51 protein-coding genes (2 of these 51 cut by a window edge) are annotated in these 57,671 nt (G+C 57.8%); 11 read left to right on the forward strand and 40 right to left on the reverse strand.

Going from position 1 to position 57,671, the window contains the following annotated elements; all coding sequences use genetic code 11:
- From ACOTXI_RS15255 to ACOTXI_RS15310, 12 genes are all read right to left on the reverse strand, one after another.
- On the reverse strand, positions 1–362 hold the 5' portion of the coding sequence (locus tag ACOTXI_RS15255) for a YfgM family protein (RefSeq protein ID WP_008502136.1). Its footprint begins 259 nt before the window's first position; only the first 362 of its 621 coding nucleotides appear in the window; its start codon is at positions 360–362; the stop codon falls past the left edge of the window.
- Positions 363–375: 13 nt separating this feature from the next.
- Positions 376–1,650 (reverse strand): histidine--tRNA ligase, encoded by a 1,275-nt coding sequence (gene hisS, locus ACOTXI_RS15260; protein WP_032622984.1) that lies wholly within the window; start codon positions 1,648–1,650, stop codon positions 376–378.
- An 80-nt stretch (positions 1,651–1,730) separates the two neighbouring features.
- Positions 1,731–2,849, reverse strand: a complete 1,119-nt coding sequence (gene ispG, locus ACOTXI_RS15265; RefSeq protein WP_008502138.1) for a flavodoxin-dependent (E)-4-hydroxy-3-methylbut-2-enyl-diphosphate synthase — start codon at positions 2,847–2,849, stop codon at positions 1,731–1,733.
- A gap of 26 nt (positions 2,850–2,875) precedes the next feature.
- Complete coding sequence (gene rodZ / locus ACOTXI_RS15270) at positions 2,876–3,892, reverse strand: cytoskeleton protein RodZ (protein WP_058653464.1); 1,017 nt, start codon at positions 3,890–3,892, stop codon at positions 2,876–2,878.
- A gap of 292 nt (positions 3,893–4,184) precedes the next feature.
- On the reverse strand, positions 4,185–5,351 hold the full coding sequence (locus tag ACOTXI_RS15275) for a bifunctional tRNA (adenosine(37)-C2)-methyltransferase TrmG/ribosomal RNA large subunit methyltransferase RlmN (protein WP_008502140.1): 1,167 nt from the start codon (positions 5,349–5,351) through the stop codon (positions 4,185–4,187).
- A gap of 169 nt (positions 5,352–5,520) precedes the next feature.
- Positions 5,521–5,952, reverse strand: a complete 432-nt coding sequence (gene ndk, locus ACOTXI_RS15280) for a nucleoside-diphosphate kinase (protein ID WP_003860625.1) — start codon at positions 5,950–5,952, stop codon at positions 5,521–5,523.
- A gap of 121 nt (positions 5,953–6,073) precedes the next feature.
- Positions 6,074–6,949 carry a 4Fe-4S binding protein gene (locus ACOTXI_RS15285; RefSeq protein ID WP_103786813.1) on the reverse strand — a complete coding sequence of 292 codons (876 nt, stop codon included), beginning with the start codon at positions 6,947–6,949 and terminating at the stop codon, positions 6,074–6,076.
- Positions 6,949–7,737, reverse strand: coding sequence for a dimethyl sulfoxide reductase anchor subunit family protein (locus ACOTXI_RS15290; RefSeq protein WP_008502142.1), 789 nt, complete (start codon positions 7,735–7,737; stop codon positions 6,949–6,951). Before ACOTXI_RS15290 ends, ACOTXI_RS15285 begins: the two co-directional genes overlap by 1 nt.
- Positions 7,730–8,359 (reverse strand): DMSO/selenate family reductase complex B subunit, encoded by a 630-nt coding sequence (locus tag ACOTXI_RS15295; protein WP_008502143.1) that lies wholly within the window; start codon positions 8,357–8,359, stop codon positions 7,730–7,732. The genes ACOTXI_RS15290 and ACOTXI_RS15295 overlap by 8 nt, the downstream gene beginning before the upstream one ends.
- Positions 8,356–10,734, reverse strand: a complete 2,379-nt coding sequence (locus ACOTXI_RS15300) for a DMSO/selenate family reductase complex A subunit (RefSeq protein ID WP_058653460.1) — start codon at positions 10,732–10,734, stop codon at positions 8,356–8,358. The genes ACOTXI_RS15295 and ACOTXI_RS15300 overlap by 4 nt, the downstream gene beginning before the upstream one ends.
- 86 nt (positions 10,735–10,820) lie before the next feature.
- Positions 10,821–13,148 carry a peptidoglycan glycosyltransferase PbpC gene (pbpC, locus tag ACOTXI_RS15305; RefSeq protein WP_421633946.1) on the reverse strand — a complete coding sequence of 776 codons (2,328 nt, stop codon included), beginning with the start codon at positions 13,146–13,148 and terminating at the stop codon, positions 10,821–10,823.
- Between the two features lies 1 nt (position 13,149).
- Entirely contained in the window at positions 13,150–18,102 is a 4,953-nt protein-coding gene (locus tag ACOTXI_RS15310) for an alpha-2-macroglobulin family protein (RefSeq protein ID WP_058653456.1), read from the reverse strand.
- 286 nt (positions 18,103–18,388) lie between these two features.
- Here ACOTXI_RS15310 and ACOTXI_RS15315 point away from each other — a divergent pair, with 286 nt between their 5' ends.
- The 4 genes from ACOTXI_RS15315 to ACOTXI_RS15330 all read left to right on the forward strand — a co-directional run bounded on the left by ACOTXI_RS15315 (position 18,389) and on the right by ACOTXI_RS15330 (position 23,019).
- Positions 18,389–19,933 carry a PTS transporter subunit EIIC gene (locus ACOTXI_RS15315; protein WP_008502147.1) on the forward strand — a complete coding sequence of 515 codons (1,545 nt, stop codon included), beginning with the start codon at positions 18,389–18,391 and terminating at the stop codon, positions 19,931–19,933.
- Positions 19,934–19,945: 12 nt separating this feature from the next.
- Positions 19,946–21,313, forward strand: a complete 1,368-nt coding sequence (locus ACOTXI_RS15320) for a 6-phospho-alpha-glucosidase (protein ID WP_008502148.1) — start codon at positions 19,946–19,948, stop codon at positions 21,311–21,313.
- A gap of 90 nt (positions 21,314–21,403) precedes the next feature.
- Positions 21,404–22,249 carry a 3-mercaptopyruvate sulfurtransferase gene (gene sseA / locus ACOTXI_RS15325; RefSeq protein WP_023294317.1) on the forward strand — a complete coding sequence of 282 codons (846 nt, stop codon included), beginning with the start codon at positions 21,404–21,406 and terminating at the stop codon, positions 22,247–22,249.
- A complete protein-coding gene (locus tag ACOTXI_RS15330; protein ID WP_008502150.1) occupies positions 22,249–23,019 on the forward strand; it encodes a MurR/RpiR family transcriptional regulator in 771 nt (256 codons plus the stop codon). Before sseA ends, ACOTXI_RS15330 begins: the two co-directional genes overlap by 1 nt.
- 17 nt (positions 23,020–23,036) lie before the next feature.
- Here ACOTXI_RS15330 and sseB read toward each other — a convergent pair whose 3' ends face one another.
- The 11 genes from sseB to trmJ all read right to left on the reverse strand — a co-directional run bounded on the left by sseB (position 23,037) and on the right by trmJ (position 31,787).
- Positions 23,037–23,813 carry an enhanced serine sensitivity protein SseB gene (gene sseB / locus ACOTXI_RS15335; protein WP_008502151.1) on the reverse strand — a complete coding sequence of 259 codons (777 nt, stop codon included), beginning with the start codon at positions 23,811–23,813 and terminating at the stop codon, positions 23,037–23,039.
- A gap of 96 nt (positions 23,814–23,909) precedes the next feature.
- Complete coding sequence (gene pepB, locus ACOTXI_RS15340; protein WP_008502152.1) at positions 23,910–25,196, reverse strand: aminopeptidase PepB; 1,287 nt, start codon at positions 25,194–25,196, stop codon at positions 23,910–23,912.
- 60 nt (positions 25,197–25,256) lie between these two features.
- Positions 25,257–25,457: a Fe-S cluster assembly protein IscX gene (gene iscX, locus ACOTXI_RS15345; RefSeq protein WP_003860650.1), complete on the reverse strand. Its 201-nt coding sequence runs from the start codon at positions 25,455–25,457 to the stop codon at positions 25,257–25,259.
- Between the two features lies 1 nt (position 25,458).
- The gene (gene fdx / locus ACOTXI_RS15350; protein ID WP_003860652.1) at positions 25,459–25,794 is read right to left on the reverse strand and encodes an ISC system 2Fe-2S type ferredoxin; all 336 of its coding nucleotides are present in this window, start codon (positions 25,792–25,794) and stop codon (positions 25,459–25,461) included.
- Position 25,795: 1 nt separating this feature from the next.
- Positions 25,796–27,646, reverse strand: coding sequence for a Fe-S protein assembly chaperone HscA (gene hscA, locus ACOTXI_RS15355; protein WP_008502154.1), 1,851 nt, complete (start codon positions 27,644–27,646; stop codon positions 25,796–25,798).
- A 14-nt stretch (positions 27,647–27,660) separates the two neighbouring features.
- Positions 27,661–28,176, reverse strand: a complete 516-nt coding sequence (hscB, locus tag ACOTXI_RS15360; protein WP_008502155.1) for a co-chaperone HscB — start codon at positions 28,174–28,176, stop codon at positions 27,661–27,663.
- 80 nt (positions 28,177–28,256) lie between these two features.
- Entirely contained in the window at positions 28,257–28,580 is a 324-nt protein-coding gene (gene iscA / locus ACOTXI_RS15365) for an iron-sulfur cluster assembly protein IscA (RefSeq protein ID WP_008502156.1), read from the reverse strand.
- Between the two features lie 13 nt (positions 28,581–28,593).
- The gene (gene iscU, locus ACOTXI_RS15370) at positions 28,594–28,980 is read right to left on the reverse strand and encodes a Fe-S cluster assembly scaffold IscU (RefSeq protein WP_003860661.1); all 387 of its coding nucleotides are present in this window, start codon (positions 28,978–28,980) and stop codon (positions 28,594–28,596) included.
- A gap of 24 nt (positions 28,981–29,004) precedes the next feature.
- Positions 29,005–30,219 (reverse strand): cysteine desulfurase, encoded by a 1,215-nt coding sequence (gene iscS / locus ACOTXI_RS15375; RefSeq protein ID WP_008502157.1) that lies wholly within the window; start codon positions 30,217–30,219, stop codon positions 29,005–29,007.
- A gap of 119 nt (positions 30,220–30,338) precedes the next feature.
- Positions 30,339–30,830, reverse strand: coding sequence for a Fe-S cluster assembly transcriptional regulator IscR (iscR, locus tag ACOTXI_RS15380; RefSeq protein WP_008502158.1), 492 nt, complete (start codon positions 30,828–30,830; stop codon positions 30,339–30,341).
- Between the two features lie 231 nt (positions 30,831–31,061).
- The gene (gene trmJ / locus ACOTXI_RS15385; RefSeq protein WP_008502159.1) at positions 31,062–31,787 is read right to left on the reverse strand and encodes a tRNA (cytosine(32)/uridine(32)-2'-O)-methyltransferase TrmJ; all 726 of its coding nucleotides are present in this window, start codon (positions 31,785–31,787) and stop codon (positions 31,062–31,064) included.
- 131 nt (positions 31,788–31,918) lie between these two features.
- On the opposite strand from trmJ, the gene suhB reads away from it, so the two are divergent.
- Complete coding sequence (gene suhB, locus ACOTXI_RS15390) at positions 31,919–32,722, forward strand: inositol-1-monophosphatase (RefSeq protein ID WP_003860668.1); 804 nt, start codon at positions 31,919–31,921, stop codon at positions 32,720–32,722.
- A 59-nt stretch (positions 32,723–32,781) separates the two neighbouring features.
- Here suhB and ACOTXI_RS15395 read toward each other — a convergent pair whose 3' ends face one another.
- Both ACOTXI_RS15395 and ACOTXI_RS15400 read right to left on the reverse strand, forming a co-directional pair.
- On the reverse strand, positions 32,782–33,762 hold the full coding sequence (locus ACOTXI_RS15395; RefSeq protein WP_058653455.1) for a nickel/cobalt transporter: 981 nt from the start codon (positions 33,760–33,762) through the stop codon (positions 32,782–32,784).
- The gene (locus ACOTXI_RS15400) at positions 33,753–34,391 is read right to left on the reverse strand and encodes a DUF1007 family protein (protein ID WP_023294322.1); all 639 of its coding nucleotides are present in this window, start codon (positions 34,389–34,391) and stop codon (positions 33,753–33,755) included. Before ACOTXI_RS15400 ends, ACOTXI_RS15395 begins: the two co-directional genes overlap by 10 nt.
- Positions 34,392–34,516: 125 nt before the next feature.
- On the opposite strand from ACOTXI_RS15400, the gene csiE reads away from it, so the two are divergent.
- A complete protein-coding gene (gene csiE, locus ACOTXI_RS15405; protein ID WP_008502162.1) occupies positions 34,517–35,794 on the forward strand; it encodes a stationary phase inducible protein CsiE in 1,278 nt (425 codons plus the stop codon).
- Here the strand turns inward: csiE and ACOTXI_RS15410 are convergent.
- On the reverse strand, positions 35,789–36,934 hold the full coding sequence (locus ACOTXI_RS15410) for a 3-phenylpropionate MFS transporter (protein ID WP_058653452.1): 1,146 nt from the start codon (positions 36,932–36,934) through the stop codon (positions 35,789–35,791). The genes csiE and ACOTXI_RS15410 overlap by 6 nt on opposite strands.
- Positions 36,935–37,107: 173 nt before the next feature.
- Between ACOTXI_RS15410 and ACOTXI_RS15415 the strand changes: the two genes are divergently transcribed.
- Positions 37,108–37,530, forward strand: a complete 423-nt coding sequence (locus tag ACOTXI_RS15415) for a DoxX family protein (protein WP_008502164.1) — start codon at positions 37,108–37,110, stop codon at positions 37,528–37,530.
- A 54-nt stretch (positions 37,531–37,584) separates the two neighbouring features.
- On the opposite strand, the gene glyA is transcribed toward ACOTXI_RS15415, so the two are convergent.
- Positions 37,585–38,838, reverse strand: coding sequence for a serine hydroxymethyltransferase (glyA, locus tag ACOTXI_RS15420; protein ID WP_008502165.1), 1,254 nt, complete (start codon positions 38,836–38,838; stop codon positions 37,585–37,587).
- Positions 38,839–39,142: 304 nt separating this feature from the next.
- Between glyA and hmpA the strand changes: the two genes are divergently transcribed.
- Positions 39,143–40,333, forward strand: a complete 1,191-nt coding sequence (gene hmpA, locus ACOTXI_RS15425) for an NO-inducible flavohemoprotein (protein ID WP_058653451.1) — start codon at positions 39,143–39,145, stop codon at positions 40,331–40,333.
- A gap of 80 nt (positions 40,334–40,413) precedes the next feature.
- On the opposite strand, the gene glnB is transcribed toward hmpA, so the two are convergent.
- From glnB to purL, 5 genes are all read right to left on the reverse strand, one after another.
- Complete coding sequence (gene glnB, locus ACOTXI_RS15430) at positions 40,414–40,752, reverse strand: nitrogen regulatory protein P-II (RefSeq protein WP_003860685.1); 339 nt, start codon at positions 40,750–40,752, stop codon at positions 40,414–40,416.
- Between the two features lie 80 nt (positions 40,753–40,832).
- On the reverse strand, positions 40,833–42,170 hold the full coding sequence (gene glrR / locus ACOTXI_RS15435; RefSeq protein WP_058653449.1) for a two-component system response regulator GlrR: 1,338 nt from the start codon (positions 42,168–42,170) through the stop codon (positions 40,833–40,835).
- Positions 42,157–42,894, reverse strand: a complete 738-nt coding sequence (qseG, locus tag ACOTXI_RS15440) for a two-component system QseEF-associated lipoprotein QseG (protein ID WP_031275117.1) — start codon at positions 42,892–42,894, stop codon at positions 42,157–42,159. Before qseG ends, glrR begins: the two co-directional genes overlap by 14 nt.
- 1 nt (position 42,895) lies before the next feature.
- On the reverse strand, positions 42,896–44,323 hold the full coding sequence (gene qseE / locus ACOTXI_RS15445) for a two component system sensor histidine kinase QseE/GlrK (RefSeq protein ID WP_058653447.1): 1,428 nt from the start codon (positions 44,321–44,323) through the stop codon (positions 42,896–42,898).
- A gap of 534 nt (positions 44,324–44,857) precedes the next feature.
- The gene (purL, locus tag ACOTXI_RS15450; RefSeq protein WP_058653445.1) at positions 44,858–48,745 is read right to left on the reverse strand and encodes a phosphoribosylformylglycinamidine synthase; all 3,888 of its coding nucleotides are present in this window, start codon (positions 48,743–48,745) and stop codon (positions 44,858–44,860) included.
- A gap of 267 nt (positions 48,746–49,012) precedes the next feature.
- Between purL and mltF the strand changes: the two genes are divergently transcribed.
- Positions 49,013–50,563 carry a membrane-bound lytic murein transglycosylase MltF gene (gene mltF / locus ACOTXI_RS15455; RefSeq protein WP_021241875.1) on the forward strand — a complete coding sequence of 517 codons (1,551 nt, stop codon included), beginning with the start codon at positions 49,013–49,015 and terminating at the stop codon, positions 50,561–50,563.
- Here the strand turns inward: mltF and tadA are convergent.
- From tadA to murQ, 4 genes are read right to left on the reverse strand one after another with little or no spacing between them, the layout of a single operon-like run.
- Positions 50,451–50,990 (reverse strand): tRNA adenosine(34) deaminase TadA, encoded by a 540-nt coding sequence (tadA, locus tag ACOTXI_RS15460; protein ID WP_008502172.1) that lies wholly within the window; start codon positions 50,988–50,990, stop codon positions 50,451–50,453. The genes mltF and tadA overlap by 113 nt on opposite strands.
- Before the next feature lie 24 nt (positions 50,991–51,014).
- On the reverse strand, positions 51,015–51,650 hold the full coding sequence (gene yfhb, locus ACOTXI_RS15465; protein WP_032653055.1) for a phosphatidylglycerophosphatase C: 636 nt from the start codon (positions 51,648–51,650) through the stop codon (positions 51,015–51,017).
- A gap of 3 nt (positions 51,651–51,653) precedes the next feature.
- The gene (locus ACOTXI_RS15470) at positions 51,654–53,015 is read right to left on the reverse strand and encodes a PTS transporter subunit EIIC (RefSeq protein WP_058653443.1); all 1,362 of its coding nucleotides are present in this window, start codon (positions 53,013–53,015) and stop codon (positions 51,654–51,656) included.
- 11 nt (positions 53,016–53,026) lie between these two features.
- The gene (gene murQ, locus ACOTXI_RS15475; RefSeq protein ID WP_021241879.1) at positions 53,027–53,920 is read right to left on the reverse strand and encodes an N-acetylmuramic acid 6-phosphate etherase; all 894 of its coding nucleotides are present in this window, start codon (positions 53,918–53,920) and stop codon (positions 53,027–53,029) included.
- 117 nt (positions 53,921–54,037) lie between these two features.
- On the opposite strand from murQ, the gene ACOTXI_RS15480 reads away from it, so the two are divergent.
- Both ACOTXI_RS15480 and ACOTXI_RS15485 read left to right on the forward strand, forming a co-directional pair.
- Complete coding sequence (locus ACOTXI_RS15480) at positions 54,038–54,886, forward strand: MurR/RpiR family transcriptional regulator (RefSeq protein ID WP_023294330.1); 849 nt, start codon at positions 54,038–54,040, stop codon at positions 54,884–54,886.
- A 46-nt stretch (positions 54,887–54,932) separates the two neighbouring features.
- Positions 54,933–55,193 (forward strand): YfhL family 4Fe-4S dicluster ferredoxin, encoded by a 261-nt coding sequence (locus tag ACOTXI_RS15485; protein ID WP_008502177.1) that lies wholly within the window; start codon positions 54,933–54,935, stop codon positions 55,191–55,193.
- Here the strand turns inward: ACOTXI_RS15485 and acpS are convergent.
- The 4 genes in view from acpS to era are tightly spaced (at most 33 nt apart) and all read right to left on the reverse strand, a layout consistent with a single transcriptional unit that may run on beyond the window.
- Entirely contained in the window at positions 55,190–55,570 is a 381-nt protein-coding gene (acpS, locus tag ACOTXI_RS15490; protein ID WP_008502178.1) for a holo-ACP synthase, read from the reverse strand. The genes ACOTXI_RS15485 and acpS overlap by 4 nt on opposite strands.
- Entirely contained in the window at positions 55,570–56,301 is a 732-nt protein-coding gene (gene pdxJ, locus ACOTXI_RS15495) for a pyridoxine 5'-phosphate synthase (RefSeq protein ID WP_008502179.1), read from the reverse strand. The genes acpS and pdxJ overlap by 1 nt, the downstream gene beginning before the upstream one ends.
- 33 nt (positions 56,302–56,334) lie before the next feature.
- Positions 56,335–57,042 (reverse strand): DNA repair protein RecO, encoded by a 708-nt coding sequence (gene recO, locus ACOTXI_RS15500; RefSeq protein ID WP_058653441.1) that lies wholly within the window; start codon positions 57,040–57,042, stop codon positions 56,335–56,337.
- 17 nt (positions 57,043–57,059) lie between these two features.
- Positions 57,060–57,671, reverse strand: the 3' portion of a protein-coding gene (gene era / locus ACOTXI_RS15505) for a GTPase Era (RefSeq protein ID WP_008502181.1). The gene runs 294 nt beyond the window's last position; the window shows 612 of its 906 coding nt (coding positions 295–906); the start codon falls outside the window, past its right edge; its stop codon occupies positions 57,060–57,062.

Raw genomic sequence — 57,671 nt, forward strand, 5'->3', positions numbered from 1 at the left:
TCATCACTGGCGGCAGCAAGGCCCTGAGACAGCTGAGCAACGGCTTTATCCAGTTCGTTCTTATCAACGTACTGCTGAGCCACTTCCAGCGCAGCCAGTGCACCGTAGGTGTTTTTGTTGTCAGCCGCAAATTTTTCTGCTGCCGTCAGCGTTTGCGGCTGATCGGCACGAATTGCGCTCACGGTATTTTCATAGGACAGGGACGCGCCGCGCGCGGAATCCGCCTGATGATTGTTCCAGTAACGCCAGCCTACCAGCGCACCGACACCTAAAATAACCCCAACAACCAGCGCTTTGCCGTTTTCAGCAAAGAAGCGTTTAATCGCGTCGACCTGATCGTGTTCGTTCTCGTAAATTTCCACGCAGTCCTTCTCCTTAGCCCAATAGAGTGCGCAAGTGCGCCGCAACGCCGTCCTGCGTTACTGTTGTCTGCTCACCAGAGCGCAGGTCTTTCACCACCACTTCGCCGTTGGCCACTTCGGACTCACCCAGCACCAGTGCGATACTTGCGCCCCACTTATCGGCACGAGCAAACTGTTTTTTGAAGTTGCCGCCGCCATGGTTGGTCATCAGCTTAACGCCCGGCAGCGCATCGCGCACGCGTTCGGCAAGCTGCATTGCCGCAGACTGCGTTTCCGCGCCTGAGGCCACCAGGTATATATCGACAACGGAATCTGCTTTAAATTCCGGATTAACTGCCTGAACCAGCAAAACAAGTCGCTCAAGACCCATCGCGAAGCCAACCGCAGGCGCAGCGCGACCGCCAAGTTGCTCAACCAGACCGTCGTAACGACCGCCCGCGCACACGGTGCCCTGAGAGCCGAGGCTGGTGGTCACCCACTCAAACACGGTACGGTTGTAGTAGTCCAGACCGCGCACCAGGCGCTGGTTTACGGTATAGGCGATACCCGCCGCTTCAAGCAGCTTGCACAGGCCCGCGAAGTGTTCGCGAGATTCTTCATCCAGGTAATCACCCAGCGCAGGCGCATCGTTCAGCAGTGCCTGAACATCGGCGTTTTTAGAATCCAGAACGCGCAACGGGTTGCTGTACATGCGACGTTTGCAGTCTTCGTCCAGTTTCTCTTTATGCTGTTCCAGGAACGCCACCAGCGCATCGCGGTAGTTCGCACGCGCTTCGAGAGAACCGATAGAGTTCAGCTCGAGGGAAACGTGATCGGCGATACCGAGCGCACGCCACCAGCGGGCGGTCAGCATAATCAGTTCAGCGTCGATGTCCGGGCCCTGCAGGCCAAAGACTTCCACACCCAGCTGATTAAACTGGCGATAACGCCCTTTCTGAGGACGTTCGTGGCGGAACATCGGGCCGATATACCACAGACGCTGCTCCTGATTGTACAGAAGACCATGTTCGATGCCGGCGCGTACGCAGCCCGCCGTCCCTTCCGGACGCAGGGTCAGGCTGTCGCCGTTGCGGTCCTCAAAGGTGTACATCTCTTTTTCAACCACGTCGGTCACTTCACCGATCGCGCGTTTGAATAACGGGGTCTGCTCTACAATCGGCAAACGAATTTCGCTGTAACCGTAGCTGCCGAGCACCTGCTTCAGCGTGCCTTCAATGCGCTGCCAGATGGCGGTTTCGCCAGGCAGATAATCGTTCATGCCGCGGATGGCTTGAATGTTTTTTGCCACGTTTATTCTCTTTCTATATACAAAAAAAACCCAAAGAATGGGTTCAATCATACATGGGAAGCTCACGGCTTCCCATCACGTTATTTTTCAACCTGCTGAACGTTGATACGCTGTGTCTCGTCCATCATGGCGGCTTTGGCGCGGATGCGGGCTTCAAGCTGGTCGATCATGTCGCTATTATCCAGACGATCTTTTCGAACGCCATCTTCATAGAGACCACTTTTCTTGTTACCGCCGGTCACGCCCAGGGTTGACACCAGGGCTTCACCCGGACCGTTCACCACGCAGCCGATGATGGAGACGTCCATCGGGGTGATAATGTCTTCCAGACGTTGCTCCAGGGCATTCACCGTACCGATCACATCGAACTCCTGACGTGAACAGGTTGGGCAGGCAATGAAGTTGATCCCACGCGCGCGAATACGCAGTGATTTCAGGATATCGAAGCCGACCTTGATCTCTTCGACAGGATCCGCCGCCAGCGAGACGCGCAGGGTGTCACCGATCCCTTCAGAGAGCAGCAGCCCCAGACCGATCGCGGATTTTACCGAGCCGCTACGCAGGCCGCCCGCTTCGGTGATCCCGAGGTGCAGAGGCTGATCGATCTGCTTTGCCAGCAGGCGATAAGATTCAACGGCCAGGAACACGTCGGACGCTTTTACGCTGACTTTGAACTGATCGAAGTTAAGGCGATCGAGATGATCGACGTGACGCATCGCGGATTCGAGCAGCGCCTGCGGCGTAGGCTCACCGTATTTTTCCTGCAGATCTTTTTCCAGGGAACCGGCGTTAACGCCGATACGGATAGGAATATTTTTATCGCGGGCGCAGTCCACGACCATGCGGATACGCTCTTCGTTACCGATGTTGCCCGGGTTAATACGCAGGCAATCGACGCCGTACTCGGCCACTTTCAGTGCGATGCGGTAGTCGAAGTGAATATCAGCCACCAGCGGAACGCTGACCTGCTGTTTGATCAGTTTGAACGCCTCAGCCGCATCCATGGTCGGGACGGAGACGCGAACAATATCCGCGCCGACACGTTCTAATGCTTTGATTTGATTGACCGTCGCTTCCACATCGGTGGTGCGCGTATTGGTCATCGACTGAACGGCGATAGGTGCCCCATCGCCGATTGGCACATTCCCAACGTAAATCCGTTTCGATTTTCTACGTTGAATCGGAGCCTGGTTATGCATGAAAAATCTCCCGCGTTGCCCGTCTGTTACTGTGCTGCTGATTGTTCGGCATTAACGGTAAGACGTGCAACCTGGTTAGTTCTGATAAAGCGGCTCAGGTCGACAGGTTTTCCTTGATACTGGATCTGTACCGCTGCCGGAGCGCCGATTTTAAGTTTATAAGGCGCCTGGCCCGTTAGGTTTAACGTGCCATCTTTGCGCTGCAGGCCGCTGAACAGTTTTTTACCTGTCGCGTCAGTCACTTCCAGCCAGCAGTCGGCGCTGAAGTTCATTACCAGCGCGTTAAGGTCGGCTGCGGGTGTCGCCGTACCCGCCGGGCTGGTTGGCAGAGACGCTGCGGTATTGTCTGCAGGCTGAGCAGCCGCAGGCGCGTTCGCCGCAGTATCAACATTCGCCTGAGAAGGGGCAACCACCGCGTTTTGATCCTGAGCCTGAGGCGCAGCGGTGTTAGCCGTTGCTGCCGGAGCCTGCGCAGCATTGGTCGCTGTCGCATCTGGCGCTGCGGTCTGTGGCTCGCTGGAAGTCGCTGCACCGTCGGTATTCAGCGGCACGCTCTGGGCGTTATCCGTTCCGGCCTGGTTGAGTTCGGCGGAGGATTGATCGGCCATGGTGGTGATCTCTTCCTGCTGCGCCTTGTGGTTTTGCCACCACCACGCACCGGTCAGACCGACCACCACAAACAGCACCAGCCAGGTAAAGCTCATCAGCCAGCCATCACGTTTTTTACGACGTTTCCCCAGGGAGAAGGTCTGCATCGGCGCAACTTTTGCTGCACGGACCGGCGCCTGCTTCTCCATCATTGGCAGTAATTCGTTTTCGGGGATGTGCACCAGTTTTGCGTAAGAGCGGATATAACCGCGCAAGAACGTTGAAGCCAGATCGGCGGGTGCCTTATCTTCTTCAATATCGCGAACCGTGGAAACCTTCAGGCACAAGCGTTCTGCGACGGCTTGCTGGCTGAGTCCGAGTTGTTCACGGGCGTTGCGAAGACGAACGCCAGTGGAGAGTGCTTCATGTTGGTCGTGAGTGGCTTCAGTATTCATTCGCTACAACTACTGGTACGTGAAAAAAAGGGTTCAGGCGCCGGTGAGTCACAATGCCACCCGCACCGCGAAACTTCTGGTCAGTTAACCTTGAACACAGAGTATAAGACTGTCAGCCCGGAGATGACAGTACAGCCCTGCCCGTACGGCTAAACTGTTGTTACGTCGTTACATACTGCCCGAAAGTCGGATGAAACGCACCGTAATTATTGATCAGTCTTCACGAATCTGACTGATTATTCAGTAAGGTTATGTCTCACGGCGCAGATAATGCGCCGTGAGTGCATAATAATCAAACAGCTTTAACCGCGATCGTCTCGCCCTGCATGCGTTTACGCAGGGTACGCTTGGTACGGTCAATAACATCACCAGCCAGCTGTCCACATGCGGCATCAATATCATCACCACGCGTTTTACGCACGATGGTGGTGAAACCATACTCCATCAGCACCTTGGAGAAACGGTCGATACGGCTGTTCGAGCTACGGCCATACGGGGCGCCCGGGAACGGGTTCCACGGGATCAGGTTGATTTTACATGGCGTATCTTTCAGCAGTTCAGCCAGCTGATGCGCATGTTCGGTACCGTCGTTGACGTGGTCCAGCATCACGTACTCGATGGTGACGCGACCCTGGTTGGCGTTGGATTTCTCCAGATAGCGACGTACGGCAGCGAGGAAGGTTTCGATATTGTACTTTTTGTTGATCGGCACAATTTCGTCACGAATTTCATCGTTTGGCGCGTGCAGGGAGATCGCCAGCGCGACGTCAATCATATCGCCGAGCTTGTCCAGCGCAGGCACAACGCCTGAGGTCGACAGCGTGACGCGACGCTTGGACAGACCAAAGCCGAAGTCATCCAGCATGATTTCCATCGCCGGAACGACGTTGGTCAGGTTCAGCAGCGGCTCACCCATCCCCATCATCACCACGTTGGTGATTGGGCGAGTGCCGGTCACTTTTGCCGCGCCGACGATTTTCGCGGCACGCCAGACCTGGCCGATAATTTCTGAAACACGCAGGTTACGGTTAAAGCCTTGCTGCGCGGTTGAGCAGAATTTGCACTCCAGCGCACAGCCAACCTGGGAGGAGACACACAGCGTCGCGCGGTCTTCTTCCGGAATGTAGACGGTTTCAACGCGCTGATCGCCGACCGCAATCGCCCATTTGATGGTGCCATCTGCGGAGCGCTGCTCTTCCACCACTTCCGGGGCGCGGATTTCAGCCACTTCTTTGAGCTTATTGCGCAGGACCTTGTTGATGTCAGTCATGTCATCAAAATTGTCGCTGCAGTAATGGTACATCCACTTCATGACCTGATCGGCACGAAACGGCTTTTCGCCCATCTCTTTGAAGAACTCGCGCATCTGCTGACGGTTCAGATCCAGCAGGTTGATTTTTCCATATTTATTGGGAACCGCAGGAATGGCGACTTCGGAGGTATTCACTAATTCAGACATAATATTTACCGGCCTCGTTGTTACACGTTATGGCCCATGGAGGGTTGAATAGAAACGCCCCGGAAAGCGGTCTGCTCGTCCGGGGCGTTGCATTGTACAAAGTCTGGCGCAGGGATGCCACGTCTGGACGCGGCATTTACGAAAATAATGTGTAAACGAAACCGTTAAATTAACGGGTACGTGGACACACTTCGCCTTCAGCGAAGAAGAATGCGATTTCGCGTGCAGCAGATTCAACAGAGTCAGAACCGTGGGTACCGTTCTCGGTGAAGCTGTCAGCGTAGTCAGCGCGCAGAGTACCTGCCAGCGCGTTGTCCGGGTTGGTTGCGCCCAGCAGGTCGCGGTGACGCTGTACGGCGTTTTCGCCTTCCAGTACGGATACCACGATTGGACCGGAGGTCATGAACTCCACCAGGCCGTCAAAGAATGGGCGACCTTCGTGCTCAGCGTAGAAGCCGCGCGCCTGCTCAACGGTCAGGTGCAGCATTTTGGTACCTACAATTTTGAACCCTGCAGATTCAAAGCGAGCGAAGATGCTGCCAATAACGTTTTTTGCCACCGCGTTTGGTTTGATGATGGAAAAAGTACGTTCAATAGCCATGATAACCTCTGTCAATGTTCTGTTGTTTTGCATACCTGAGTATGGTGTGGCGCGGATTATAAAGAGCTATAGCGCTATTGCCTATGGTTCTGCATAACATTTTTTTAAAATGAGACGAAGATTAGCAACAGTCCGGGTTTCGCATATCGTGTTGATGGTGAAAACAGAGCGGACACTGCTTTTCATCAGGCGTAAATGACCAGAAATGACGGTGGCACGTCAGGCAAACGGCTTCATATGCCAGTATGGCCACGTTTTTCGCCGTTCCTTCTGTTCGCGTCACTTTTATCGCCGCATGCTGGCATACCGCTTCGCAGCCGCCGCAACCGGTACAATATCCGGTTTCGACGATCAGTTCAGCGTTCTCAAACCGAATCGCGTTTTCCGTACAACTCCGCCAGCACGCGCCGCACAATACGCACGTTCCGGCGTCGAGAGCTATCTCTGCCTCACTAACCCCAGAAAACGCTCTGCGCAGTTCACTCTGACCGGGCACGACGCTACAGGTCCGGACATCCTCACGGGGAACGTGCATCAGCGCACGGCGGGCGATATTAACCTCGTTGACGGGTAAAAGTTTAAACGCCCATACCGCTTCACCGCGTCGACGAAGCACAAGATTAAGCCGGGCAATCGCCAGCAGCCAGTCAGGATACTGCTCCACGTCGATACTGATAAAACGAACATGGTGCTGTGCATGCCAGAGCAGCAGTTCATTCACATCCGGCGCACGTTCAGTAAAAGGCCCGACAAGCGTATCGCCACACAAAAAGCGTTTTCGCGGCGTGATGCCGGTGATGGCCTCAGTGGGGCAAACAAACAGGCAGTCACCGCATTCAATACAGCGGTTCTCATCAACCGAGATATCTGCGTCCGTAAAAGAAAAAGCCTGCACGGGACAAACGTCAGCGCAGGCGCAACAGGAAGCATGGCGAAAACGGCGACGGACGCACGCATGCGTCACGTCCATCGCCGGGCCAAACGTTAATCTGCCCATCAGCCAATACTGAAGAAAACGAAGCGCAGCATCAGCTCACCCGCAATCAGCAAGGCGCTGCCCAGCAGCATCGTGCCTCGCGCCGCTTTTAACCCGCCCGCAGCAAAGCACAGCATACCCACGACAGACACACACCAGCTCAGCAGATGCACGGTGCGCAGTTGTTGCAGCATCTGTAACGGCGCATGAGGGAACGTCACCACGGTGTTGTCCATAGCCGAGATGTCGGCCAGCCAGACGGGCTGCATCACCAGACGCACAAGCACCAGCAGCGTGATAATGACCACCGCCGCACGCAGAGTAGCCCGGGAACGCATCCCAACCGCCATGCAGGCTGAACCAATAATGCCCACCGAGCCGATAAACAGCACCAGCGTGTTGATATGCTGCCACGTCACCACGGACGCATGCATGTAGATCTGCGCCATGCAGAACACATCCACCAGCCCGACAAGGCCCGCCGCCGCCAGAAGCAGCTTCCAGCCTGGCTTTTTGGCGAACATCAGCAGCGTCGCGAGACCCAGCGCCGCCAGGTAAAGGCTGGCAAAGATAATCTCACGGCTCAGCCAGGAGCTGGAGACATGGCGCAGCGCGTTGAGAGCATTGAGCGGATAGCCCATGTGCAGCGCCGAGGCGAGCAATCCGAGGCTTGCGAGCACAAACGCCCCGGCAGCAGGCAGAAGCGCGCTACGCTGCGAAGCATGCGCCCCCCCGAACGCCAGCCAGAGCGTCACGCCTACCGAGCCCTGCAGGAACAGTGTAAAAATCAGCAGCGGTAACTCATGCATGGCGTTTGCCCTCTTTCTCTGCACCCTGATGCGCTTTGATCACCAGATTCGGTTTTGTGATGGAAGAATCAGGCAAGCCTTTCACGTCACTGACCACACCATACTTCGCCCGCAGTTCATCAATCGGCCCGAATTTAATCGCTTCGAGTGGACAGGTTGCCACGCAGACGGGCTGCTCCCCCTTCGCCTGGAGATCCACGCAGAAATCGCATTTTGACATTTGCCCGGTCTGCTCGTTGAGCTGTGGCGCGCCGTAAGGGCATGACCACGCACAGTAGCCGCAGCCGACGCACTTATCTGTATCAACGCGCACAATGCCGTCTCCCGGACGCTTGTGCATCGCCGTGGTCGGACAGTTTTTAGTGCAGATGGGGTCTGTACAGTGGTTACAGGAAATAGAGAGCGTGTAGGCAAACACATTGTTGCTGACGCCGCCCTGCCCGGTGGGGATGAAATTCCCGCCGTTGACTTCGTACACGCGACGGAAACGACGTCCGACCTCAAGGTTGTTTTTATCTTTGCATGCCACCTGGCAGGCTTTACACCCTGAGCAGCGTGAAGAGTCGATATAAAAGCCCAGCTGTTTGTCGCTCACCGGCGCGTAGTGTTTAAACTGACTCATGCTTTTGCCACCTCCACCAGCATGGTTTGATGTGAATTACCTTTCGCAAGCGCGGTAATACGAGCCGAACTGAGCACGTTCGCGCAGCCGCCTTTATCAATGCCCTTCTCATCCGGCTGCCACCAGGCACCTGCCTGCATGGCTACCACCCCAGGAATGATGCGCGGCGTAACCTCCGCCGGGATCTCGCAAATGCCGCGTGCGTTATGGATACGCACGGTATCTCCCTGCGCAATGCCGCGCTTCTGCGCGTCCTGAGGGTTAATCCACAGCTTTTGCTGCTGCGCCTCAATCAGCCACGGGTTGGCGTACTGGGTTGAGTTAGCGCGGTTTTTCCCTTTCCAGGTGATCAGCTGCAGCGGGAAGGTTTTTGCCAGTTCGTCTTCCGGCCCTTCGTGGGCAGGCACGTAATGCGACAGCGCCGGAATTTCCTGGTGCTGCATGTCGTATAGACGCTTCGAGAAGATCTCAATTTTCCCGGACGGCGTCGGGAACGGATGATTTTGCGGGTCGCGAATATTGTCTTCAAAGGCGACAAACGGCGCGCTTTTGAAGAGATGCTGACGCGTCTTTTGCAGCGTCGCGAAGTCCGGCAGGTTTTCCTCCGGCATCGACAGCTTTGTCTGCTCCCAGATGTGCTCAATCCACGCCTTTTCGTCACGCCCTTCGCTGAATGCCGGTTCGACACCAAGCTTAGCAGCGACCTCCCGCAGCCAGTCGTAGTCTGAACGGCGCTCAAATTCAGGCTCAATCAGCTTTTCGGACAGGATCAGATAGCTTGCAGTACCCCAGGTTTCGCCGATATTCCAGCGTTCCATAAAGCTGGTTTCCGGCAGGAGAAGATCGGCGTATCGGGCGCTCGGCGTCATAAACAGATCGCTCGCGACGATAAACTGGATTTTCGACTCGTCTTCCAGCACGCGGGTTGCCTGATGAAGATCCGGGTTCTGGTTAGCCAGATAATTGCCCGCCAGCGAGAAGAGGATGCGGATATTGCTGTCCAGCTTTTCGGCATCCTTCAGGCCGACTTCCGCCGTTACCTTAGAGGCATCGTCGGCGGCCTGCACCCAGTTCATCACCGATATTTTGGCTTTCACCGGGTTACCCGGCATCTCCGGGCCTGCGGCAAATTTACGGTTAGCACAGCCGCCGTAGCCTGCCGCCCAGCCGCCTTTCACCCCAACGTTACCCGTCAGCGTGGCCAGTATCGTCGAGCCGCGCGCGGTGCGCTCGCCGCAGTTATGGCGCTGCGGTCCCCAGCCCTGGATCAGCGCGGCGGGCTTCGTCGTGGCATAATCGCGCGCCAGCTGACGAATGGTCTGCTCAGGCACGTGGGTGATTTTCTCTGCCCACTCGGGCGTTTTCGCCACGCCATCTTTTGCGCCGCTCAGATAAGCAATCAGGGATTCATTGGCCGGAACGCCTTCCGGCATAGCGTCTTCATCAAAGCCCAGGGTATAGCGCTGAATAAAGTCGCGATCGTGCAAGTTCTCCGTGACGATCACGTACATCATGGCGTCCATCAGGGCGTTATCGGTTGTTGGCAGCAGCGGGACCCACTGGTCAGCAAGGGAGGACACCGTATCTGAATAGCGCGGATCGACAACGATGAAGCGGGTGCCGTTTTGCTTCATCTTCTGGAAGAAGTAGTTGCTGTGACCAAAAATCGTTTCCGTCGGGTTATGCCCCCAGAGGATGACCAGCTTGGTGTCCAGTAACGTGTCCAGCGAGCTGCCGCTGGCGGCGGTACCGTAGGTATAGGGCGTTGCCGCTGCGGTGTTGCCCATACTGACCGAGTGATAGCTTTCGAGATAGCCGCCGGTTAAGTTGAGGAGACGACGAACCATTTTATCGCCGGAGAACGTTCCTCCCGAAACTGCGGTGCCAACATGCACATAGCGCGAAGCAGCACCGTATTTTTGCGTAATGGTTTTTAATTGATTCGCAATAAGCGTTGTGGCTTCATCCCAGGTAATACGTTCGAATTTTCCTTCGCCACGTTTACCCACGCGTTTCATTGGATATTTAAGCCGATCGGGATGATAAACAAATTTCCGATACGCGCGTCCGCGAACGCAGGCGCGCATCACCGGCATTTGAAGATCCAGTTCATTATCCGGACGCGTAGAGATGCGTGTGACCACGCCGTCGCTGACGTGCGCCCGAATATCGCATTTCCCGCCACAGTCAAAAGTGCTGCAGGTTTGAATGACTTTTTCTTCGGGTTCGTTCACTGCCGCAGGCATTGTCGCCGCCTGCGCTTTTCCGCCTTTTACCACAAACGGCAGAGCGGCAAGCGCGGACCCGGCCTGAATAAAGTGACGCCGGGAGAGAGCGGGATTAAGACTCTCTCTCAGTTTCTTATTTTTTTTCATTGCTCGTTCCTTCAAATAAAAACGCATTCTCGTTTTTTTGCAGAACCGAACATTGATAATTATCAAGCTAACCCTTCTGGATTATTTTAATAAGCCATTTCGAAATTCACCGTCGCTATTTGGCCGGTTTCATCCATTACCATTAATTGATATTCACCCGGCAAATATAATTTCAGTGAATATTTAGATTCATGCCCCTCTAAAGGCTCGCCATTTAAAAACCACCATCGCTGCCCTTCTCCACCGCTGGTTGAGAGAGAAAGCGTTATAGTTGTCTCACCCGGAAGACGCTTGATGACGGCTCCCTCTCTGACCCCTGACAGCATAAGCGGCGCGATATTGCTGTTATCCAGAGGCGGGCAAACTGTTGATACTGCCGGGAGACGCGCCGCTCTTTTTTCCGCAGCGGGCAGCCACGGCTCCAGCGGCAGCGGCCAGACATCTAGGACTTTTTCAGTAGCATCCGGGCAATCTGCGGCCACGCGTTTGCCGGTTTTATCCAGCCAGACCGGGAAACGAATGCCGCGTATGCCCTCCTGTTCAGGGAGAAGCAGCGTGGGCGGCTCACTCCCTTCCAGCAGCCAGGTCGACAGGCGACGTCGACAGTTTTCACTGCCTTCCGGTAGCGACTGGCCGCCCGGCCAGCAGATCACGCCCCGCCCGACGCTCTCCGGACGCGGATCGCGCGGCAGGCGGGCTTCGTCTACCGTTGAACGTGACTGAAGCAGATTATTGACCTGGTTTAACAGCGGAACCGCGCTGGCAAACCCAAACTGTCCCGCCACGGGCGTGCCGTCCGGTCGTCCGGTCCAGATGCCTATCACATAACGGGCATTCAGACCGATGGCCCAGGCATCACGGTACCCGTAGCTGGTGCCGGTTTTCCACGCCAGCGGCGCAATCTGTGGCAGCGCATTGTCCGGCAGCGGCTGCGCTTCATTGGCAAGAATACGGCGAATAATCCACGCCGAGCCTGGCGATAACAGCGGGCGTTCAGTCAGCGGATCGCCCGGCTGTAACCGCAGCCTTCCCGCCTTACCGTGTCGGGCAAAGGCGCTATAGGCCGCAGTGATATCTGCCAGCCGCGCGCCCGCCCCGCCGAGGATCAGAGACAGATTCGGCTGTGCCCCCGCAGGCAGGATCAGCGGCAACCCTGCGTTGCTCAGCATCCCGGCAAATCGTTTTGGTCCGTAGGCTTCCAGCACCTGAACGGCCGGCAGGTTGAGGGAGCGGACCAGCGCTTCACTCATGCTGACCGGTCCATGGAACCCGCTGTCAAAATTCCCGGGACGATAATCACCGGTTTTTCTTGGCACATCCTGAAGCAGCGAGGCGGGATGGATCAGGCCATCATCCAGCGCCATGCCGTAGATAAAGGGTTTTAACACCGATCCCGGCGATCGGATCGCATTGACCATATCCACATGGCTAAAACGCGTGTCATCGTTGATATCCACCGACCCAACCCAACCGCGCACTTTCATATCGGTATGATCGACCACGATCATCGCCAGCGAGCTGCGGGCCGGCAGACGCGATTTCCAGTTCATCGCCAGCTCTTCCAGCTGCCGCTGCAGTCCGGCATCCAGCGTGGTGACAATTTTCGTGTCGCGACTTTTGCCGAGCATCATCCGAGCAAAGAGCGGCGCCAGCTGCGGCATCTGCCGGGGCGCCAGCCATACTGATTCTTCACGGGACTCTTTGACCTGCTTTGCGGACCAGACGCCCTGCGTCGCCATGCGGTCGAGCACTTTATTGCGCGCCGCTTCGGCCCGTTCAGGCCAGCGGTCCGGGCGTAATCGACTCGGCGCCTGCGGCAGCACCGCCAGCAGCGCCGCGTCGGAATAGCTGAGCTGCGACGGCGGCTTGCCCAGATATGTCCAGCTTGCCGCTCCCACGCCCTGCAGCGTACCGCCAAAAGGGGCGCGATTGAGATAGAGCGTCAGGATTTCGCGTTTGGAAAGATGCCACTCCAGCTGCATGGCACGCCAGAGCTGGCGAATTTTGCCGCCAAAGGTGCGCGGATGCGGGTCCAGCAGTCGCGCGACCTGCATGGTGAGCGTGCTTCCGCCAGAGATGACTTTCCCGGAACTGAGATCCTGCCAGGCGGCGCGCAGGACAGAGAGCGGGTTTACGCCGGGGTGATCCCAGAACCAGCGATCTTCGTACTGGATCAGCGCCTCAAGATAACGGGGAGAGACCTCTTCGATCGTCACCGGATAGCGCCAGATCCCGTCGCTATCGGCAAAACGCCAGAGCGGCGTGCCCTTCTCATCCACCACCACCCGGGCAGGGTTAACCTCTTTCAGCGGCAACGGCCACAGGCGATCGGCGACGAAAATCAGCCCCCCTAAAATGAGAAGCGCTCCCGCCAGCCACAGCCAGCGGGAGCGTGTCAGACGTGCCATTCGCATATTACGGAACAACAATCAGCGGGCCGCTGGCCGCACCCGTTGCCCGCCACTGCGGAACGTACATAGACTCCACCATCGGCACCGGCACCTGGTAGGTTCCCGGCGTCACGGCGCGCGCCAGATAAACCAGCGTGACCGGCTGACCTTCATTTACCGGCACGGCCGCCACAAAGCGGTCGTCGCGGAATTCCATATGCTGAATGTCCGCCTGCTGCATCTGGCTGAGCAGGTTCTGCACCTCACTGCCGCTGTCCTGCAGGCTGGCGCTGCTGCTTGCCAGGTTCTGGTTTTCCAGCTCCAGCCCCGCAGGCAGGAGATCTACCACCAGCGCGTCCGGCACGTTCTGGCTGGCTTTAACTTCCAGCCACACCAGCACCAGCTCGCCGCTCTTCAGCGAAGAGAGTGATTTTGTACTGCCGTCGGTTGCCAGGATATGACGTTCGACCTGCAACACGTTCGCGCTCGGCTGAGGAGCATAGTCAGGATAGCCGGTGCTGTCCAAACGTACCCAGAGCGGTGTCGTTCCGGTATTGGTGACCTGCAGCGCGCCAAGCTGGTCGCCGCTCACGTTTTGTACCTGCGCTTTATCGCCACCTGATGCGGAATCTGACAGGGAGGTTTTCGCCTGCCATGCGCCGGACAGAGTTTGCAGCGAACGTCCGGCCAGGAACAGCGCGTTGCTCTCCTGAGTGGACAACCAGCGCTGGCTGAAGGCCTGTTCAGAAAGAGCATTCAGCAGCGTATTTTGCGCATCCGGCAGAAGTTTGTACTCCTCCAGCAGGGAGAGCATCAGCGCGTTATCGCGAAGCTGGCTGCCGTAATCGGCCATCCAGGTTTTGCTGTCGTTGCGCGGCGTTTTGAGCGCCAGATCCAGCGCCTGCTGGCTGCGCGGGGCATCGCCCATCAGCCTGAGCGCCATGCCCAGCTGCATCAGCGGCAGGCCGGACGCCGCCTGAGCGTGACGATCCCAGATTTCACGCAGCGCGCCCAGCGGCGCTTTTTGCTGACGAGCCAGCACCAGCGCGGCATAGGCCTGAACGGCAAATTTACTGGCCTGAGTATCGTCGCTGTAGCGGATGGACATCATGCCCGGGTCCTGCAGATAGCGCAGCAACCGGCTATTGGCGTTATTCACCGCATCGGCAGGCACGCTATAGCCCTGCTCGCCCGCCCGCACCAGGAAGTCGGTCACATAAGCCGTCAGCCAGTACTCTTCCGGACCGTTTTTATCCCACAGCGCGAACCCGCCGTCTTCACGCTGCATCTGCAGCAGACGGGAAATACCGATATCAATGGCGGCACGGCGTTTATCGTCCGTATCACCTTTAATGCCAAGCGCCGTCAGCTGCGCCGCGTTGGTGTAGAGCGACGGGAACAGGCCGCTGGTGGTCTGCTCCAGGCAGCCATACGGATAGGCCTGCAGTTCGCGAATATAGCGCGCCAGGTTGAGCGGTGGTTTGCCGCTCAGCAGCAGTTGTCCCTGCAGGGTGGCAGGAGAGAAACCGTTACTGTGCTGCGCCGGTGCGGTCCAGAATTCGCCAGGGTTGAGCATGGCACCGGTATTCACCGTCTGTGCCGGGAATGCCGGACGCACGCCGATTTTCCAGCTCTTCTGCTGTGGTGCAAAGGTCTCGCCCGGAAGCTGCAGGCCGGTAACCTGTGCTGTTACCTCTCCGTCACCATACCCCTCCAGCGCACGCACCGGAATAAACAGGGTGGTCCGCGCCCCCGGAGGCAGCTGCACCGGCTGCGGCTGTCCACCTTCCAGCGACAGTTTGCCTGTCGCGGTCAGGGCAACGTTCAGCGTTTGCGGCTGGTCGGTCAGGTTGGTGAGATCCAGCGTCAGGCGTGAGGTGTCTCCACTTGCCAGGAAGCGCGGCGTGTTGAGCTCGGTAATAACCGGCGCGGCCACCACAACCTTGCTTTCGCTGCTGCCGAAATCGTCTTCTGTCCAGGCCTGCGCCATCAGACGCAGTTCGCCGTTGAAATCACCAATCGGCAGCGTAATCGTGCCTTCCCCGTTGGCATCCAGCGTAACCGGCTGTGCCTGCTGGGCAATGATGGTGACGTGGTTCACCGGCGGTTTGCCGCCGCGCTTCAGTTCATCCCCATCGCCACCGAAGCGCAGCGCGGCCAGACGGCCCTGCCCTTCAATGACCTGGCCGTATATATCGTAGATATCCGCGCCGTAACGCTTCTGGCCAAAGAAAGCCTGCCACGGATCCGGCGTGACGTAATCGGTAATGTTCAGCACGCCGCTGTCCACCGCCGAGACCAGCACGTTCACCTTCTGCGGCACGGCCCCCTCTTTCACGCTGGCTTTCACCTTCACCGAGAGCGTCTGGTTTGGACGCATTTTCTGCGGGTTATCGAGCGCAATATTCAGGCGGCGATTTTCGTCGCCCATCGGCAGATGCAGCAGGCCTACCGCGCGTTTCGGCGTGGCGGATTTGGATTTATCGCCCGGACGTACCACCAACGTACTCAGGTAGAGGTCGTGACGCTTCCAGGCCTTGTCGACCGGGATGGCGAGATCCAGTCCGTTTGCCGGTACGTCGATCTCTTTCCACCACAGCGGCCCTTCGCTGGATTCGATCATCGCATAGCCCTTGCCTGCGGCCGGCGCGGCGATGTGCAGTTGGATGGTGTCGCCCGGCTGATAGGCTGGCTTATCCAGTTTCAGCGTCACGCGGTCAGGGCGCGCGGCTCCGGTGCCGTCGCTGTTATCCTGCCAGCTGTAGCCTGCCCAGAAGCGCACGCTGCTCACCATATCATCAGGCGCTTTCACCTCCAGACGATAAGAGCCCCACTCTACCGGGAAGGTAACTTTACCCGTTTCATCGGCCTTAAGCGTCAGCTCCTGCTCGCCTTCGACCAGGTCTTTCTGATCGAACTGAGACTGCCAGCCTTCGCTCTCAGACCAGTTCCAGAAGTAGTCACGACGCTCGCGAATCAGTCGTACCTGTAATCCGGAAACGGCCTTTTTGGCTCCGCTGGCATCGGCATACACGATGTCGAAACTGGCGTTGCCGTTCTCATCAACAATCGGCTGGTTGACGGTCGTATCGGTGCGGTAGTCGTAAACGGCTTTACTGGCGAACTGAGGGCGAATACCCGGCAGCTCAGCCGCCGGCCAGATGGACTGCTCAGCACGACGCGTCACCGGACGACCGCCCGACTCCAGCAGGCTGGCCTGCAGGATCAGCTGCAGCGGAGAGTGCACGTCTTTCCACTGGCTTTCGGTAGAAACCTGCCCACGCCCCTGCTCGTCCAGCGTAAGCTGAACTTCATCCAGGCTGCGGCTCAGGTTCTCTTCGGCGATATCACCAAACTGGTAGCCCGGCAGTGCCGGAACCGCGTCACGCAGCGGACGCAGGAATAGCTGGCCCTGCAGAGAGTTACCGTTGGCCGGTGCACCATACAGGTAATAGCCGACCACGTTAAAGTCGACGTTATCCTGCGGTGAAACCGGCGTTTTTTGTCCACTCAGGTTGAGCGCCATGCGCTCTGGCATGAAGTCTTCGACGTGGAAGTCCCACAGGCGCTGCAGGTTATCGCCCGTGTTGGCGCGAATATGCCACATGCCGGTCTGCGCCCCGCTGTCCAGCGGGTAGTTGAATCGGTAGAGACCGTTTTCAGGCTGAACAACGATCGAGCGAGCCACCTGACCGTCAGGGCGCAGCACGTCAAGCTTCACGGGCTGATCGGGAAGCGGCTTACCGTCACTGTCGCGCAGCAGGCCGTTGAGGATCACCGTTTCACCCGGGCGATAGAGATCGCGTGGGCCAAACATGAAGAACTGCTTGCTGTAGCCCGGACTCCCGGCGATATCAAACTCCGCCAGGTCGAGGGCCGGCAGCTTGAGGTCAAGCAGCGTGGTCTGGCCGTCTTTACTGGCCAGAATCAGGGCAGCCTCTTTGTCGGTCTCAAGCTTTGCGTGGCCATCGCCGTCGCTTTTCGCTTCGGCAAGGGTCTGCCCTTTGTCATTCAGCAGGGTGACGGCGACGCCAGACTGCGCCGCACCGTTCTCCAGACTCTGGGTGAAGATGTCCAGGCGGTTATGATAACGGTGAGCGGACAGGCCAATATCGCTTAAGGTAAAGAGCGTTGCGGCGTTGCTGTAGTTATAGTGCCCGGCCTGGTTCATGACCGCGATGTAAACCCCAGACTGCTGGAGCGGTTTAATATCCTTCAGGGGCAACAGCAATTTTTCGCGCGTGTTGCGCGCCGGATTAAGATCGAAGCGACCGGTGTAAACCAGCTCCGCCATCTTTAGCAGGTTGTCGGACTCCCAGTTGGTGAGGGAGTTGCGGTATTCCCACTGGCTGACAAAAGAGGCCAGCGATTCCGGCTTCACGCGGTAGAAATTGACGTCAACATTGTTGACGTTGAGCGCCATCACCGGCAACCCTTCCACCACCTTGCCCGGCAGCAGCGAGCCGCGGCTGGCAAACCCGACGGTAGGCTCGACGTCCCGGGTGGTGAGGGCTTTTTCATAATCAATGCCGAACGTCGCCTTGTTCAGCGCCTGCAGGCCCCGTTCAACGGTGACGACCAGGTTGCGGTTGGGCTCCAGATGACGCAGGCGAAGCTCTTTCAGGTTAGGCGCAAGTTCCCACGCCCCGTCAACTTTGCCGCTTTTTTTGTCCACGACATGCACGGTTTTCGCGAAATCCTGCTCGGGATTCAGCGGAACCGAGAATGTCAGCACCAGCGTGGCGGCACCGTCGAGCTGAACTTCAGAAGCATCAAGCAGAGTGAGCGCTTTGCCCTGACTTTGTGCCGCCAGTTTTGCCAGCTTGTCAGCGTCTGGCTTTTCCGCCGCTTTTGGTGTGGTTGCTGTAGATGCCGCGGGAGCCGCAGCCTGAGGTTTATCGTCGCTGTTATCACAGCCGACAAGCGTAAACGTGGTAAGCAGCGCAAGAGAGAGCGCGGCTAAGCGAAACGGTTTCATCCTTTGTCCCTGGCCCATGGAGCCTGTTGGTCGTCGTCCGGATAAGTATTATCCGCAAGTTTCATTAATTCAAAAAGTCCAATTTTAGAATCTGGAAAACGCCTCGCAGAATGGCATCACGCCGCTACGCCGTGATGGAACCGCGATCACAGCGCATAACGTCACATGTTACCTTTCACGTCATTTGTTTTTAAAACAAGAGGATAGCTGGATAAGCGTCCCTGAAGGCTGCTAGTTTTATGACCATGACGCACCCCGAGTGCGCGGTTCAAAAAGAGAGAAAGCCATGAAACGAGCCGTGAACGCCCTACAAAATTTCGGAAAATCATTGTACGGACCGGTGCTTATCTTACCGATCGTCGGTCTGTTTATCGCCTTTGGTAACGTGCTGGGTAACGGTAATCTCGCCGAGTACCTGCCGTTTCTCGGTCATCCGCTGATTCAGCATCTTGGTCAGTTGATCGCAAAATCTGCCGTGTCGGTGCTGGTTAACCTGGCGCTGGTGTTTGCCGTCGGTATTCCGATTGGCCTGGCAACGCGCGATAAAGGATATGCCGCGCTGATTGGCCTGGTCACCTTTGTCGTGTTCATCAACGCCATGAACGTCACGCTGCAGCTGCAGGGCGCACTGGCGCCAGCGGCGCAGATGAAAGCGGCCGGACAGACGATGGTACTGGGCGTGCAGGTGCTGGAGATGGGGGTCTTTGCCGGGATACTGACCGGAGCGCTTTCCGGCTATCTGTACAACAAATATTCCGGCGTACAGTTTAACGGCGCGATGGCGATTTACTCCGGCCACTGTTTTGTCGCCATCGTCATGCTCCCCGTCTCCATGCTGCTCGGCGTGGTGATGAGTGAGCTTTGGCCCTTTGCCCAGCATGGCATTAGCGCCCTGGCGCTGGCCATCAAAGGCTCCGGGCCGTTTGGCGTGGCCATCTACGGTTTCCTGGAACGCATTCTGGTCCCCACCGGCCTGCACCATCTGGTTTATACGCCGTTCCTCTATACCGAGCTGGGCGGCACGCAGGAGGTATGCGGCGCAACCTATCAGGGCGCGCGCAATATCTACTTTGCCGAGATGGCCTGCCCGGACGTGAAGCAGCTCAGCAGCACCGTGGTGTGGGACGCCCGCGGCATCAGCAAAATGTTTGGCCTGCCTGCCGCGGCGCTGGCGATGTATATGACCGCCAGGCCAGAGCGTAAAGCGGCGGCGAAAGCGATTCTGATCCCGGCGGCACTGACTTCGCTGCTGGTCGGCGTGACCGAGCCTATTGAGTTCTCCTTCCTGTTTGTCGCCCCGCTGCTGTTCGTGGTGCATGCGGTGCTGACCGGCATCGGCATGATGCTGTTCTCGCTGCTGGGCGTTCACGCCATCGGCGCCAACGGGATTATCGACTTCATCCTTTACAACCTGCCGCTCGGCACGGCCAAGTCCAACTGGCCGATGTACATCCTGGTCGGGCTGATCATGTTCTCCCTCTACTTTGTGGTTTTCCGCTTCCTGATCCTGCGCTTCAACATGAAAACGCCGGGCCGCGAAGATGAGGACCAGGAGACGCGCCTCTACAGCAAGCAGGAGTACCAGGCGAAGGGCAATAACGACGGTCTGGGCGAGTCTATCGTTGTGGGGCTGGGCGGTCGGGAAAACATTGAAGTGGTGGACAACTGCTACACCCGCTTGCGCGTCACGGTAAAGGACGTCGCCATCATCGACGAGCCGCGCCTGAAGGCGACTGGCGCGAAAGGGATTATCAAACAAGGTAACAACGTTCAGGTGGTCTACGGGCTGCATGTCAAAAAAATGCGAGAAGCCGTTGAGACGTTTCTCTGAAAGGAGCTAAAGATGTTAACACCCCCATTCATTCTGTCGATTGCCGGCGGCGGCAGCACCTACACGCCGGGCATTGTGAAAAGCCTGATGGTGCGCCTGCAGGATTTCCCGCTGGCCGAAATTCGCCTGTACGATATCGACGAGGCGCGCCAGAACACCATTGCGCCGGTCGTCGAGAAGGTCATTCGCGACCACAGTCAGCGCATCACATTTACCGTCACCAGCGACCCGGAAGTGGCCTTTAGCGGCGCGCATTTTGTCTTCGCCCAGATGCGCGTCGGCCAGTACAAAATGCGTGAACAGGATGAGAAGATCCCGCTGCGTCACGGCGTGGTGGGCCAGGAAACCTGCGGCCCCGGCGGGCTGGCCTACGGCCTGCGCACGATCCTGCCGATGGTGGAGCTTATCGATCTGGTCGATCGCTACGCGCATGAGAAAGCCTGGATCGTGAACTACTCCAACCCGGCGGCGATCGTCGCGGAAGGCGTGCGCCGCCTGCGCCCGAACGCAAGGGTGCTGAACATCTGCGATATGCCGGTTGCCGCGATGCGCAATATGGGCGCCATTCTGGGCGTGGATCGTCATAAACTGGAAGTGGACTACTTCGGCCTGAACCACTTCGGCTGGTTTACCCGCGTGCTGGTGGACGGCGAAGACAAGCTCCCGGCGCTGCGTAAGCATATCGCGAAGTTTGGCCTGCTGACGGAAGATGCGGCTAAAACCGACCCGCAGCACTCGGATCCGTCGTGGGTGAAAACCTGGCGCAATATCAAGCCGATCATGGACAACTTCCCCGAGTATCTGCCGAACCCGTATCTGCAGTATTACCTGATGCCGAACCAGATTGTGGCGCATCAGAACCCGGACTATACCCGCGCCAACGAAGTGATGAACGGGCGCGAGAAAAAGCTGTTCGCCGCCGCCGAAGAATATCAGCGCACCGGAATTTTACCGGATGCCTTCCACGTGGGCGTCCACGGTGAATTTATCGTTGACGTCGCCTGTTCGCTGGCGTTCAACCTGCGAAGCCGCCATCTGGTGATGGTGGAAAACCGCGGGGCGATTACCAACCTGCCGTACGATGCGGTGGTGGAAGTTCCCGCTTATATCACCGCCGAAGGCCCGGAACCGATTCGCGTCGGCCAGGTGCCGCTGTTCCATCAGACCCTTTTGCAACAGCAGCTCGCGTCTGAACAGCTGCTGGTGGAGGCGACTATCGAAGGCAGCTATGAAAAAGCGTTGCAGGCATTTACCCTGAACCGCACCGTGCCGACCATGGAACATGCAAAAGCGATTCTGGATGAGATGATTGAAGCCAACCGCGACTACTGGCCAGCGCTGCAAAAAGCCTGGCAGGACGGCGAACCGGTGAAAAAATAGGGGCTTGCTCGCGAGTTGAACGTGGTTTGCTTGTCGGTGTCAGAAAAAACACCGACAATCCTTTTTTACGGAAAAGAATGGAGGCAACCCATGTCCACCTCATATTTTGTCGCCGCCGACTGGCTGATTGAGCACGGCGACGATCCGGAAGTTCAGATTATCGACGCGCGTATGGCCCCTCCGGGACAAGAGCATCGTGACGTGCCCGGTGAATACCGTGCCGGGCATCTGCCGGGTGCGGTATTTTTTGATATCGAAGCCCTCTCCGATCATACCTCTCCCCTGCCGCACATGCTGCCGCGCCCGGAAGCGTTTTCCGTGGCGATGCGCGAGCTGGGCGTCAGCAAAGACAAACACCTCGTTGTCTATGATGAAGGTAACCTCTTTTCCGCGCCGCGCGCGTGGTGGATGCTGAAAAACTTCGGCGTGGAAAAAGTCTCGATTCTGGCGGGCGGCCTCGCGGGCTGGAAACGTGACGAGCTGCCGCTTCAGCAGGGTGACGTCACGCTGCCGGAAGGCGAATTCGATGCGACCTTTGACGCCCACGTGGTAAAACGCCTGACCGACGTGCTGGTTGTAAGCCACGAAAAAACGGCCCAAATCGTTGATGCCCGCCCTGCGCCACGCTTCAATGCCGAGGCGGATGAACCGCGTCCGGGACTTAGGCGCGGACATATTCCCGGTGCGCTGAACGTGCCGTGGGGCGACCTGGTGTTTGAGGGCGAGCTGAAAACCACCGACGAGCTGCGCGCCATTTTTGAACGTCAGGGCGTGGATTTGCATCGTCCGATTATCGCCAGCTGCGGTTCCGGCGTAACGGCCTGCGTGGTCATTCTGGCGCTCGCCACGCTCGGCGTAAGCGACGTCACGCTCTACGACGGCGCCTGGAGCGAATGGGGCGCGCGTGACGACCTGCCGGTTGAACCCGCGAAATAATGGATAACCGCCTGGCCACGCTGTTAACGCGCGGGGCGTCATTGACCCGCGCGGAGTATCGCGTCCTCGCCCACCTCACGGAGCATCCGCTGCTGGTGGGCAACATCACGGTTCGCGAGCTGGCAAAGGCGACATTCGTTTCTACCGCCACCATCATGCGGCTGTGCCAGAAGCTGGGGTTCAGCGGCTTCAGCGAGTTTATCTGGCACTGCAAGCAGCTGCTCTCCGACACGCCGCATATTGCCGCTCAGGCGCAGTCGCGCCCTGAACTCCCGGTGTTGTTTAACCAGTTTATCGCCAACTATCAGCACACCTTTCAGTGGGTTACCCAGGACAAACGCCAGCAGTTTTCCGACCTGCTGCGCCAGAAAGAGAGCTTCTTTCTCTACGGGGCCGGGTTTTCTTATCTGTTTGCGGAGTACCTGACCAAGAAGCTACAGGTAATGGGCAAAACGGCGTTTATCTCCGGACCGGGCGACAGCCGGAACATTTTTCTCAGCAATGCCGCCCGCTATCAGGTGTTTATTGCCGTCTCGCGCAGTGGCGAAACGGAGCAGGTGCTGGATAAAGCGCGGATAGCCAAAAACGTCGGCATGACGATCGTCGCGTTTACCCGCGCCTCGGCCAACACGCTGGCGGAGATGGCCGACGTGCACTTTGCGCTCTATGACGAAGCGGTGCACTTTGCCGCCGAAGCCGCAGGGGTGACGTCGTTTGAGTCGAATCTGGTGCTGCTGATGGATTTACTGCTGCTGGAAGCAACGGGGTGATATTCACCCCGCTGTCATCAGATGATGCGGTTAGTTTTGAGATCGCGCAGGAAGCCGCCCCAGCGACGCTCATAGAACGGCGTAATGTGCTCGGTAATAAAGTGGCTAATGCCCTTCTCACCGTTTTTCACCTGGCAGATATCAATTGGTTCATCGCCCGGTAGCGTGTCGGTCGCCACGCTTCCCGCTGCCTGAACGATCTCGTCGAAATCGCCATCGGCTTCAATACCGATCAACAGCACCGGCTTTTCGTCCGCGCGCTCTTTAATGGAGCAGAGAAACGCGCGCCTGACGGGCTTGAGCGTTTTGAACAGCGTCGTCAGGGAATCAATCATCTGCGCGGGCGGCTCGGCCACTTCAGAGAGCAGCAGTGTTTCGCCCCCTTCGAGCACTTCCTGCGTGCTGAGCGGGTTGCCCTCTTCGCCAATCAGGTGGCTGATTTCACGTGGCGTAAACTCTTTCCCGGTCGGCAGCTTCGCGTTCAGGAACAGCGTCTGGCCGAGCGTCATTTCAAACAGGGTACGCACCGGCATCACCACGAACGCCTGTTCATCTTCTACCGCTTTCTGCAGCGCTTCCAGCGAGGTGAAGAACGGGATCACCGACGTGCCGTCGTCTTTCTCCCAGTGCAGCAGATCCAGCGCGCTGTCTTCTACGACCTGTTCACCTTCAGCCGCAGTGCCCGGCACCCAGACGGTGGATTCCAGCAGCGTGCGGAAAAAGGCCGGACGGTGGGCGGGCTCGGTCGCCGCCTGCTCCAGCAGGGTTTCTAATTCGTTTTTGGTATCTGACATAGTTTGGCTACTTCACACTTGCCCGGCGGCGCTACGCTTGCACGGGCCTACGGGTTTTGTAGGCCGGGTAAGCGTAGCGCCACCCGGCAAAAAAGATTACTCAGCCGTCAGCAGGTTCGCCACGGTACGCACGCCCAGACCGGTCGCGCCCGCGGACCACTGCTCAACCGCCGCTTTACGGTAGGTTGCAGAGCAGTCAATGTGCAGCCAGCCCTCGTGGTAGTTCTCAACAAAGTGAGACAGGAACCCTGCTGCGGTGCTTGCCCCCGCCGGGTACGCCGCGCTGGCGGTGTTGTTCAGCTCGGCAAAGTTGGACGGCAGCTGGCTACGGTGGAACTCGGCCAGCGGCAGGCGCCAGAACGGTTCGTTTTCCGCCGCGGCGCTCGCCAGCAGGCGTGCGGCCAGCTTGTCGTCAAAGCTGAACAGCGCGTGGTAGTCGTTACCCAGCGCGGTTTTCGCCGCACCGGTCAGAGTCGCCATGTCGATGATCAGCTCAGGCTTCTGGGCAGAGGCGTCGATCAGGCCATCGGCCAGCACCAGACGACCTTCGGCGTCAGTGTTCATCACCTCAACGTTTTTGCCGTTACGGTAGCGAATGATGTCGCCCAGCTTGAAGGCGTTGCCGCTCACCATGTTGTCCGCGCAGCACAGGTACAGCTTCACGCGCTTTTTCAGACCGCGGGTGATGGCAAAGGCCAGCGCGCCGGTGATGGTGGCCGCGCCGCCCATGTCGGACTTCATGGAGTCCATGAACGCGCTCTGCTTCAGGCTGTAGCCGCCGGTGTCGAAGGTGATGCCTTTACCTACCAGGCAGGCAAAGACCGGCGCTTCTTTATCGCCGGTTGGGTTGTAATCCAGCGCCAGCAGCACCGGTGGACGCTCGGAGCCGCGCCCCACGGTGTGGATACCCATGTAGTTCTGCTCGCGCAGGTCTTCTCCCTTGGTGATGCGGTAGGACATCTTGTCGCCCGCCACGCCGCACAGCAGGTCAACGGCGCGCTGCGCCAGCTGCTCAGGGCCTAATTCTTCCGCCGGAGCGTTAATGGTGTCGCGTACCCAGTCGATGATTTTCAGGCGGCTTTCCAGCTCTTTCTGACCGACTTCGTCGAGGTTCGCCCACTCAATTTTGCGGGTGCCTTTCGGCCCTTTATAGCCCGCCCAGAACGCCCAGCTGCGGTCGGTATCCCACCCTTCGCCTTCCAGCGAGACATGCTTAATGCCCAGACCGTCAATTTTACGTGCGGCGCGCTGGATCAGGCCCAAATCATCATTGCCCGTCAGGTGCAGGGTAATACCGTCGTTATTAATGCTGTAGGTGGCTTTCTCGCCCCAGCGCGCGTCGGCAGGCTGATTCGAGAGCGTAATCTTCATCGCTTCGGTCATTTTATTTTTCCTTATTAGCAACTAGCAAACGGGCCGCCTGAAGGCAGCCCGTTTTGTTATTTATTCTGCTTCATCTAACCAGACTAACAGAATCGCCTCCAGAATTTTTTCATTGGATGCGTTTGGATCGTCGTCGAAATCCTCTAAATCGCAGATCCACTGATGCATATCGGTGAATCGTACGGTCTTCGGATCGAGATCCGGGTTCGCGTCGTAGAGCGCTTCGCCGATTTCACGGCTGTCTGTCCACTTCAGTCCCATATTAATGCTCGCGTGCGTGGTTGATGGTGTAGCGTGGGAACTCCACGACCAGATCTTCATCGGTCACCGCAGCCTGGCAGCTTAAGCGGCTGTCCGGCTCCAGACCCCATGCTTTATCCAGCATGTCGTCTTCGTCTTCGGTGCTCTCGGCAAGAGAGTCAAAACCTTCACGCACGATGCAGTGGCAGGTGGTGCAGGCACAGGATTTTTCACAGGCGTGTTCCACTTCGATACCTGCACGCAGGGCTACATCGAGAATGGTTTCGCCGGTCTTCGCTTCCAGAACAGCGCCATCCGGACAGAGGTCCGCATGAGGCAAAATTACAATCTTTGGCATATTAAACCTCGTCCACGGACTGGCCTTTCAGCGCGACGCGGACAGATTTGTCCATGCGGCGAGCAGCAAAGTCCTGGGTTTGTTTATCAACGTTTTTAATGGCTTCTTCTATTGCGTCAGCGTCATTGCCTTCGGCCACGGCGCTTAAGCGCGCGGCAGCGTCGTCAATCACCTGGCGCTCAGCGGCGCTTAACAGCGCGGCGTCGGCAGCGAGCGCGCCGTTCAGGCTCTCCAGCACGCGTGCGGCTTCAACTTTCTGTTCAGCCAGCATACGCGCCTTCACATCCTGCTCGGCGTAGCTCATTGAGTCCTGAATCATGGAGGCGATTTCGCCATCGGTCAGGCCGTAGGACGGCTTAACCTGAATAGACGACTCGACACCGGTCGATTTTTCCATCGCCGTGACGCTCAGCAGACCGTCGGCGTCCACCTGGAAGGTGACGCGAATATGCGCCCCGCCCGCAGGCAGCGCCGGGATTCCGCGCAGCGCAAAGCGCGCCAGAGAACGGCAGTCCTGCACCAGCTCGCGTTCGCCCTGCATCACGTGGATGGACATCGCGGTCTGGCCGTCTTTAAAGGTGGTGAACTCCTGTGCGCGCGCCACCGGAATGGTGGTGTTACGCGGGATCACTTTCTCCACCAGGCCGCCCATGGTTTCTAAGCCCAGCGACAGCGGGATGACGTCCAGCAGCAGCATTTCACTGTCCGGCTTGTTGCCAACCAGAATATCGGCCTGGATCGCGGCGCCCACGGCAACCACTTTGTCCGGGTCGATGGAGGTCAGCGGCGTGCGGCCAAAGAATTCGCCCACGCGCTCGCGCACCAGCGGCACGCGGGTCGAACCGCCCACCATGACCACTTCCAGCACTTCGTTGGCCTCAACGCCGGCATCTTTCAATGCGCGACGGCAGGCCAGTAAGGTGCGTTTCACCAGCGGGGCAATCAGATCGTTAAACTGGTCGCGGGTGATGTCACCCTGCCAGCCCGCAACATTGACGGTGACGCTCTGCGCATCGCTCAGGGCAATTTTGGCGTCGATGGCCGCATCCAGCAGTTCACGCTGTACGCGCGCATCGCTGCGATCGCTGATGCCTGCCTGCTCGCGGATGTAGTCCGCCAGCAGATGGTCGAAGTCATCGCCGCCCAGCGCGGAATCCCCGCCGGTCGCCAGCACTTCAAATACCCCGCGGCTCAGGCGCAGGATAGAGATATCAAATGTCCCGCCGCCGAGATCGTAAACCGCGATCACCCCTTCCTGACCGGAATCGAGGCCGTAGGCAATCGCCGCCGCCGTCGGTTCGTTCAGCAGACGCAGCACGTGCAGGCCCGCCAGACGCGCGGCGTCTTTGGTGCCCTGACGCTGTGCATCATCAAAGTAGGCAGGAACGGTGATCACCACGCCGTCCAGATCGCCGCCGAGCGTGGCCGTAGCACGCTCCGCCAGCGCTTTGAGGATGTCAGCAGAAACACGAATCGGGTTCAGCAGACCGGCCGCGGTCGCAATCATCGGCAGGCCGTTTTCACTGGCCTGCAGCTGATACGGCAGATGCGGGTAGCGGGTCTGAATATCGGCCAGCGAGCGGCCCATCATGCGCTTGACGGAGCTGATGGTATTTGCCGGATCGCGCGCGGCGTTAGCGCGGGCGTCATAGCCGACCGCGTGACCCTGCTGCTGGTAGTGGACCACGGAAGGCAGCAGATGGCGGCCCTGCTCGTCAGCCAGCGTTTCCGCCTGGCCGCTGCGCACGGTCGCCACGAGGGAATTGGTGGTGCCCAGATCGATACCCACCGCCAGACGACGCTGGTGCGGTGCGGCACTTAAGCCAGGCTCACTAATTTGTAATAAGGCCATAATTGCTTCCGAAATTAAAAATCGAGCAGCTTTTCTTCGAGTTGTTCAGCACTGCTTCGCAGTTTATCGAGAAAACGGAGTTTGCGCACAGTGTCTGCCGCCACGTCCCAGGTCTCGTTGTTCAGTTGCTCCACCATCTGCTGATGGCGGGTATCGAACATGCCCTTCACGCGCGTGATGAAGCTTTCCAGACGCGCTTCGTCTTTGGCCTGTTCAATCTCATCCAGCTCTTCGCGCAGCTCCAGCTGCTCCATCAGAAACGCCGTGTCGCGCACGGTGTGCTGTTCGCTCGCCAGATCGAAACCGTGGAGCGAGAGCAGATACTCAGCGCGCGCCAGCGGATGGCGCAGCGTCTGCCAGGCCTGGTTGATGGTCGCGGATTGCGACACCGCAGCCAGCTGCTCTGCCTGAGTACCGCTCGCGAATTTGTCCGGATGGTACTGACGCTGCAGATCCTGAAAACGGATCGTCAGCGCCTGGAGATCGATCGGGTATTGAGCGGGTAGTCCGAAGAGAGTGAAGTAATCCATAACAATCTCAGGGGTAGCCTGTTAGAACAAACCCCACGCGTAGCGGGTAACGCCACGGTGGGGTTTCGGATGACGCGCGGTTAAACGTGGAAGCTTTCGCCGCAACCACACTCGTCTTTGACGTTCGGGTTCGTAAATTTGAACCCTTCGTTCAGGCCTTCTTTGACGAAGTCCAGCTGAGTGCCGTTGAGGAATTGCAGGCTTTTGCCATCGACCACCACCTTCACGCCCTTGTCTTCAAACACGATGTCATCAGACGCCGGCTCGTCAACAAACTCCAGTACGTAAGCCATACCAGAACAGCCGGAGGTACGTACGCCCAGTCGCAGGCCAAAGCCTTTACCACGGTTCGCCAGAAAAGAGCTTACTCGCGCGGCAGCGCTGTCGCTAAGGGTAATCGACATACTCAAACCTCAATTATTTTGCTTCACGTTTGCTTTTGTAATCCGCAATGGCGGCTTTGATCGCGTCTTCTGCCAGAATTGAGCAGTGAATTTTCACCGGTGGCAGTTCGAGTTCTTCAGCAATATCCGTGTTCTTGATTGCCTGTGCTTCGTCCAGAGACTTGCCCTTCACCCATTCGGTGACGAGGGAGCTGGACGCGATAGCAGAACCGCAGCCGTAGGTCTTGAAGCGCGCGTCTTCAATGATACCTTCATTGTTGACTTTAATCTGCAACTTCATCACGTCGCCACACGCTGGCGCACCGACCATGCCGCTACCAACAGATTCGTCGCTGTTGTCAAAAGAGCCAACGTTGCGTGGGTTTTCGTAATGATCGATGACTTTTTCGCTGTATGCCATGATTGAATTCTCCTTATGTACCGATTAGTGATGTGACCATTCAATGCTGTTCAGATCCACGCCCTGCTTGAACATTTCCCACAGTGGAGAAAGGTCGCGCAGACGGCCAATGGAGTTGCGAACCAGCTTGATGGTGTAGTCAATCTCTTCTTCGGTAGTGAAACGACCTAAAGAGAAACGGATAGAGCTGTGTGCCAGCTCGTCAGTCATACCCAGCGCGCGCAGCACGTAGGATGGCTCAAGGCTTGCAGACGTACAGGCAGAACCGGAAGAAACCGCCAGGTCTTTCAGCGCCATGATCAACGACTCGCCTTCAACATAGTTGAAGCTGACGTTGAGGATGTTCGGTGCGCCCTGCTCGAGATCGCCGTTCAGATACACTTCTTCCATATCTTTCACGCCGTCCCACAGACGGTTACGCAGCGTGCGCAGGCGTGCCATCTCGGTTTCCATCTCTTCTTTTGCAATGCGGTAGGCTTCGCCCATGCCCACGATCTGGTGAACAGGCAGCGTACCGGAACGCATGCCGCGCTCGTGACCACCGCCGTGCATCTGTGCTTCGATGCGGATACGCGGTTTACGACGAACGTACAGCGCGCCGATGCCTTTCGGGCCATAGATTTTGTGGCCGGAGAAGGACATCAGGTCAACTTTCAGCTGGCTCAGGTCGATAGGCAGTTTGCCCACGCTCTGGGTCGCGTCCACGTGGTAGATGATACCGCGCGCGCGGCACATTTCGCCGATGGTCGCGATGTCTTGTACCACGCCGATTTCGTTGTTGACGTGCATGATGGAGACCAGAATGGTGTCATCACGCATGGCCGCTTCGAGCTCTTTCAGATCGATAATGCCGTTGCTCTGTGGCGCCAGGTAGGTGACTTCGTACCCTTCACGCTCCAGCTGGCGGCAGGTGTCCAGCACGGCTTTGTGTTCGGTTTTGCTGGTGATGATGTGCTTGCCTTTTTTCTGATAAAAGTTGGCTGCACCTTTAATCGCCAGGTTGTCGGATTCGGTCGCACCGGAGGTGAAAACAATCTCACGCGGGTCGGCACCCACCAGGTCAGCAATCTGATTACGGGCGATATCAACCGCCTCTTCAGCATGCCAGCCAAAACGGTGTGAACGGGAAGCTGGGTTACCAAAGTTTCCGTCCAGGGTCAGACACTGCATCATTTTCTCGGCAACACGCGGGTCCACCGGCGTGGTTGCGGAGTAATCGAGATAAATCGGTAATTTCATTGCTCTTTAAACTCCGTACATCGCTTCAATGCAAGGAATCAGGCAACCGGCTGGATGTACGACCGAGTACACGGGGCGAGTCTACGCCCCGGCCTGATTCTGAAATACTTATCGTTTTATTACGCGCGTAATTTGACGTCGATAGCGTCCTGCGCGCGGGTGCTGCGTTGGGAATCATGGCTGTGCTGACGCCCCGAAACATCCAGAACTTCCTGGTTATTCACCAGCTCACCGAGGGTGATGTTGTTCAGGAAGCCGGTCAGACGGTCGCTCAGATCGCGCCACAGCGCGTGGGTCAGGCATTTATCGCCGCCCTGGCAGCCGCCTTTACCCTGGCAACGGGTCGCGTCAACGGATTCGTCAACGGCGCTGATCACTTCGCCAACTGCAATACTGCCCGCGTCTTTACCCAGCAGATAACCGCCGCCTGGGCCACGAACGCTGGAAACCAGTCCATTTTTACGCAGTCTGGAGAACAGCTGTTCCAGATAAGAGAGGGAGATCCCCTGTCGTTCAGAAATATCAGCCAACGGAACCGGGCCCGCTTCGGAGTTGAGCGCAACGTCCAGCATCGCGGTCACGGCATAACGCCCTTTAGATGTCAGTCTCATGTCTTACTTAACCTCAAACTCGCCCCTGCCCGGGGTTTTTTATTGTAAAATGGGGTATTGCATAGCAGGGCCAAGTCTGACATTCCTGACTAAAATGGTCAACTATTTACTTGACTGTTTTAGTCAGGTATTTAACCTTCTGTGCCGTTTTTTGTCGGGTGGCGCTTCGCGTACCCGACCTGCGGTTTTGTAGGCCGGATAAGCGAAGCGCCACCCGGCGAACAGACGACACTACTCTTTATTTTTCTGCTCAATCGACGCCAGGATCCCGCGCAGGATGTTCAGCTCCTGGCTTTCCGGACGCGCGCGGGTGAACAGACGGCGCAGCTTGTTCATCACCTGACCCGGGTGGCCTTCGCGGATAAAGCCGGTCGAGAGCAGCGTCTGCTCCAGGTGACCGTAGAAACGCTCAAGGTCGTCCACCAGCGGGTAAGCCGTCTCTTCTTTAGGCTCAACCTCTTTTTCCTGCGTTGCCAGCCACGCCATACGCACTTCATAGGCGATAACCTGCACCGCCATCGCCAGGTTCAGCGAGCTGTACTCCGGGTTTGCCGCAATCGCCACGTGATAATGACACTTCTGCAACTCGTCGTTGGTCAGGCCAACGCGCTCGCGGCCGAACACCAGCGCAACCGGTGCTTGTTCAGCCTCAGAGACACTTTTCAGGCCGCATTCACGCGGATCGAGCATTGGCCACGGCAGCGTGCGCGAACGCGCGCTGGTACCGACAACGAGGCTGCAGCCGGCCAGCGCTTCGTCAAGGGTATCGACGATCTGGGCGTTGCCGATCACGTCGCTGGCTCCGGCCGCCAGGGCGATGGCCTGCGAGTCTGGCTTCACCAGCGGGTTAACCAGCCACAGGTTCGTTAAGCCCATGGTTTTCATAGCGCGGGCAACGGAGCCCATGTTGCCGGTGTGCGATGTTTCGACCAGCACGATTCGAATGTTTTGCAGCATAATTTTTAATGTCTGGATTCAGTGTCTGAAGAATATTCGGGCATATTATCATAAACGGGAGACATAATCCGATCCCGCTGCTATACTCTGCGCCGATTTTCCTGTTCTTTAACATCCAGTGAGAGAGACCGATGCATCCGATGCTGACCATCGCCGTGCGCGCAGCGCGCAAGGCGGGTAATGTAATTGCCAAACACTACGAAACGCCAGACTCCGTAGAAACCAGCCAGAAAGGCAGCAATGATTTCGTGACGAACGTCGATAAAGCCGCAGAAGCGATTATTATCGAAACGATCCGCAAATCTTACCCACAGCACACCATCATCACCGAAGAAAGCGGTGAACATGAAGGTACCGATCAGGATGTTCAATGGGTTATCGATCCACTGGATGGCACCACCAACTTCGTCAAACGCCTGCCACACTTCTCTGTGTCTATCGCCGTACGCATTAAAGGCCGTACTGAAGTCGCCGTTGTGTACGATCCAATGCGTAACGAACTGTTCACCGCGACCCGCGGTCAGGGCGCACAGCTGAACGGCTACCGTCTGCGCTGCAGCAACGCACGCGATCTGGACGGCACCATCCTGGCGACCGGCTTCCCGTTCAAGGCGAAACAGCACGCGACCACCTATATGAATATCCTCGGCAAACTGTTCACCGAATGCGCGGACTTCCGTCGCACCGGTTCTGCTGCGCTGGATCTGGCCTACGTTGCCACCGGCCGCGTTGACGGTTACTTCGAACTCTCACTGAAGCCATGGGATTTTGCAGCGGGCGAGCTGATCGCGCGTGAAGCAGGCGCCATTGTGTGTGACTTCACCGGCGGCCATAACTATATGTCTACCGGCAACATTGTTGCGGGTAACCCACGCGTTGTTAAAGCCATGCTGGCCAACATGCGTGATGAACTGAGCGATGCGCTGAAGCGTTAATCCAGTTTGTTAAGCCCGGTGGCGCTACGCTTACCGGGCCTACAAAACCCCTCAGTACGCTAGAAAGGCCGCAATCCCCTTCCCACCGGCACCGCGCTCATCCACATCGTCACCGCCGCCACCAGCAGAATCACTCCCCCCGCCAGCGCAAGCGTTGTCCACCCTATCTGTCGCCACAGCACCGGCGTTTTACTGCCGCTGAGTTTGACCGCCAGCTGACGGAAGCTGTGAACCAGCAGCGCTAAAGACGAAATGGTGAGAGAGGTTCCTGCCGCCATCGCCAGCGCCGACAGCATTCCCCAGCCAAAGACACCTATTATCTTACTGAACAGCAGCACCATAATGGCACCCGAGCACGGGCGCATCCCCATCGAGAGAATAATCATCAGCCGGGCGCGCCAGTCGTCGCCGTTCTGTAATTGTTCCTGCGTGGGCAGATGCTGATGACCGCAGCCGCAGTGTTCATCATGAACGTGGTGCAGCGTAAAGGATTTGAACGTGGGCTTTTTCAGCAGCGCGCGCAGTTTTTTCAGCGCCCGCCAGCAGAGGATCAGCCCCAGCACGCCCACCAGCGCATAGCTGCCCTTCTCCAGCCAGAAGCTGCTCATGTGCAGCTGGCGCGCCGGAAGCTGTAATAGCGAAAGCACAACAACAACCAGCGCAATCGCCACGCTGCCCTGAAGCAGCGAAGAGGCCAGCGTCAGGCCGATGCTCGATTTCAGCTTAGACGGATGGGTGGCAAGCCAGGTGGTGATGACGACTTTGCCGTGCCCCGGCCCCAGCGCGTGCAGAACGCCATAGACAAAACTGAACGCCAGCAGGGAGCCGCCCGCTTTGGCCGGGTTCTCGGCCACCGCCTTCAGCAGTCTGCTCATCTGCTGGTTGACCTCACGCTGCCAGATAATGCTTTTCATCATCACCTGCGGCCAGGCCTGCCACAGCCACAGCGCCCCGCAAACCGCGAACAGCAAAAAGAGCGCCAGCGGCCAGAGGTGAAGCCAGCGACGCGGCTTGCGGATGGGAGAGGAGATCACTGACATTGTAACGTCACCTCCTGCGCGAACTGTTTACCCAGCTCCATGTCCTCAGGTGGGGCATCTTCTTTATCCAGCGAGATCGCAAAGTTCAGCGTCTCTTCGCTGGGTTTCGGGGTGTGCACGCCAATTTTGCAGCTTTTTTGCAGCGCGTCCGGCAGCCGTACGTCGCTGTCTTTGTCATAGCGCATGTCGACATAGTAGGTTGGGTCAAAAGTGGAAAAGCGGTACGTTTGCCCGGCCAGCGGCTGAGGATGCGCCAGCGGAAGCACGAACGTCAGCACCGCCTGATGCCCGTCACGCGTCATCCCGTATTCCGTTGGACGGTTCTGAAATTTGACCTTTTGGCCGTTATGCCAGAATTCGGTGAAGTAGTGCTGGCCGAGCACGTTGGCCATTACTTCCGCCGCCAGTTTTTTCCAGATGTCGTCGCCGGGCTTCGCGTTTCCCGCATCATAGAGCAGGTCAGCCGAAGTGATTTCATCCATCGTCCAGCGCATTTTCAGGCCGCTCAGCTGCGTGCCGTCGGTGACCAGCTCGGTCTGGAGACCAATAAAACTGTGAGGGTGGGCGCTGGCGGTGAAGGTGATAACCGCCAAAAATAACGCCATCGCACTTTGTTTAACTGTTTGCATCAATTCCTCACGTCAAAAATTCTGTGATGTTCCCCTGCAATCCTGAGTGAAAGGCCTGCCGGCGCGCTTTTCAGCGCTCATCCTTTAGCTATTCTTATCAAACATTCACACTGGATACCCGACAGATGATGACGACGCTTGAAATTCCATCTGTGCTTTCCAGTTCGCAGCGCCGCTGCCAGGTGCTTTTGATGCTTTACCTGCCCGATGCTGCCGTCACCGCACAGAGCATAATCGCTGCCAACGGCGTGGACGACGCGATGGCACGGCAAGATATAGCCGAGACGCGCGATGAAATCCAGCGCTATCACCGGCTGGATATCGTCACGCACCACGACGGCTGCTACCGGATTGAAGGCACAGCCCTGAATCAGCGTTTATGCCTGCTGCACTGGCTGCGCCGGGCGCTGCGGCTCTGCCCGCAGTTTGTCTCGCACCAGTTTACCCCCGCATTAAAAACCGCGCTTAAACAACTCGGCATCGCGCGCCCGCTTTACGACGATGCGAACCTGCGGGCGCTGATCGGCTTCTGCTCACGCAAGCTGCAGCGCCAGTTTGAATGCCGCGATGTGCAGTTTTTACAGCTCTATCTGCAATATTGTCTTATTCAGCACCAGCTCGGGAATACGCCGCAGTTTTCGCATGCCCAGCGCAGCTGGACCCAGTCGCGGGGAGAGTATTTTACGGCGCAGGAGATTGTCCGCCACTGGAAGCGGCGCGTGCCACAGGGCGCGCACGTGGATGAACAGCTGTTTCTGGCGCTGCTGTTTATGATGCTCCGCACGCCCGATCCGGTGCTCGATAAGCACCAGCAGGATCAGCGTCTACGCCGGGCCATCGTGCGCATGGTGGCCCGTTTTCGCTCGCAGACCGGAATGAACTTCAGCGATGAGCAGGGGCTGACCGATCAGCTGTATATCCATCTGGCTCAGGCGCTGGACCGTTCGCTGTTTGAGATCGGCATCGACAACAGCCTGCCGGAGGAGATCCATCGCCTTTATCCCCGGCTGTTACGTACCACGAAAGAGGCGCTGTTTGAGCTGGAGGCGGAATTCGGGCTGCGTTTTTCCGACGAAGAGATGAGCCTGGTGGCGGTAATTTTCGGTGCCTGGCTGATGCAGGAGACCGATCTGCATGAAAAACAGGTGATCCTGCTGACGGGAGACGATAAAGCCAGTGAGGAACAGATCGAACAGCAGCTTCGCGAGCTGACGCTGCTGCCGCTCAACATTCGCTACCTGACGCTGCAGGCTTTTCAGAAAGAGGGAGCGCCGCGCGAAGCCGCGCTGGTTATCACCCCCTACCCGACGGCCCTGCCGCTGTTCTCGCCGCCGCTGATCCATGCCGTTGAGACACTGAACGCGCAGCAGCAAGAACATATTCGCGCCATGCTGGAATCATAGCGACGCGCGGGCGGCCACTTTAGGTCGAACAACAATGGCGGGCAAGGCGACGAGCGCCATCACCCAGAAGACGCCGTGCCCCAGATGCTGATAGAGGAACCCCGTAAAGACCGTCATGATCGCGATACTGCCCCCCATTGCCACTGCCGAATAGACGGCCTGCAGGCGAATCACGTCCCCGCCCTCGCGCGCAGCGATATAGCGCATGGCCGCCAGATGGCACACGGTAAAGGTGCCGCAGTGAAGAATTTGCGCCACAATCAGCCACGGCAGATCGGTCGTCCAGCCCATAATCCCCCAGCGCGCCACGCCGCACACGGCGGAAAGCAGCAGCAGGTCACGCGCGCCAAAGCGACGGAACAGTTTTTTGCTCAGGGCAAAGATAATGACTTCGGCCACCACGCCCAGCGACCACAGATAGCCCACGGCGGAAGCGGAATATCCTGCCCCCTGCCAGTAGATGGCGCTGAAACCATAGTACGCCGCATGTGCCCCCTGAAGGAGGCACACGCACGCCAGAAAACGCCAGCTCTGTGCGACCAGGCTCTGCCATGCGGGCCAGCCCGCGCTCTCCTGATGGCGACTTTCCCCCTGCGGCATCACCGACGGTCGCAGAAGCATGCCCAGCAGCATCGAGGCAATACCGATACTCAGCAGGGCAAGAATGGCGCGGTAATCGTAGAGGCTGACCAGTTTCCCCACCAGCGCCGAGCCAATCACAAAGGCGATAGAACCCCACAGGCGCACGCGACCGTAGTCCATGGTGATCTGCTTTTGCCAGGTGTTCGCCAGGGCATCCGTCAGCGGCACCAGCGGTGAGAAGAACAGGTTAAAGCCAACCATCACCACCATCAGCCAGGCAAACTGATGGCTGACCCAGAAGCAGGCCACAAAGACCAGGGTCAGCAGAGCCAGAATGCGTACGGCCTTGATCAGTAAGGAGGGATCGCTGACGCGCGGGGCGATCAGCAGGCTGCCGAGGAAACGTGCCACCAGCCCGGCCCCCAGCAGGACACCGATGGTCTCAGGCGTCAGGCCGATACCCTTAAGCCAGACGCTCCAGAAAGGCAGAAAAATGCCGTAGCTAAAGAAATAGGTGAAATAACTGAGCGCCAGCCAGCGCGTGGAATGCAAGACCATGAATCCCTCCCGAAATCGAGGCCATAGTCTGGCGAGAATATAAAAATTAAGCAAGTAGATAGCCTGCTATAAATTAACGAAAAATTAACATCTTGTGCAGTCGTCTGGCTTATGGCAGGGAATGAAAATGTGTATTACGTTTAAATTACTCCACTTGCAGAGGTATTTCTGCCATGAACTCACTACGTTATCTCGATTTTGGTCAGTCGCGTCATCTGCTGCTGCTCATTGGCCGCATCGCGCTTGTCGTGCTGTTTATTATCTTTGGTTACCCGAAACTGACGGGGTTTAGCGGTACCGTACAGTATATGACCTCGCTGGGTACGCCGATGCCCATGCTGGCGGCCATTATTGCGGTGGTGATGGAAGTGCCTGCTGCGATCCTGATCGTACTGGGCTTTTTCACCCGCCCTCTCGCGGTACTGTTTGTGTTCTACACCCTCGGAACGGCGGTGATTGGGCATCACTACTGGGATATGACCGGTGATGCAGTCGTACCGAATATGATTAATTTCTACAAGAACGTCAGTATTGCTGGCGCCTTTATTTTGCTGGCGATTGTCGGACCTGGCGCCATCTCCCTGGACCGGCGTTAAGCCATAAAAAAAGGCCGCATGCGCGGCCTTTTTTATTTCTGCAAAGCAGAGGAATTATGCGTATACCGGGAAGCGTGCGCAGATATCCAGAACTTTACCTTTGACGCGCTCGATAACCGCTTCGTCATTGATGTTGTCCAGAACGTCACACATCCAGCCAGCCAGCTCTTTCACTTCCGCTTCTTTGAAGCCGCGGCGAGTCACGGCCGGAGAACCGATACGGATACCGGAGGTCACGAACGGGCTCTTCGGATCGTTTGGCACGCTGTTTTTGTTCACGGTGATGTTGGCGCGGCCCAGGGCAGCGTCAGCTTCTTTACCGGTCAGGTTCTTATCAACCAGATCCAGCAGGAACAGGTGGTTTTCAGTCCCGCCGGATACCACTTTGTAGCCACGGTTCAGGAACACTTCCACCATCGCTTTGGCGTTCTTAGCAACCTGCTGCTGGTAAACCTTGAACTCTGGCTCCATCGCTTCTTTCAGCGCGACCGCTTTTGCAGCGATAACGTGCATCAGCGGGCCGCCCTGCGCGCTTGGGAACACCGCGGAGTTCAGTTTTTTGTACAGCTCTTCGTCACCGCCTTTCGCCAGGATCAGGCCACCGCGTGGACCCGCCAGAGTTTTGTGGGTGGTGGTGGTCACAACGTGCGCATGCGGAACCGGGTTCGGGTAAACGCCTGCGGCAATCAGGCCCGCTACGTGCGCCATGTCAACGAACAGGTAAGCACCGATGCTGTCTGCGATTTCGCGCATTTTTGCCCAGTCAACGATACCGGAGTAAGCAGAGAAGCCACCGATGATCATCTTCGGTTTGTGCTCTTTAGCCTGCTTCGCCATGTCTTCGTAGTCAATTTTACCGGACTCATCAATACCGTAAGGGATGATGTTGTACAGTTTGCCGGAGAAGTTAACCGGGGAGCCGTGAGTCAGGTGGCCGCCCTGCGCCAGGTTCATACCCAGAACGGTATCGCCCGGCTGCAGCAGCGCGGTGTAGACCGCGAAGTTAGCCTGAGAGCCAGAGTGCGGCTGGACGTTTGCATAGTCAGCGCCAAAAAGTTCTTTCGCACGATCGATAGCCAGCTGCTCAACGATATCAACGTACTCGCAACCGCCGTAATAGCGTTTGCCCGGGTAACCTTCAGCGTATTTGTTGGTCAGCTGAGACCCCTGCGCCTGCATCACGCGCGGGCTGGTGTAGTTTTCGGAGGCGATCAGTTCGATGTGCTCTTCCTGACGTACTTTTTCCTGCTCCATAGCCTGCCACAGTTCGGCATCATAATCGGCAATGTTCATTTCACGCTTTAACATCCGCATCTCCTGACTCAGCTAACAAGTAAATTTTGGCCTGAAAAGGCAGTCCTGTTGGACGACGGGCAACAGTATAACTGATTAGTTCTGTGATAACAGGTCTTGACAAACGATTTTACGCAAACGTTTTCCTACCCGCCACGCAAGGGTTTGAGGAATAAAGCGCTCGCCCTTTCCAGCGGATTTCTTTTCAGGTTTGTGATGCATATTTTTCATCTTGCAAAGAACCATTTACAACGCAGGGGTATTTTTTATAAGATGCATTTAAAATACATCATTTAAATAACATCAGAAGGACGCGCTCATGCTCGACGCTCAAACCATCGCTACCGTAAAAGCCACTATTCCCCTGCTGGTGGAAACCGGCCCTAAACTCACCGCCCATTTCTACGATCGCATGTTCACGCACAACCCGGAGCTCAAAGAGATTTTCAACATGAGCAACCAGCGTAACGGCGATCAGCGTGAAGCGCTGTTCAACGCCATCGCGGCTTACGCCAGCAATATTGAAAACCTGGCTGCGCTGCTGCCCGCGGTGGAAAAAATCGCGCAGAAACATACCAGCTTCCAGATCCAACCCGAGCAGTACAACATCGTCGGTACTCACCTGCTGGCGACGCTGGACGAAATGTTCAGCCCAGGGCAGGAGGTGCTGGACGCGTGGGGTAAAGCCTACGGGGTGCTGGCAAACGTGTTTATCAACCGTGAAGCACAGATTTACAGCGAAAACGCCAGCAAGAACGGCGGCTGGGAAGGCACCCGCGCGTTCCGCATCGTTGAGAAAACCCCGCGCAGCGCGTTAATCACCAGCTTCGAGTTTGAGCCGGTGGACGGTCAACCGGTGGCCGATTACCAGCCAGGGCAGTATCTGGGGGTGTGGCTGAAGCCTGAAGGTTTCCCGCATCAGGAGATCCGTCAGTATTCTCTTACCCGCAAGCCAAACGGTAAAGGCTACCGCATTGCGGTGAAGCATGAGGACGGCGGTCAGGTTTCCAGCTGGCTGCATAACGAAGCGAACGTAGGCGACGTGGTCCATCTGGCCGCGCCGGCGGGCGACTTCTTCATGGCCGTTGAAGCGAATACCCCGGTGACGCTGATCTCTGCGGGTGTCGGCCAGACGCCGATGCTGGCGATGCTTGATACGCTGGCAAAATCACACCACGGTGCACAGGTTAACTGGTTTCATGCCGCCGAAAACGGCGACGTGCACGCCTTTGCGGATGAAGTCAACGCGCTGGGGGCGAGACTGCCACGCTTTACCGCACATACCTGGTATCGCCTGCCGACGGAGGCGGACCGCGCAGCCGCTCGCTTTGACAACGAAGGTCTGATGAATTTGAGCCAGATGGAAGGGGCGTTTAGCGCGCCGGACATGCAGTTCTACGTCTGCGGGCCGGTGGCGTTTATGCAGTATGCCGCGCAGCAGCTGGTGGGGCTGGGCGTGAACAAAGACAGCATTCATTACGAGTGCTTCGGCCCGCATAAGGTGCTGTAATCGCCCGGCGGCGCTTCGCTTGCGCGGGCCTACGAAGAGTTTTGTAGGCCGGGTAAGCGCAGCGCCACCCGGCAAGAACGTTAAATCGCGGCGTCGTCTTCTTCGCCGGTACGGATACGGATCACGCGCGCCACGTCAAAGACGAAGATTTTACCATCGCCAATCTTGCCGGTCTGCGCCGTGCGGATAATGGTGTCCACACAGGTGTCGACGATATCGTCGCTGACCACGATTTCAATTTTCACTTTCGGCAGAAAGTCCACCATGTACTCTGCGCCACGGTAAAGCTCGGTGTGGCCTTTCTGACGACCAAAACCTTTCACTTCCGTCACGGTCATCCCGGTGATGCCGACTTCCGCCAGCGCTTCACGTACATCATCCAGTTTGAAAGGTTTAATAATCGCATCAATCTTTTTCATGGTGGGTCCTTAAACTCTTGCCTGTAAGCTGCCTCGTAATCGATTGCTCACAGTACCATATTCAGGCAAATTTTGCGGTACTACTCTTTAAAATCGTTTGCTTCGAGCTCGTGGCGCGAGAGCAGCTTGTAAAACTCGGTGCGGTTGCGTCCGGCCATGCGCGCCGCGTGGGTCACGTTGCCTTTGGTGATCTGCAATAGCTTGCGCAGATAGTTCAGCTCGAACTGATTCCGCGCTTCGGCAAACGTCGGCAGCGCCGTGTTTTCCCCTTCCAGCGCCTGCTCCACCAGCGCGTCGCTGATGACCGGTGAGGAGGTCAGCGCCACGCACTGCTCAATCACGTTGACCAGCTGACGGACGTTACCCGGCCAGCTTGCGGCCATCAGCCGCTTCATCGCATCGGTGGAAAACGCGCGCACGAACGGTTTATGGCGATCGGCCGCCTGGCGTAAAAGATGGTTCGCCAGCAGCGGAATGTCTTCCGCACGTTCGGCCAGCGCCGGGATCTTAAGGTTCACCACGTTCAGGCGGTAGTAGAGATCTTCGCGGAACTCGTTGCTGGCCATCACTTTGGGCAAGTCGCGGTGGGTGGCGGAAATGATTCGCACGTTAATATCGATATCGCGGTTGCTGCCCAGCGGGCGCACTTTGCGCTCCTGCAGCACGCGCAGCAGCTTGACCTGCAGCGGTGCGGGCATGTCGCCAATCTCGTCCAGGAACAGCGTGCCGCCTTCCGCCGCCTGGAACAGCCCCTCACGGCTGCTTACCGCACCGGTGAATGCGCCGCGGGCATGACCAAACAGTTCGGATTCAAGCAGCTGCTCCGGGAGAGCGCCGCAGTTAATCGCAATAAAGGCGTTCTTGCTGCGCGGGCTGGCGTTATGAATTGCCTGCGCGAGGATCTCTTTCCCGGTTCCGCTCTGGCCGTTGATGAGCACGCTGACGTCCGACTGCGCCACCATCCTCGCCTGTTCCAGCAGACGCAGCATCACGGGGCTGCGCGTGACGATAGATTCCCGCCAGGCTTCATCCCCCGCCGGAGCGGCATGTTCCAGCGCGCTGTCGATAGCCTTATACAGTGCGTCTTTGTCCACCGGTTTGGTCAGGAAGCTGAACACCCCCTGCTGCGTCGCGGCAACCGCATCCGGGATCGACCCGTGCGCGGTCAGGATAATCACGGGCATACCCGGCTGCTGCTTCTGGATCTCCGCGAACAGCTGCAGGCCGTCCATTTCATCCATCCGCAGGTCGCTTATCACCAGATCGATTTTCTCGCGGCTGAGAATTTTCAGCCCCTCCAGCCCGCTTTCCGCGGTCACGACGCTGTAGCCCTCACTCACCAGACGCATCCCCAGCAGCTTTAACAGCCCGGGATCGTCATCCACCAGTAAGAGATGGGCTGGTTTACGGCTCGTCATGCTTCACATCCTCTTGTTTCGGCGTATCGCTGTCCGGCGCAGCGGATGAACTCCCCGGCTGATATTTACGCGACGAGAGCTGTCTTTCGATATCGGTCAGGTTCTCCAGCTTGCGCGTCGTGGTATCCAGCTGGGTACGTAAATGTTGCTGCTGTTGACGCAGCGTATCCAGCTCGCTGTCGGTTGACTGTTGCAGCTTGCTGTAGCGGGAGCGCTCTTCAGAAAGCTGAAGCTGTAGCGTCTGTCCCTCGCGCCAGAGCTGGTATACCGGGCGGATCTGTACCGGAAGATTGACCACAAACGTGTCCAGTCGGGTCACGTTGGTGCGGCGTTCGACGGGAGTGATTTTCGCATCCGCCAGCAAAATCCCACGCTTGAACGCGTCCTGCCAGGTATCATCATCCAGCATCGCCGCTTTCGCGCGGGCATCAACCGGCGCCAGACGCTGGGCGCAATCTATCCCGCGCAGCCAGAACAGCGGGTTAGTTTCGACGTCATGGCCTGAGAGGTTCCAGATGTCGTCACAGCGGGTTGAGAGGAAATCAGCCAGCTGGTTATCGGGCCATTTATCTTCTTGTTTATCGCTAATCGCACTTTGCGGCACATGGGAAACACACCCTGCCAGAAATACACAGGGCAGGCTCAGGCGAAGCGTGCTGCGGGAAAACACCGCGCGTACGGCGCGGGAAAAGACGTGTGACATACTCACCAGACATAGATTCATTTTATTGATTTTTCCGGCTCAGGGGCAGTTCAATACGGAAGCAAACATCCGAGCGTTCGTCCGTGGCGATGTTAAGCTCACCCTGCATGCGTCGTATGCAGTCCCGGGCGATGCTTAAGCCCAGACCACTGCCTTTCACCGCACCTTTCCGCTGATGACTCCCCTGGAAAAAGGGCTCGAAGATCATGGTTTTTTCGTCATCGGGGATCGGGGTGCCGGTGTTAGCGACGTCTATAAACACCCGGGAACCCTTCGTATAGCTTCGGATATAAATGTTACCGGATTCAGTACCATAGTGCACCGCATTGGAATAAAGATTATCCAGCACGCTCATTAACAGCATGGGTTCAGCAAGACAGGTCGGCGCATTCAGCTCTACACCGGTATGCATCATTTTAGCTCTTGCTGGCAGGCTATGGGCGGAGATCACCATATCCACCAGCGGTTCAATGTCGACGTTTTCCAGTACGACCGCTCCGTCAGCCAGCTTGCGGTTGTAATCCAGCAGCTGCTCAATCAGCTTCTGCAGATTGCGGCTGCTGTTATCCAGGATCTCGACAATTTCTTTCTGTTCGGGCGTAAGCGGCCCAGCCACTTCATCCGCCAGCAGCTCCGTCCCTTCGCGCATGCTGGCCAGCGGCGTTTTAAGCTCATGGGAGATATGGCGCAGGAACTGATGACGCTGTGATTCAAGCCACGCCAGGCGCTCGGACAGCCAGATAATACGCTGACCGACGGAACGCAATTCGCGGGGACCTTTAAAAGCGACCGTATCCCCGAGCGATTTCCCCTCCCCCAGGCGGTTGATCATCCGCTGGATACCCTTCACCGGGCCGATGATCATGCGGGTAAAGAGCAGCACCAGCCCGAGGCTCACGAGGAACAGCACCAGCGCCTGCCAGCCGAAGAACTGGCCGCGCTCGGCAATCTCCTGCTGAAGCTGCTGGCCACGAGAGAAAATTACCGTGCGGGTTGACTGCACCATCTCGGTATTGGCGTTGGCGAAGGCTTCCAGGCGCGCGGCGGCGGCGGCATCGGGTCCACTGTTGTGGCACTGCAGCTGCGCAAGATCGTTCAGATCCTGACGTAACGCCTGGTACAGCTTGTCGTCAGGCAATACGCCGGCGTGGGCGTCCAGCATTTCGCTATAGCGCTTGCGCTGGCTCTGATAAACCTTTTCCAGCGTGCGATCGTCAAGCACGCAGTACTGACGATAGCTACGCTCCATCTCAAGCGCGGCGTTGGTCATGGCTTGACTGCGTCTTGCGTCAATAAGCGTCGTGCGGTTCGTCAGTGCCGCCTGGGCACTCAACGCGTTCAGGCTTTGCCAGGCCTGCCAGGCAAGGATCAGCAACGGCAGCAGGATCAGCAGGAAGGCCATCATCACGAGCTGTCGCAGGGAACGGGGAAAGACGGGCCAGCGTTTCAACGCATTACTCTCTTAATGGGGATATACGCAGAGCGTAACTGAGTCTGCCCTTCAGATACAACAAAGCCGGGTAAAAACCCGGCTTTGTCATGGAATGAGGCGGTGCCTAACTCGACGTTTCGCCCTGGCCTGATAAAGCATCGCTATGATCAGTAGTTGGACGGCAGGCACCTTTTTGTGCGTCATTCGAAGTTTATGTAGCACGTCCCGAAGGGGCTGACATAAGTAGGTGAATGAGCCACTGGTTAATATTATGCAACACCCATGCCAAAATGCAAAACAAAATATTAACACATTGAAATATATGATTTTTACTCGCTTAACCCGTTCATTATCGGTTGAATGATTTCCAGGCTAAGTGTCGCTGTTCAGCAACACCTTAACGGGAACCTTTACTGCCATATATAAATCAATGAGTTATATGTCTCCATTTAGAGACAGTCATGTACCCTCTTTGTCGCAATTTTGCGACACGCATAAAAAAGCCCGGTGGCGCTACCGCTTACCGGGCCTGCAAAGTACCTGCTTTACTTCTTAACCCAGCTGTTTACGCGCGTTGCGGAAGATGCGCATCCACGGGCTGTCCTCGCCCCAGTTTTCCGGATGCCAGGAGTTGCTCACGGTACGGAACACGCGCTCCGGGTGCGGCATCATGATAGTCGCGCGGCCGCTTTCACTGGTCACCGCCGTAATACCGTTGACGGAACCGTTCGGGTTAGCCGGATAGGTTTCTGTTACCTTGCCGAAGTTATCGACAAAGCGCAGCGCTACCAGACCTTTGCTCTCCAGCTGAGCCAGATGCGCAGCATCACGCACCTCTACCTGACCTTCACCGTGGGAAACGGCGATTGGCATCTGTGAACCGACCATACCCTGCAGCAGCAGAGACGGGCTCTGGGTCACTTCCACCAGGCTGAAGCGTGCTTCGAAGCGGTCAGACTGGTTACGCACAAAGCGCGGCCAGGCTTCGCTGCCCGGGATCAGCTCGCGCAGGTTAGACATCATCTGGCAGCCGTTACACACGCCCAGCGCCAGCGTCTGAGGACGGTGGAAGAAGGTTTCGAACTCGTCGCGCACGCGGCTGTTGAACAGAATGGACTTCGCCCAGCCTTCGCCCGCGCCCAGCACGTCGCCGTAGGAAAAGCCGCCGCACGCCACCAGCGCCTGGAAATCTTCCAGACCGGTACTGCCTGCCAGCAGGTCGCTCATGTGGACGTCGATAGCGTCAAAGCCCGCGCGGTGGAAGGCCGCCGCCATCTCAACGTGGGAGTTAACGCCCTGCTCGCGCAGCACGGCCACTTTCGGACGCGCACCGGTCGCAATGTACGGCGCGGCAATGTCTTCGTTTATGTCGAAGCAGAGCTTCACGTTCAGGCCAGGATCGTTGTCGTTCGCCTTCGCGTTGTGTTCCTGATCGGCGCATTCCGGGTTGTCACGCAGGCGCTGCATCTGCCAGGTGGTTTCCGCCCACCACATACGCAGCGTGGTGCGGCTTTCGCTGAACACGGCGTGGCCGTCGGCTTCAATCACGAAACGGTCGCCCTGCACCGCTTTACCGAGATAGTGTACGCAGTCTGCCAGACCGTGCTGCGCCAGAATCGCTTCAACCGCATCGCGATCCGCCGCACGCACCTGAATCACGGCGCCCAGCTCTTCGTTAAACAGCGCGGCCAGACGGTCTTCGCCAAGCGTCGCGATGTTCGCTTCCACGCCGCAGTGGCCGGTGAAGGCCATCTCTGCCAGGGTCACCAGCAGGCCGCCGTCGGAACGGTCGTGGTAGGCCAGCAGCTTGCGCTGCGCCACCAGCGCCTGAATCGCGTCGTAGAAGCCTTTCAGCTGCGCCACGTCGCGCACGTCGGCTGGCTTATCGCCGAGCTGACGGTAAACCTGCGCCAGCGCGGTGGCGCCCAGCGCGTTGTGGCCTTTACCCAGGTCAATCAGCAGCAGGGCGTTATCTTCGGTCACCAGCTGCGGCGTAACGGTGTGACGCACGTCTTCCACGCGGGCAAACGCGGTGATCACCAGCGACAGCGGAGAGGTCATCTCGCGCTGCTCGTTGCCTTCCTGCCAGCGGGTTTTCATCGACATGGAGTCTTTGCCCACCGGAATGGTCAGGCCGAGGGCAGGACACAGCTCCTCACCCACCGCCTTCACGGCTTCATACAGGCCCGCGTCTTCGCCTGGGTGACCGGCAGCGGCCATCCAGTTTGCGGAGAGCTTAATACGTTTGATGTCGCCAATCTGCGTGGCGGCGATGTTGGTCAGCGCTTCACCGACCGCCAGACGGGCAGAGGCCGCGAAGTCCAGCAGCGCGACCGGGGTGCGTTCGCCCAGCGCCATCGCTTCGCCGTAGTAGCTGTCGAGGCTCGCAGTGGTTACGGCGCAGTTCGCCACCGGGATCTGCCACGGGCCGACCATCTGGTCGCGGGATACCATACCGGTCACGGTACGGTCGCCGATGGTCACCAGGAAGGTTTTCTCCGCCACAGCTGGCAGGTGCAGCACGCGGTTAACGGCTTCTGCTACGGTGATGCCCTGACGATCCAGCGCTTTGCCCGCCGCCTTACGGGTCTGCACGTCGCGGGTCATCTTCGGCGTTTTTCCGAGCAGGACGTCGAGCGGCAGATCGATCGGCTGGTTGTCGAAATGGGTGTCGCTCAGAGTCAGGTGCTGCTCTTCGGTCGCTTCACCGATGACGGCATACGGCGCGCGCTCGCGGCGGCACAGCTCGTCAAACAGCGGCAGCTGATCCGCCGCAACGGCCAGCACGTAGCGCTCCTGGGATTCGTTACACCAGATTTCCAGCGGGCTCATGCCAGGCTCATCGCTCAGGATGTCGCGCAGGTTGAAACGACCACCGCGGCCGCCGTCGCTCACCAGCTCCGGCATGGCGTTGGACAGACCACCCGCGCCCACGTCGTGGATAAAGAGGATCGGGTTAGCATCGCCCAGCTGCCAGCAGCGGTCGATCACTTCCTGGCAGCGACGCTCCATCTCCGGGTTGTCACGCTGCACGGACGCGAAGTCGAGATCCGCATCAGACTGGCCTGAGGCCATCGAAGAGGCCGCACCGCCTCCCAGACCGATGTTCATCGCCGGGCCGCCGAGCACGATCAGCTTCGCGCCGACGACGATCTCGCCTTTCTGCACGTGATCGGCACGGATGTTGCCGATCCCGCCCGCCAGCATGATCGGTTTGTGGTAGCCGCGCAGCTCTTCGCCGTTGTGGCTGTCCACTTTCTCTTCATAGGTACGGAAGTAACCGTTCAGCGCCGGACGACCAAATTCGTTGTTAAACGCCGCGCCGCCCAGCGGGCCTTCGGTCATGATATCCAGCGCGGTCACAATGCGCTCTGGCTTGCCGAAATCTTCTTCCCACGGCTGTTCAAAGCCCGGGATACGCAGGTTGGAGACGGAGAAACCGACCAGACCCGCTTTGGGTTTTGCACCACGACCGGTCGCCCCTTCGTCACGGATTTCACCGCCGGAGCCGGTCGCCGCACCCGGCCACGGGGAGATCGCCGTCGGGTGGTTGTGGGTTTCAACCTTCATCAGGATATGCGCGGGCTCCTGATGGAAGTCATAGCGCCCTGCTTCGCGATCGGCGAAGAAGCGGCCCACCTCAGAACCTTCCATCACCGCGGCGTTGTCTTTATAGGCAGACAGCACGTGGTCAGGGGTTTGCTCCATGGTGTTTTTGATCATTTTGAACAGTGACTTTGGCTGCTGTTCGCCGTCAATAATCCAGTCGGCATTGAAAATCTTGTGGCGGCAGTGCTCCGAGTTCGCCTGCGCGAACATGTAGAGTTCAATGTCGTTCGGGTTACGGTTGAGCTTAACGAACGCATCCTGCAGGTAGTCGATTTCGTCTTCTGCCAGCGCCAGGCCGAGACGCAGGTTGGCGTCAATCAGTGCCTGACGGCCCTGTCCCAGCAGGTCCACGCTCTGTACCGGCGCAGGCTGATGGTGGGAGAAAAGCTTCTGCGCGTCATCAAGAGAGGCAAATACGCTCTCCATCATGCGGTCGTGCAGTTCAGCCGCAACCGCCTGCCACTGCGCGTCGCTCAGGGTAGAGGCTTCCACGTAGTACGCTACGCCGCGCTCCAGACGGTTAATCTGGCTCAGGCCACAGTTGTGGGCGATGTCGGTGGCTTTGGAAGACCAGGGGGAGATGGTGCCCGGACGCGGCGTCGCAAGGATCAGTTTGCCGGTTGGCGTATGGCTGCTGAGGCTTGGGCCATACTTGAGCAGGCGTTCCAGCTGTACGCGCTCCTCTGCATTCAGGGGGGCATTCAGGTCAGCAAAATGGACATACTCAGCGTAAATATTGCTTACCGGAAGGTCGGCCGCCTGAAAACGTGCCAGCAGTTTGGTAATACGGAAGGCAGACAGTGCAGGCGAACCACGCAGAATTTCCATCATAAGTCTCTCGTCTTCGAAGCGCCGGGGCGCTTTCAGTGTGCGCAAGGGGGGAAAACGGGCGTCATTATAGAGAATCCTGAGCGCCGACGAAACCGTTTGCGTCGAAATAAAATTGACGAAGAGATTTAACAATAGATGTGACCTGTCTCTCTAATTGGTTGCCAAGTGGCGCAAGTTTACGCAAAATGCCGCTCATTCAATGGCAAACCTTATTGTTAACATGGCTACAGCAGACTGAGGCAACCGGCGTCGCAGAGAATTAACTAATTGAAAAAATTAAAGATTAATTATCTGCTCATCGGCATTGTAACGTTGCTGCTGGCAGTGGCCCTCTGGCCTTCCATCCCCTGGATCGGCAAAGCCGAAAACCGTATCGCCGCCATTCAGGAGCGGGGGGAATTGCGCGTCAGTACCCTTAACTCTCCGCTGATTTACAGCGACATCAACGGCAAAATCATTGGTCTGGATTATGAACTGGCACAACAGTTCGCCGATTATCTTGGCGTGAAGCTAAAAATCACCGTCCGCCAGAATATCAACCAGCTGTTTGACGACCTCGATAACGACGATGCCGATATGCTGGCCGCCGGGCTGGTGTATAACAGCGAGCGCAGCAAAAACTATCAGCCGGGCCCGACCTACTACTCCGTTTCGCAGCAGCTGGTTTATCGCGTCGGGAGCCTGCGCCCGCGCTCGCTGGCGTCGATTAACGATCGGCAGCTGACGATTGCCCCCGGTCACGTGGTAATTGACGATCTGCGCGAGCTCAAGGAGAAGAAATATCCGGACCTGAGCTGGACGGTGGATGCGAAACTCGGCACGACGGAGCTGCTGGAGCAGGTAAAAGATCAGAAAGTCCCTTACACCATCGCCGATTCGGTCGCGATCAGCCTGTTCCAGCGGGTGCATCCTGAAATCGCCGTGGCGCTGGACGTCACCGACGAGCAGCCTGTGACCTGGTTTACTCAGCTCGACGACGATCAGACCCTCTCTGCCGCGATGCTCGATTTCTTCAACACCATGAATGAAGACGGTACGCTGGCGCGCCTGGAGGAGAAGTACCTCGGGCATGGTGATGACTTTGACTACGTTGACACCCGCAGCTTCCTGCGTGCGGTAGACAGCGTCCTGCCGGACCTGCAGCCGCTGTTCGAAAAATACGCCCAGGAAATTGACTGGAAACTGCTGGCGGCTATTTCTTATCAGGAATCCCACTGGGATACCCAGGCCACGTCTCCGACTGGCGTACGTGGTTTGATGATGTTAACCAAAAATACCGCGCTGAGCCTGGGCGTCAATGACCGTACCGATGCGGAACAGAGCATCAGCGGCGGCGCGCGCTACCTGCAGGATATGATGGCCAAAGTCCCGGAAACGGTACCGGAAGAGGAGCGGATCTGGTTCGCGCTGGCGGCCTACAATATGGGCTATGCGCATATGCTGGATGCGCGAGCGCTGACGGCCAAAACGAAAGGCAACCCGGACAGCTGGTCAGACGTAAAACAGCGGCTGCCGCTGCTGAGCCAGAAGCCATGGTATAACAAGCTGACGTACGGCTACGCGCGCGGGCATGAAGCCTACGCTTACGTGGAAAATATCCGTAAATATCAGATTAGCCTGGTCGGGTATCTGCTGGAGAAAGAGAAAGAGGCGACAGAGGCCAAACGGCTGGCCCAAAGTTACCCTGTCGTGGCGCCGGACGAGCTTAACCGTCCGTCGGCTTCAATTCTGCCTTTTGCTGCTTTTTCTGCTGACGGCGCATTCGAAAGAAATCGCTTAATAGCCCCGAACACTCTGGTGCAAGCACCCCGCCGATAGTCTTCACCTGGTGGTTCATCCCCGGGTGACCCAGCACGTCCATCAGCGAACCGGCCGCGCCGGTTTTTTCATCCCGCGCACCGAAGACCAGAGTCCCGATCCGGCTGTGCACCATCGCCCCGGAGCACATCACACACGGCTCCAGCGTCACATACAGCGTGGTATCAAGCAGGCGATAGTTTTGCAGCACCAGACCGCCCTGACGAAGCGCCATGATTTCGGCGTGCGCCGTCGGATCGTGGCGGCCAATGGGACGGTTCCACCCTTCACCAATCACCTGGTTATTGTGGACCAGCACGGCGCCCACGGGCACTTCGCCCTCGTCCCAGGCACGCTGAGCGAGCGTTAGCGCATGGCGCATCCAGTATTCATGTGAGAATTCAGGGTTGGACAACGGTTGATACTCCAGTCGAAAAGCGGGCGGCATTATACACACCCCTTATGGATAAGACTATTCGAGTTGCTGAAGTTCACCTGATGGCGTGACGCGCCAGCGGTGCTGGCAAAAATAGAGCAGCGGGTTGTCCTGCTTGCTGTCGCTGTAGCCGCTGTACAGGCGCAGTGGCGTGCCGATACGTTTTTCCAGCTGGACCACTTTTTCATGCCCCAGGCAGCGCATCGTCAGCACCCAACCGCCGTAACCGCGGGCAATTTGCGTGGCGATAAGATTTACGCGCGGAAGCCAGGGGGTATCAAAGTAGACCTGCTCCACCAGCGTCTGCGGGGAGCCGGTAATCAGCCAGATGTCGGCATCGTTCGCGTCGAGATAGCCGGTCAGGCGCGCCTGCACCACCGGGAATGCGGCAACGTGGCCGCGGAACCAGTGCGCAAAATCCTGCTCGAGCTGTTTGAGGCGCGCTTCGCTGTGCCCAAACGTACATCCCCACAGCAGCAGGCTCATTGGCCATCGCGCCGCACGGCCCTTCACCAGCAGCGCGATCCCAATAACAGGTAAGAGCGGTAGCACGAGCAGCGCATTCAGAGGCTGACGCCGCAGCAGGTAACGCATAAACGTACCAAACATATCCTGCTGATGCAGCGTGCCATCCAGGTCGAAAAAGACAACGCGACGCCCGTGATTTGCCAAACCTTACTCCTCTGGGTCGTTGAAACCTAACAGCCAGGTAAACAGGAACCCGGCGATCACCGCTACTAAATAGCCTAACAGATAGAGCACCACTTTTCCGGTCACGATGGTTAATGCCAGCGGTAACCCCGAGAGACCAAAGGTGATGACGGTGGCAACTTTCCAGTAGCTGATCAGCGCCCCGCCTACCGCGCCGCCCAGACAGGCCGCGAGGAACGGTTTACCCAGCGGCAGCGTAACGCCGAAAATCAGCGGCTCGCCAATGCCGAGCAGCCCGACCGGGAGTGCGCCTTTAATCATTTTTTTCAGACGCGCGTTGCGGGTTTTCATCAGTACCGCAATTGCCGCGCCGACCTGCCCTACACCCGCCATCGACAGGATAGGCAGCAGCGCGTTATAGCCGTGCGCCTGCACCAGCTCGACGTGGATTGGAACCAGCCCCTGATGCAGGCCGGTCAGCACCAGCGGCAGAAAAGTACCCGACAGCACCGCGCCCACTAACAGGCCGCCGCGGTCAATCGCCAGCGAAGCACCTTGGGCAATCGCCTCAGAGATCCACCCGCCTAACGGCTGGAGGGCCACAATCGCTACGCTACCGGTAATCAGCGTGGTCAGCAGCGGGTTGAGGATAAGCTCAATCGAGCCGGGCAGAACCGCGCGCAGCCGTTTCTCGATCCAGCACATCAGGATGACCACCAGCAGCACCGCGATCACCCCGCCGCGGCCCGGCTGAAGCGCCTCACCAAACAGCGTAATCTGCGCCAGCTGCGGGCTGGACAAGATGCCCGCCATCACCCCGCCCATCGCCAGCGATCCGCCAAACACCTTCGCGGTATTCACCCCGACCAGAATGTTCATGATGGCGAACACCGCGCTGCCGAAGATCCCGAGAATCCCCAGCAGGTTTGGATACTGCGTGGCGAAATCCCCCACAATATCCGGCCGCTTGAGGATATTGATGATCCCGGTGATCAGGCCTGAGGCAATAAACGCCGGGATCAGCGGAATAAAGACGTTTGCCAGCTGTCGCAGCGCGTCGCTCATCGGGGCTTTGTATTTCGCCTTCGCCTGGGCTTTGGTGCGCTCAGCATCGTCAATCGATACGCTCGCACTCACGCCCATCAGCGCGCGCATGGCATCGACAACCTGCGCCGCCTTCCCCGGGCCGACGATCAGCTGGTGCTGCTGGCCCTGTTTCACGTAGCCGCTGACGCCGGAAAGCTGCTTCAGACCCGGCACGTCAAGCTGGTCGTCGTTATGCACCTCGACGCGCACGCGCGTCATGCAGTTTTCGAGACGCTGAATATTTTGTTCCCCACCAATCCCCTGCAGGATGCCGCTGGCGAGCGCTGCTGTTTTGTCCATACACGCCTCTGTTAATGTTCTAATGCCGCCCGTAAGAAACCGTTATGCGCATCGAGTTTGGCTCTTGCGGCCGCCGCATCCAGCCCGCTTAAGATCATCAAAATGGCCGGTTTAACATCGTGATCGGTCTGTTTGAGTACCGCTTCCGCCTCTTCGCGGCCTGCGCCCGTCGCCTCCATCACCATGCGGCAGGCTCTGTCCACCAGCTTGACGTTGGTGGCCTGCATATCCACCATCAGGTTCTGATACACCTTGCCGAACTTCACCATCGCGCCGGTGGAGATCATATTGAGCACCAGCTTTTGCGCGGTCCCGGATTTCAGGCGCGTGGAACCGGTGAGCGCTTCCGGCCCGACAACTGGCGAGATAGCAATAGCGGCCACCTGCGCAATCGGTGAGCCAGGGTTGCAGGAGATGGCGACCGTCGTGCAGCCGGTCTGGTTGGCGTATTCCAGCCCGCCAATCACGTACGGCGTACGCCCGGATGCCGCCAGCCCGACCACCAGATCCTTCGCGGTCAGATTAAGATCCTTCAGGTCATCCTCGCCCAGCTGTTTGTTGTCTTCCGCCCCTTCAACGGCTTTCAGCAGCGCACCGGGGCCACCGGCGATCAGCCCAACTACCAGACCATGCGGGACCCCAAAGGTTGGCGGACATTCTGACGCGTCCAGGACCCCTAAACGCCCGCTGGTCCCCGCCCCCATGTAAATAATGCGTCCACCGGCCTTGAGGGCTTCCGCAGCCGCATCGACCGCTTTCGCCACCTCTGGTAATGTCTCTTTCACTGCCTGCGCGACCAGCGTATCCTGTTGATTAAAGCGGTTAACCAGCTCCAGGGTGGAGAGCGCATCCAGATCCATGGTTTGCGGGTTACGTGTTTCAGAAACAAGTGAGCCAAGATTCATTTTTGTACCTCAAGAATTTTTAATTCATATTAATCACACTATAATGGAATATAAAATTCATTCAGGCGAGCAAAATCCGTATTTGCGCAGATAATCACATTTTCGCCAGGAGACCGTATGAACTGTTTAATTCGCATTCGCCAGCGCTACGCAGGCTTTGCCCAAAGCGACAAGAAGCTGGCGGATTTTCTGCTTTCTCAACCCGACCACGCGCGCCATCTCAGCTCGCAGCAGCTGGCGAGTGAAGCCGGGGTGAGCCAGTCCAGCGTGGTGAAATTTGCGCAGAAGATTGGCTTTAAGGGATTCCCTGCCCTCAAGCTGGCGATCAGTGAAGCGCTGGTCAGTAACCCTAACCCGCAGTCCATGCCGGTGCATAATCAGATCCGCGGAGACGATCCGATGCGGCTGGTCGGCGAAAAGCTGATCAAAGAGAACGTGGCGGCCATGCATGCGACGCTCGATGTGAATACGGAAGAGAAGCTGCTGGAGAGCGTGGCGATGCTGCGCGGCGCGCGGCGGATCGTTCTGACCGGCATCGGCGCGTCCGGACTTGTGGCGCGTAACTTTGGCTGGAAGCTGACAAAAATTGGCCTTAACGCCATCGTCGAGCAGGATATGCACGCCCTGCTGGCGACCGTACAGGCGATGGATCCTGACGATCTGCTGCTGGCGATCTCCTATTCCGGCGAGCGCCGCGAGATCAACATGGCCACCGACGAAGTCCTGCGCGTCGGCGGTAAAATTCTGGCGATCACCGGTTTTACGCCGAATGCCCTACAGCAGCGGGCCACGCGCTGTTTATATACCATTGCCGAGGAACAGGCCACGCGCAGCGCGGCTATCTCGTCCACCAGCGCACAAATGATGCTGACGGACCTGCTGTTTATGGCTCTGGTGCAGCAGGATCTGGAGCGTGCGCCCGAGCGCATTCGCCACAGCGAAGAACTGGTAAAGAAACTGGTTTGACGCGTATAATGCCCGCCCAGTTTGTGTTGTTTCTGAGAATTTCCTGATGGCGCTGTTAATTACCAAAAAATGCATTAATTGCGATATGTGCGAGCCCGAATGCCCGAACCAGGCCATTTCGATGGGCGACAGCATTTATGAGATTAACAGCGACCGCTGCACCGAATGCATCGGCCACTATGAGACGCCGACCTGTCAGAAAGTGTGCCCGATCCCCAATACCATCCTGAAGGATCCGGCACACGTCGAGAGCGAAGAGCAGCTGTGGGATAAGTTTGTCCTGATGCACCACGCGGACAAACTTTAACTTTCGATGATCACCGTTGCGCTAGCATAGTGACGCTCATCCGCGATCGTCACGTGGACGTGATTCACGCCGAGCTTCTCTGCCAGCTTTTGCGCCTCGCCCCATAAACGCAGGCTTGGCTTACCCAGCTCATCGTTAAACACTTCAAACTGGTTGAACGCCAGACCGTTACGAATGCCGGTCCCGAAGGCTTTGGCGGCCGCCTCTTTTACCGCAAAACGCTTCGCCAGAAAACGCACCGGCTGCTGATGCGCTTCCCAGATGGCCCATTCGTTATCGCTCAGCACGCGCCTTGCGAGGCGATCGCCGCTGCGGGCGATCACCGCTTCAATGCGGGCTATTTCCACGATATCGGTGCCTAAGCCCAGAATGGCCATTACTGACGCGCTTCCAGCATCAGGCGTTTCATTTCTGCGACCGCCTCTTTCAGGCCGCTCATCACCGCGCGGCCAATGATCGCGTGACCGATGTTCAGCTCGTGCATTTCCGGGATGGCGGCAATGGCCTTCACGTTATGGTAGGTCAGGCCGTGACCGGCATTGACCTTCAGACCCAGGCTCGCCGCGTAGGTGGCCGCTTTAGCAATACGCTCCAGCTCTTTCGCTTGCTCGGCATCGTTTTTGGCATCGGCATAGCAGCCGGTGTGAATTTCGATATACGGCGCGCCCACGTCGGCTGCCGCTTTAATCTGGGTGAAGTCGGCGTCAATAAACAGCGAAACCAGGATACCGGCATCAGCCAGGCGCTTGCAGGCATCGCGCATTTTGTCGAGCTGGCCGGCCACGTCCAGACCGCCTTCGGTCGTGACTTCCTGGCGTTTTTCCGGCACCAGGCAGCAGAAGTGCGGCTGGGTCTCACAGGCAATCGCCAGCATCTCTTCGGTGACCGCCATCTCCAGATTCATACGGGTGTCCAGCGTCTGACGCAGAATGCGAACGTCGCGGTCAGTGATGTGGCGACGGTCTTCTCGCAGGTGAACGGTAATGCCGTCGGCGCCAGCCTGTTCAGCGATAAACGCCGCCTGAACCGGATCGGGATACGCCGTGCCGCGCGCATTACGCAGCGTGGCGATATGATCGATGTTGACGCCTAACAGTAATTCAGCCATGACAATCCTCGGTTTTCTTTTCGATTCGGTGGTCTAACGTTTCGGCACAAACTGCCTGAATAATTCGCGGCTCTTTAAGGGCTTGCCGCCAAGATACGGCTTGAGGGCAATCCGGGTAAAGCGTTTTGCTGCGCGCAGGGTATCCTGATCGGGAAACTCGCGCTCATAAAGCGCCCTGAGCTGACGCCCGGTAAAGGTGCTGTTGTCGATCACGACGCTGGCAATGAAGCCTTTTTCTTCGCGGTAGCGGTAGGTCATGGTGTCTTCCACTTCGTCACCGCTGCCCGCACAGTGCAGAAAATCGATCCCGTACCCAAGATGGCCCAACAGCGCCAGCTCAAAACGCCGCAGCGCAGGCTCGGGCGTACCGGTTGCGCCAGCCAGCGCCTGGATACAGTGGAGATAATCAAAGAAAAGTTCAGAGAAGCGGGTCTCATGTTCAAGAACGCGTGAGATGAGTTCATTGACATACAGACCGCTGTAGAGCGTGATGCCGGAGAGAGGAAGCGCCAGGGAGACGGCTTCGGCGCTGCGCAGGGTTTTGACTTCCCCTCGCCCACCAAAGCGGACCAGCAACGGCGTGAAAGGCTGTAAGGCACCTTTCAGGTTAGAACGTTTGGAACGTGCGCCTTTTGCAACAAGGCGCACGCGGCCCGACTCTTCCGTGAAGACGTCCAGCATCAGGCTGGTTTCGCTCCAGGGACGACTATGCAGGACAAAGGCGCGCTGCCATCCATCCATATGCTCGTCGTCTTGTGTTACTGGTCTTCGCCGTAACCGAGGCTGCGCAGAGCACGCTCATCATCGGCCCAGCCAGATTTCACTTTCACCCACAGTTCAAGGTGAACCGGCGCTTCGAACATCTCCTGCATGTCCTTTCGGGCTTCGATGCCGATGGTTTTGATCTTGGCGCCTTTATTGCCGATCACCATCTTCTTCTGCCCTTCACGCTCAACGAGGATCAGGCCGTTGATGTCGTAGCCGCCGCGCTCGTTGCTCTGGAAACGCTCGATCTCCACCGTCACAGAGTACGGCAGTTCAGCGCCCAGGAAACGCATCAGCTTTTCACGGATGATTTCAGACGCCATAAAGCGCTGAGAGCGATCGGTGATGTACTCTTCCGGGAAGTGATGAATCGCTTCCGGCAGATGTTTGCGCACGATGCCCGCGATGGTATCCACGTTCAGACCCGTCTCCGCAGACAGCGGAACGATGTCGAGGAAGTTCATCTGGCTACCGAGCCACTGCAGATGCGGCAGCAGATCGGCCTTTTCCTGCACGTTGTCAACTTTGTTGACGGCGAGGATGACCGGCGTTTTGCCGTCGCGCAGCTTGTTCAGCACCATCTCGTCGTCCGGCGTCCAGCGGGT

The organism is Enterobacter cloacae complex sp. BZL2005 (assembly GCF_049238885.1).
Lineage (GTDB): Bacteria > Pseudomonadota > Gammaproteobacteria > Enterobacterales > Enterobacteriaceae > Enterobacter > Enterobacter roggenkampii.

Bases quoted from the DNA above. Each gene is read 5' to 3' on its own strand.
- ispG (WP_008502138.1), bottom strand. From the start codon at position 2,849: ATGCATAACCAGGCTCCGATTCAACGTAGAAAATCGAAACGGATTTAC.
- rodZ (WP_058653464.1), bottom strand. From the start codon at position 3,892: ATGAATACTGAAGCCACTCACGACCAACATGAAGCACTCTCCACTGGC.
- ACOTXI_RS15275 (WP_008502140.1), bottom strand. From the start codon at position 5,351: ATGTCTGAATTAGTGAATACCTCCGAAGTCGCCATTCCTGCGGTTCCC.
- ndk (WP_003860625.1), bottom strand. From the start codon at position 5,952: ATGGCTATTGAACGTACTTTTTCCATCATCAAACCAAACGCGGTGGCA.
- ACOTXI_RS15285 (WP_103786813.1), bottom strand. From the start codon at position 6,949: ATGGGCAGATTAACGTTTGGCCCGGCGATGGACGTGACGCATGCGTGC.
- ACOTXI_RS15290 (WP_008502142.1), bottom strand. From the start codon at position 7,737: ATGCATGAGTTACCGCTGCTGATTTTTACACTGTTCCTGCAGGGCTCG.
- ACOTXI_RS15295 (WP_008502143.1), bottom strand. From the start codon at position 8,359: ATGAGTCAGTTTAAACACTACGCGCCGGTGAGCGACAAACAGCTGGGC.
- ACOTXI_RS15300 (WP_058653460.1), bottom strand. From the start codon at position 10,734: ATGAAAAAAAATAAGAAACTGAGAGAGAGTCTTAATCCCGCTCTCTCC.
- pbpC (WP_421633946.1), bottom strand. From the start codon at position 13,148: ATGCGAATGGCACGTCTGACACGCTCCCGCTGGCTGTGGCTGGCGGGA.
- ACOTXI_RS15310 (WP_058653456.1), bottom strand. From the start codon at position 18,102: ATGAAACCGTTTCGCTTAGCCGCGCTCTCTCTTGCGCTGCTTACCACG.
- ACOTXI_RS15315 (WP_008502147.1), top strand. From the start codon at position 18,389: ATGAAACGAGCCGTGAACGCCCTACAAAATTTCGGAAAATCATTGTAC.
- ACOTXI_RS15320 (WP_008502148.1), top strand. From the start codon at position 19,946: ATGTTAACACCCCCATTCATTCTGTCGATTGCCGGCGGCGGCAGCACC.
- sseA (WP_023294317.1), top strand. From the start codon at position 21,404: ATGTCCACCTCATATTTTGTCGCCGCCGACTGGCTGATTGAGCACGGC.
- ACOTXI_RS15330 (WP_008502150.1), top strand. From the start codon at position 22,249: ATGGATAACCGCCTGGCCACGCTGTTAACGCGCGGGGCGTCATTGACC.
- sseB (WP_008502151.1), bottom strand. From the start codon at position 23,813: ATGTCAGATACCAAAAACGAATTAGAAACCCTGCTGGAGCAGGCGGCG.
- pepB (WP_008502152.1), bottom strand. From the start codon at position 25,196: ATGACCGAAGCGATGAAGATTACGCTCTCGAATCAGCCTGCCGACGCG.
- iscX (WP_003860650.1), bottom strand. From the start codon at position 25,457: ATGGGACTGAAGTGGACAGACAGCCGTGAAATCGGCGAAGCGCTCTAC.
- fdx (WP_003860652.1), bottom strand. From the start codon at position 25,794: ATGCCAAAGATTGTAATTTTGCCTCATGCGGACCTCTGTCCGGATGGC.
- hscA (WP_008502154.1), bottom strand. From the start codon at position 27,646: ATGGCCTTATTACAAATTAGTGAGCCTGGCTTAAGTGCCGCACCGCAC.
- hscB (WP_008502155.1), bottom strand. From the start codon at position 28,176: ATGGATTACTTCACTCTCTTCGGACTACCCGCTCAATACCCGATCGAT.
- iscA (WP_008502156.1), bottom strand. From the start codon at position 28,580: ATGTCGATTACCCTTAGCGACAGCGCTGCCGCGCGAGTAAGCTCTTTT.
- iscU (WP_003860661.1), bottom strand. From the start codon at position 28,980: ATGGCATACAGCGAAAAAGTCATCGATCATTACGAAAACCCACGCAAC.
- iscS (WP_008502157.1), bottom strand. From the start codon at position 30,219: ATGAAATTACCGATTTATCTCGATTACTCCGCAACCACGCCGGTGGAC.
- iscR (WP_008502158.1), bottom strand. From the start codon at position 30,830: ATGAGACTGACATCTAAAGGGCGTTATGCCGTGACCGCGATGCTGGAC.
- trmJ (WP_008502159.1), bottom strand. From the start codon at position 31,787: ATGCTGCAAAACATTCGAATCGTGCTGGTCGAAACATCGCACACCGGC.
- suhB (WP_003860668.1), top strand. From the start codon at position 31,919: ATGCATCCGATGCTGACCATCGCCGTGCGCGCAGCGCGCAAGGCGGGT.
- ACOTXI_RS15395 (WP_058653455.1), bottom strand. From the start codon at position 33,762: ATGTCAGTGATCTCCTCTCCCATCCGCAAGCCGCGTCGCTGGCTTCAC.
- ACOTXI_RS15400 (WP_023294322.1), bottom strand. From the start codon at position 34,391: ATGCAAACAGTTAAACAAAGTGCGATGGCGTTATTTTTGGCGGTTATC.
- csiE (WP_008502162.1), top strand. From the start codon at position 34,517: ATGATGACGACGCTTGAAATTCCATCTGTGCTTTCCAGTTCGCAGCGC.
- ACOTXI_RS15410 (WP_058653452.1), bottom strand. From the start codon at position 36,934: ATGGTCTTGCATTCCACGCGCTGGCTGGCGCTCAGTTATTTCACCTAT.
- ACOTXI_RS15415 (WP_008502164.1), top strand. From the start codon at position 37,108: ATGAACTCACTACGTTATCTCGATTTTGGTCAGTCGCGTCATCTGCTG.
- glyA (WP_008502165.1), bottom strand. From the start codon at position 38,838: ATGTTAAAGCGTGAAATGAACATTGCCGATTATGATGCCGAACTGTGG.
- hmpA (WP_058653451.1), top strand. From the start codon at position 39,143: ATGCTCGACGCTCAAACCATCGCTACCGTAAAAGCCACTATTCCCCTG.
- glnB (WP_003860685.1), bottom strand. From the start codon at position 40,752: ATGAAAAAGATTGATGCGATTATTAAACCTTTCAAACTGGATGATGTA.
- glrR (WP_058653449.1), bottom strand. From the start codon at position 42,170: ATGACGAGCCGTAAACCAGCCCATCTCTTACTGGTGGATGACGATCCC.
- qseG (WP_031275117.1), bottom strand. From the start codon at position 42,894: ATGAATCTATGTCTGGTGAGTATGTCACACGTCTTTTCCCGCGCCGTA.
- purL (WP_058653445.1), bottom strand. From the start codon at position 48,745: ATGATGGAAATTCTGCGTGGTTCGCCTGCACTGTCTGCCTTCCGTATT.
- tadA (WP_008502172.1), bottom strand. From the start codon at position 50,990: ATGCCGCCCGCTTTTCGACTGGAGTATCAACCGTTGTCCAACCCTGAA.
- ACOTXI_RS15470 (WP_058653443.1), bottom strand. From the start codon at position 53,015: ATGGACAAAACAGCAGCGCTCGCCAGCGGCATCCTGCAGGGGATTGGT.
- murQ (WP_021241879.1), bottom strand. From the start codon at position 53,920: ATGAATCTTGGCTCACTTGTTTCTGAAACACGTAACCCGCAAACCATG.
- ACOTXI_RS15480 (WP_023294330.1), top strand. From the start codon at position 54,038: ATGAACTGTTTAATTCGCATTCGCCAGCGCTACGCAGGCTTTGCCCAA.
- ACOTXI_RS15485 (WP_008502177.1), top strand. From the start codon at position 54,933: ATGGCGCTGTTAATTACCAAAAAATGCATTAATTGCGATATGTGCGAG.
- acpS (WP_008502178.1), bottom strand. From the start codon at position 55,570: ATGGCCATTCTGGGCTTAGGCACCGATATCGTGGAAATAGCCCGCATT.
- pdxJ (WP_008502179.1), bottom strand. From the start codon at position 56,301: ATGGCTGAATTACTGTTAGGCGTCAACATCGATCATATCGCCACGCTG.
- recO (WP_058653441.1), bottom strand. From the start codon at position 57,042: ATGGATGGATGGCAGCGCGCCTTTGTCCTGCATAGTCGTCCCTGGAGC.